Consider the following 57,671-nt stretch of genomic DNA (forward strand, 5'->3'; position numbering starts at 1 on the left):
GGGTGTCACTCACCGGCTCACCTTATGCGTGCACCGCGCTCGGCTGGCGGACCCTCTGCCCGCGAACTACACCGGCAGCGAACTACACCGGCAGCGCGACGTACGTCGTGTCGAGGTATTCCTCGATCCCCTCGAAGCCGCCCTCGCGACCGAAACCGCTGTGCTTGACTCCACCGAACGGCGCCGCTGCGTTGGAGACGATGCCGGTGTTGATGCCGACCATGCCGAACTGCAACTCCTCCGACAGCCGGATCGTGCGCGTCATGTCACGGGTGAAGACATAGGCGACCAGGCCGTACTCGGTGTCGTTGGCGCGGCGTACGGCCTCGGCCTCGTCGGTGAAAGTGGTGATCGGCGCGACCGGACCGAAGATCTCCTCCTTGTTGATCTCGGCCTCTGCCGGCACACCCACCAGGACCGTCGGCGCGTAGAAACTGCCGTTCTTGAGGGACTCGTCATCGGGTACGCCACCACCGGTCACCACGCGGGCGCCGTCATGGATGGCGTCGGTGACCAGTTGCGAGACCGACTCGACCGCGCGAGAGTCGATCAGCGGACCGACCTGGACACCCTCGTCTTGGCCACGCCCGACCTTGAGGGCACCCATCTTGGCCGCCAACTTCTCGGCGAACTCGGACGCCACCGACTCGTGGGCCAGGAACCGGTTGGCGGCCGTACACGCCTCGCCCATGTTGCGCATCTTGGCCAGCATCGCGCCTTCGACGGCCGCGTCGACGTCGGCATCCTCGAAGACCAGGAACGGCGCGTTGCCGCCAAGCTCCATGCTCATCCGCTGCAACTCACCGGCCGATTGCGCGACGAGCAGCTTGCCCACCGGCGTGGAGCCGGTGAAGCTCACCTTGCGCAGGCGGCTGTCGGCCATCAGCGTCTTGCTGAGCGCACCGGAGTTGTGAGTGGTCACGACGTTGAGTACGCCCGGGGGCAGCCCCGCCTCGGTCATCGTCTCGGCCAGCTTCAGCGTCGTCAGGGGGGTGAGCTCGGCGGGCTTGACCACCATCGTGCATCCCGCGGCGACGGCCGGGCCGATCTTGCGCGTGCCCATCGCGAGCGGGAAGTTCCACGGCAGCAGGAAGAGACACGGGCCGACGGGCTTCTTCATCGTCAGCAACCGGGTGCCACCGGCCGGGTTGTGCATCCAGGTGCCGGAGATGCGTACGGCCTCCTCGGCGAACCAGCGGAAGAACTCTGCGGCGTACGCGACCTCGCCCTTCGCCTCGGCGACCGGCTTGCCCATCTCCAGGCTCATCAGCTCGGCGTAGTCGTCGGCGTCGCGCTGCAACAACTCGAAGGCCCGGCGCAGGATCTCGCTGCGCTCGCGAGGAGCCGTACGACGCCAGTCGTCCTGCACCGCGACCGCGGCGTCCAGCGCATCGAGGGCGTCGCCCTCGTCGCCATCGGAGACCTCCGCGAGCACGCTGCCATCGGCGGGGTCATAGACCTTGAACCGGGCACCTGATTCGGCCTCGCGCCAGTGGCCGTTGATGAACAGGTCGCGTCGTACATCCAGCGTCATAGGGCCACTGTGTCACCACCTGACACCCACGCGCATCCCGATCCCCGCGGCGCGAATTCTCGAACAGGAAAACTTGTCCCAATCGCCTGACGCAGAGCCGCAACGGTGCCACAGTTGCCCCGTCGGGGGGTGAACCCTGACGCCAGTGGCGGGCCCTTGCTGACCCCATGCATCGAGGGCCTGCCACGCCCGTCTCCGGCTGCGTCTGCCGCTGCCCCTCCGGCTGCCGGCGATGTTGCGCAACAGACACGCGTACCTCTTGCTTTCGCCACTCCCGAGGAGAAGTTTGGGAGCCATGGCAGACAAGAGTGCACAGCGCAGACAACCCGGCCAGGACCTGTCGGTCTCCTCCCCCGATCAGATCCGCAACGTGGTGCTCGTCGGACCGGCCGGTTCGGGAAAGACCACCCTCATCGAGACCCTCCTGGTCTCCGCGGGTGCGCTTCCCCGGGCCGGTTCGGTGCTTGACGGCACGACCGTGTGCGACTTCGAGGACGCCGAACACGCCCACCAGAGGTCGCTGTCGGTCGCGGTCGCGCCGGTCGTGCACCAGGGCGTCAAGATCAACTTCCTCGACACCCCCGGCTACGCCGACTTCGTCGGTGAACTTCGCGCCGGGCTGCGGGCCGCGGACTGCGCCCTGTTCGTGATCGCCGCAAACGAGCAGGTCGACGCGGCGACCCGGGCCATCTGGCGCGAATGCGCCGACGTGTCCATGCCGCGTGCCGTCGTGATCACCAAACTCGACCAGCAGCGAGCGGACTACGACACCGTGCTGCTGGAGGCACAGGACGCCTTCGGCGACAAGGTGCTGCCATCGCACGTCCCAGTACGCGACGGTGACGAGGTCACGGCCTTGGCCAATCTGCTCTCTCCTGGTGACGACGAGGATCTGCGGGGGCAATTCATCGAAGGCGTGATCGAGGAGTCGGCCGACGAGACGCTCATGGATCGCTATCTCGGTGGCGAGGAGATCGACGAGAAGGTGCTGCTGAGCGACCTGGAGACGGCCGTCGCGCGCGCCACGTTCCACCCGGTCATCCCGGTCTGCTCGATGACGGGTGTGGGCACGACCGAGTTGCTCGACCTGGTCGTACGCGCGTTCCCGCATCCGGCCGCACATCCGATGCCGGCGGCCTTCACGCCGTCGGGCGCGGCTGGTCCGGCCTTGGCATGTGATCCGGCCGGGCCACTGGTGGCGGAGGTCGTCAAGACGACCAGCGATCCGTACGTCGGCCGGATCTCCTTGGTGCGCGTCTTCTCGGGCACGCTGACCGCGGATTCGACACTGCATGTCAGCGGACACTTCTCGTCCTTCTTCGGGACCCACGCACAGGCCGATCACGACGAGGACACCCGCATCGGCGCGCTGTCGTACCCGTTCGGTCGCCACCAGGAGCCGGCCGAATCCGTGGTCGCGGGCGACCTCTGCTCGATCGCGCGACTCACCGTGGCAGAGACCGGCGACACGTTGTCGTCGCCGGAGCAGCCGGTCGTACTCAAGCCCTGGACGATGCCCGAGGCGCTGCTGCCGACGGCGATCGTGGCGCGGTCGAAGGCGGACGAGGACAAGATGTCGACGGCGTTGTCCCGGGTCGTGGCCGAAGACCCGTCGCTGCGGATCGAGCACAACGCCGAGACCCACCAGATCGTGCTGTGGTCGCTGGGCGAATCCCACCTCGACGTCACGTTGGAACGCCTGTCGACCCGCTATGGCGTGTCGGTCGACCAGGAGCCCTATCTGGTGTCGTTGCGCGAGACCTTCGCGTCGCCTGCGTCCGGGCACGGACGGCACGTCAAGCAGTCGGGCGGGCACGGCCAGTTCGCCGTGTGCGACGTGACGGTGGAGCCGTTGCCCGCGGGGTCCGGCTTCGAGTTCGTCGACAAGGTCGTCGGTGGCGCGGTCCCGCGCAACTACATCCCGTCGGTCGAGAAGGGGATCGTCGCCCAGATGGCGCGCGGAGTCCGGGCCGGGTATCCGGTGGTGGACCTGCGCGTCACGCTGACCGACGGCAAGGCGCATGCGGTCGACTCCTCCGACATGGCCTTCCAGACGGCCGGGGCGTTGGCGCTGCGCGAGGCCGCGGCGGCCACCTCGGTGACGTTGCTGGAGCCGTACGACACCGTGTCCGTGCTGGTGCCCGACGACCTGGTCGGTCACGTGATGAGCGACCTGTCGGCGCGCCGAGGGCGTCTGCTCGGCACGGACAACCTGGGGACCGATCTGACCGAGATCAAGGCAGAAGTGCCACAGACCGAACTGGTGCGGTATGCGATCGACCTACGTTCCTCCACGCACGGCGCGGGGACGTTCACGCGGTCGTTCGCGCACTATGAGCCGATGCCCGAGGAACTCGCCAAGGGGGTCGCGCCGCGGGTGGGGTGAGTCTGGAGTCGACTAGCCGATGGGCAGCGGTCTGATCACCGTGGTCTCGCCGTCACCTGCTGGAGGTGGCGGCGTCGGCGCCCACAAGACCACGAGGGTCATGTCGTCATTCTGGATCGTGCCGGCGCGACGAGCTTCGCCGATCCGCTCGGTGATCGCCGCCCCGTCTCGACTCAACAGCAGCTGCCACACGGGAGCGCCGGCCTCGTGGGCAGCGAGTGCCCAGTGACCGAGTTCGTCACTCATCAGCAACCAGCAATCACCTGAACGCATGCGCCCCTCGATGGAGCGCAGGGGCGGCGGGTCCTGCGCCCCGCTCCGCAGCAGTTCGGGGGCGAACTCGAAGCCTCCGCTGGCGGCGATCGGGAAACTGGTCAACAGTTCGAGGGCGCCGACCCCGGGCCGCAGGTGCACGACGATCGAATCGCCCACCGCCACCGCACGCCAACGTGGGCCTGACTCGGACTCCATGAGCGTGACACCCACGAATGTCGCGTGGGATTCGAGCCCGTTGGCAGAATCACCCCACCAGCCCTCCACGTTCTCGGCCTCGGGAAAAGAGGCGACGACCCGACCGAGCCACGCCTCCACCGCTGTGTTGTCAGCAGGTGGCGGCGCGGCTACGAAACTGTCGCACAGGTGTCGAGACCACTCACCTGCCCGGAACGAACTGGACGCGCCGTCGCTGACCGCCGCCCAACGCCCCGCCCTGTCGATCGCGGCCGCGTCGTCGTTTTCGTCAGGCGCCGAGCCTTCCTTGGCCACGGTGAAGCGCCACGCCCCGCGTGCTTCGGGCTGCGGCTCGTACGGCGACGGGGCCGGCTGCCGATCGACCCGTGGTGGCCGTGCCGCTATCGGGACCTGCGCACTCTGCGTCACCTCTGCACGAGCGAGACTCCTGACCGACGCGGGGCGGCCGGGCGCCCGCACCAGCGTGCCGGCCAACAAGGCTCCGGCACCGGCCCCAACCATCGAGAGCACCAGGAAGGCCCAGGGGTGGCGCTGTACCGCGTCGCTGAGGTTGGCGGCACCGAGCAGCAGGAGCAGCCAGATCGTCAGGGAAGCGACCCACCCGACACTGGTGCGACGACTTGCGGCCGGGTTCATCCGATACGTCCGATGCTGGTGCCAACGTTGAGGAACTGAGCCAGCGACTTCAGGTCCGCGTTATAGGCGAAACCTCGCGATCCTGGCTGCACCGCAAGGCCATGAGCACGCGCCGCATCCACCATCTTGGGGGGCAACTGCGAACTCATCGAGAAGAGCCTGTGCGCATTCACGGTCTCCAGATCGTCCGTCGTCGAAGGGAACACCACCGGCCGGTGTTGGAACTGAGAGATGTGGACGTTGAAGAAGAGCACTTCTCCATCCGTCGTCCGCAGGCTTCGCAACCGATCAGCCCACACGCCTGGATCGCCGTCCGTGGGCTGCCCGTCGCTGAGGTTGATCACGATCGGGGGGAACGCGGTCGGATGCTGAGTGACCCAGGTATGGCACACGCGACCCGCATAGTCGAGTGCCGCACACATCGGTGTGCCGCCGCCGTGCTTGGGTTCGATCCAGACCGGCATATTCACCATCGCGCCGGTGCTGGCATTGCGCTGTTTGCCGATGCGCAGCGGGGATTGCGCCAACACCGTCGTGGAGTACGGGCCGGTCGGATGCTGCGGAATCCGCAGGGCAGTGCCGACCCGGGCCTCTGTTCCGGATCCCCCTTGATAGCCGACCACCTCGACGAAGAAGTACGGCCGGGGTGGCTCGCGCGGTGTCTTCACACACCGCAGCACCAGTTCATAGAGCAGGCTGTTGAGTTGCTCGGCCACCACGGAGGCTTTCGGGTCGTTGGTCCCCGCGATGCCCATCTTCATCGAGTCCGACTGATCGACGAGGATCACGATCAGTGCGGGATTGGCTCGGTCGATGCGCTGCTCGTGGCTCATTGGGGTGCTCCTGGTGCGGCCGGTTCGCCGCCGTGGGTGTTCGTGACCGTGGCCTGGCCGGCTTCCTTGCTCGGCACAGGCGCGTGGCCGCCTTGCTCCGCGTCCGGCGTCGTCATGTCCGTCGCGGTGCTCGTCGACCGGAACGGGCCGAAGAACAACGAGGGGGTGGCGGTGGGGGTCGCCGTCGGCGCTGCTGCGGTCACCGTCACGGTCACCGGACCAGCGGACGGCGCCGGTTTCCTCGGCGCTGGGACGGTCGGACTGTTGCCGAGGACTACAACGCCGACGATCCCGACCAGGAGCGAAACCGCAGCACCGACAGCGGCACCCAGGACTCGTACGAGCACCCCCATCACACACCTGCCTTGGTGCGAATGCGCAGGTAGGTGTCGGCGACTCGGATCACGTCTCCGTCGTGAAGCTGGACCGACTCGCCCACCGATCGGGTCACGCCGTTCAGCTCGATCGGGCGCTGGGGATTCAGGGTGAGGCCTGCTGCACCGGCCGACAGATAGGCCCACGGCATGTCCCCAGTGCCTTCGACGCGGACCCGGTGGGCACCAACGCCGCCGAGGTCGATGACTTCGCGGTCCACCACCACCTCGTGTCCTGCCCCGGGGCCCTCGATCAGGTCGACCCAGAACCGTCGGGTCACCCGGTCGGCGAGGCCGATCGCCAGACCGATGACGACGCACGCCAGGAAAATCGCCACCGAGAGAAAGGCCGACGGCGTCATGTCCAGCCCATAACGCTGGTCCAACCTGGAATAGATCATGAAGGGCCGGACAGCCGCGTGCAGGGCACCTCCCAGCGCTCCACCGACGAGTCCCCCGATCACGCCGGCTGCGACAGCGCGACCACTGCGACGCAACAGGCCCACGACCACGCCAATGCCGACGGCCTCGAGAACCCACGCCGACAGCACGGCCATCGCGGGTGCCACCACGGGTTGGAAGTCGGTATCACTCCCACTCCGGCTCACCAGGTAGAACACCAGCGCGGACAGCAACGAGACCGGGATCGACAACGCGGCTGCGCCGGCGCCCTGACGTACGCTGGCCGCAAGGTCACCACGGATCACGACGCCAGCACCGGCAAGCGCCCCAGCCAGGGCCATGCCGACCACCACGAGAAAGACGCCGCCCGCCGACGATGACCCTCCGAGGATCGCCCACACCAGCACCTGGAGCACACACACGACCAGTCCGGCCACGAGGCCGGCGGTCGCGCCGACAACGGGCGCGCTCCACACCACTCTCTGACCGGCGCCGAACCGAGCGGGGTCACTGCCCGGCCGACCAGCATCCCCGTAGTCCCGAGTCCCTGTCTCTCTTGCGCCCGGTGAACCGGCGACCGCGCCGTCGTCCCACCACTGGTCGGCAGCGGCCGGGGTAGCGGCGGGAGTCGGAATCGAGTACGCCAGCGCGGTTGCGGCAGTGGCTTCGGTGGGCGTGGCGTCTGTCCACCAGTCCGCCTCCGGGTTCACCGGCGGCGCAGAGTGTGCTGAGCCGTTGCTGCCTGGCGCCGGCGCGAGCACGGTCGCCGCCTCGCCGGCAGACACTGCGCCGAACGCCGCGTGATCTTGCTGCTCCGAGATCGGCAGCACCACCGTGCTGGTCTGGGGTTCACCGTGGATCGCGGTCAAGACCTGCGGCAACGTCGGTGGCCTGCTGGCGCCGCAGAACTCCTCGAGTTGGGACGCGAGACGTCGTACGTCCTGATCAGGGCTCTGCGCCAGAGCGCGCCAGACATCCGTGTTTGCCGGCTGCTCGAAGTCGGCCTGCGTAAGGATCAGATTCTCGCCATTGTGGAAACGCCACAGCCCCGGATCGACGGCGAGCGCGCGCAAGGACAGATAGCCGACGAGCAGGCTGAACGCATCCACGTCGGGTCCCCAGTCAGCCTTCGACCGCTTCGGATGCTGGAAGTTGGGATGCCCGGTCTCGGTCGGAGCGGTCGTCACACCAGGTGCATAGAAGCCGTCGAGATCGACAAGGCGGAAGACGCCTGACTCATCCACCAGAACATTGCCGCACTGGAGATCACCGTGAGCGGCTCCCTCAGCGGCAAGGTTCGCTCCCACGGCGAGCCATTCGTCGGCGTACGCCATCAGTCGCGCCGGGTCCTCGACGGCGTCGCCTACCGCGTCGTTGAGGGGAAGTCCCGGCGCCCATGGCATCAAGACCGCGGGCCAGCGGGCCCCCGAGACTTCGAGCCCGTAGTCGACCCAACGCACCGGTGCCACGCGAGGCAACGGTGCGGTCGAGAGGAACTCATCGATCTGGCGATACCGGTTGGCCGCATCGGGAGGCAGGTGGGTGAAGCAGCGCAGCGCGACCGGCCCCGAGTCGTGCTCGAGTTCGAAAACGATCGCGTTCTGACCGGTCGCGGACGCGGGCATGCCCATGATGTCCAGGGCCGGTGCCGCAGACGCGAAGGTGCCCGCACGCGGGAGCGGGCGGTCGTACGCCTGGATAGCCGAGACATAGTCAGTCGCCGTGGGCCAGCGACTGCCCCACGAGTTGCCGGCCGGTGTCGCGCTGCGCGGCACCTTGATCGCACGGAAGGCAGCCGACCAGTCATCCAGGTCGTACTCGCTGGTGTAGGTCTTGGTGACCGGCTCGTGGGGTTCGGTGACCACCTCCGCCTGCCCGAGTGCCGCATTGAGGTCTTGCCGGAACGCCTCCGCGGAGTGATGGCGATCGGCGGGGTCCTTCGCCATGGCCTTGAGGATGACGCCGCGAAGCCGCTGAGTCTGCTCGTCGGCGGCAGCGAACTCGGGCACTTGGTTTTGGATGTGCGCCAGCGCGACTTGGACATCTGTGCCGGTCCACGGGGCGCTGCCCGTCAACATCGCGTAGAGCACGCACCCCAGCGCGTACACGTCGCCGGCCTCCGTAGCCTCCTCGCCGCGATGGCGCTCCGGAGCCATGTAGCCGAGCGTGCCGATCACTCCGACGGTGCGAGTGTGCTCGGTGCCGGCGATCCGGGAGATCCCGAGATCACACAGATAGCCACGCAGTTCCCCGGTACGGCTGACGTCGAGCAGGATGTTCGACGGTTTGACGTCGCGATGGACGACGCCGGCATCGTGGGCATCTTGCAACCCACTGGCGACCTGGTCCATCAAGGCGATGGCGAGTTCCGGTGCGAGTGGGCCGTTCGCTGTCAGCCACTGCCGCAGGTCGCCCTTCGGATAGAGCTTGGTGGCGATGAACAACTGCCCGTCGAGTTCCCCCGCGTCATAGACCTGGACGATGTGCGGGCTGTCGATCCGACCCAGCGCCACCGCCTCACGCAAGAACCTGCGTCGGTATTCCGCTGAGTCGTTGAAGTCGTTTCCCAGCAACTTCAAAGCCACTGCGCGTTGGAGTTCGCGGTGCTGGGCGGCGTACACCACGCCCATGCCCCCGCGCCCGATCTGTTCAGTGATCGTGAAGGGTCCGAACATCATGCCCGTGGTCAGTGCTCCGGCCATTGCGAGCAGTCCTCCATCCTCCGTCCCGATTGACGCGCGGGACGCGAGAACACTGGCACCACATGGGGGGTCTCGGAAGGCGAACGCTGCTCCCCTAATCGGGGGAGCGCTTGCGCGGGTCGCGGGCACGAGATACTCGACCAAGCGGGGGTAAAACTTCGTTGAACCCCTTCGGGCGGGTCGCCTCTCTCAGTAGGTTCGATGGGTGATCCCGCTCGTGACCGAGTCCTGTCGGCGTTCAGCACGAAGGCATGCGCCGTGTTTCGCGTCCTGAAACGACGCCCGTCCGCGCGGATCGGCGCTGGTCTGGCAGCCACGTCGACGCAGTTGCCGTACTCACGCACAGACGCTGGTGACTGCGTCGTTGAGGCTTTCCCGGGGATCCTCATCACCAACGACGGCAACAACCTGGCCGGGCCGATCTTGGTGGACACCCACTTCAGCAGCCTGACCCCCTCGGGCGCGGAGGTCGGCACGTACAACATCTGGAACTGCGTACGCCGCAAGACGCCGTCGTGCTCAGCGACGGACTCCTATGCGGTGCACGACGCGCACTTCGGGGGAAGCGGCGGTTGCAACACGTCCCGGAAGACGAAGCTGAGTCTCGACGCACTGTCGTCGGGAGAGGCGTTCGGATTGCAGTACGACGTGACAGGCGACACCGACGTGAGGTGCACCGCAACGCTGACCATCAGGTCAGGGGGGATCCAGCGCGGGAAGTGGTCCATGTCCTTGGTGTCCGAGGGCGGCGCGACCACGATCTCGCACCTGAAGCCGTGCTGACCGACTCACCTCGACCGGAGGAACTCCTCCAGCACCGGTCCGGCCGTACGCGATCCTGACGCGCCCTCGTCGACGAACACGGCAACCGCGAGATCACCCTGAGCCGCCACCATCCAGGCGTGGGTCAGGCGCTTGCCTTCTCGGTCGAACTCGGCCGTGCCGGTCTTGGCGATCACGGGTTTCCCGGGGACATCGAGGAAACCTGAGCCGCTGCCGTCGGTGACGACGCCGCGCAACATCTCTCTCAGGGTTCCCGCCTCTTTGGATGTCAGCGGCGTCGTCTCCTCGGGCACCTCCACCGGCACGGTGGTGACGATCTGGGGCACCACGGTCTTGCCGGCGACAACACTGGCCAGCACGGTCGCCATTGCCATCGGCGAGGCCAGCACCGCCCCCTGCCCGATCAGGTCGGCAGCCGCCTCGGTCTTGCTCTCAGGCGTGGGAATCTGGCCGAAGTACGCCGGGGCACCGAGGTCGTGGTCGATGCCGAAGCCGAGGGAGGCGGCGGCTGCTTCGAGGTCGGACTTGCCCAGCGATCCGCGGGCATTGAGGAAGGCGGTGTTGCACGACTGCGCGAGGGCCGTACGCAGGGGAATCCGCCCCAGGAAAGCGCTCGGATAGTCCGAATAGTTGCCGAACGTCTTGCCGTCGACGACGGTGGTCGGCGAGCACTCCAGGCTGTCGTCGGGCGTGATCCCGGCTCGCAGCAACGCCAGGGACGACACGATCTTGAAGGTCGAGCCGGGGGCGGCTTGGCCGTACGTCGCGATGTTCACGCCGTTGGCGCCCGGCCCGCTGGCGGCGGCGAGGACGGCCCCGTCGGAGGGCCGGATCGCGACCAGCGCGGCGGCGGGTTCGAGGTCGGCAAGGGCACTCTCGGCGGCGAACTGCATGTTCTCGTCGAGCGAGGTCTTGAGAGCCGCCCCATCCTGGGCATCCACCCGGAACACCTCACGCCGGTCGCTGTCCGTGGTGACCGCGTCGACCGTGACCCCGTCGGAGCCGGCCAACTGTTCGTCGTAGCGCGCCGAGAGTCCCGAGATCCCCGCGACATCCCCGACGCTCCAACGCCCCGGCTCCTCGGCGATCATCTCGGCCGTCACCGGCCCGACGCGCCCGAGAATCGGCCGCGCGAAATCGGCGGTGGGGCCGAGCACTGCGTCGGCCCGGATCGTGCGGGCTCCGCGAATGTCACCCACTCCCCTGACCTGGGTGGGAACATCGTCGGCGCGATAGACGATCGCCTCGACGAACGCCTTGTCACCTGCCGTCCGCACCGCCTTGACGTACGGCCTGGGCTTGATGCCGACCAATTCGGCCAGTTTCCGCGCTGAGTCCGCAGCGGACTCAAAGGGGACCATCGAGCGATCGACCCCCACGCGTACGACCGGCCGCAGCGTCACCAGGGGCACATCGCGCTGCCCGGTGATCGGGCCGCGCTGGGCGGCGATGGTCTGCCGGTCGAGGACTTCGCTCTCGCTGAGCGACGGCTCAACGAGTTCGCGGCTCCAGGACGCCTGCCAGGTCTGGTTTCTGAGCACCAGGTCGGTCGTGGTGTCGTACGTCCACTCGCGGTTGCCCAAGTCCCACGACCACCTCAACGTGACGGGGGCGGTCGCCTTGTCCTGCTCTTCGACCGGTGTACCCACCTCGGCGGTCACGGTGCGCGCGACGCCGTCCATGTGCTCCACGGTGGTGCCCAACTGCTGGGTGGGATCTGCCTCGGTCGAGTCCCACTCGAGGCTGCTCAGATCGCCGTCCGCCAGCCCGGCCGCCAGCGCGAGCGCGGCCGGTTCGGGTGAGGGCAGGTCGGGTTCGTTCTTGAGCACGTCGCAGCCCGCGGTAGCGAGCAGCAGCGTGGTCGCGGCGAGGAGGGCGTACGGCGGGCGCATCGCCTGCAACCTACTGCCCTACCGGTGGTTGAGCGGCTCAGCCCCACCGGTGGTTGAGGAGGACAGCCTCGCCGGTGGTTGAGGAGGGCGCAGCCCGTCTCGAAACCACGCACCGGCGGTTGAGGAGGCCAGCCGCACCGGTGGTTGAGGAGGGCGCAGCCCGTCTCGAAACCACGCACCGGCGGTTGAGGAGGCCAGCCGCACCGGTGGTTGAGGAGGGCGAAGCCCGTCTCGAAACCACGCCCGTCAGAAGTCCTCGATCACGTGCATCGCGGCCTCCTCGGCCGACGCTCCCGCGCCATCGATGCCCACGTCGTTGACGAACCTGTCATCGGAGTCGTCGCTGGCGACCAGCCGACCCGAGCGTTGATCCCCGACCTGATCGTCGTCGAGTTCGTCCTCACTCCAGTCGTCGGCGTCGGGGTCCCACTCGGGCTCCTCCTGCTTGAGCCGCATGTCGAGCGTTTCGCCCGCGCGTTCCTCGGCGGGTGTGTTGCCGTACCCCTCCGCTACCGACCAACGATCAGGCGGGATGATCCCCTCGTCCAGCACATCACGTACGCCGTGGTGATCCAGGCTGTCCTCAGGCTGGAGCTGGTCGTCATCGTCGACGCTGTAGTCGCCGTATTCCTCGCGTTCGGTCATCGGACACCTCCGGGGTCTGGTGACACCCATCTTGCTCCTGATCGAGCGGTGATGGGCGGTGACTTTTGATACAACGCGACCAACGCGACCGATCGGACGGTCGTCCGAACAGGCTCGCCCCCAGGCCGGATCGACGGGCTTCTTCGGACGGTCGTCCGAACAGGCTCGGCCCCAGGCCGGATCGACGGGCTTCTTCGGACGGTCGTCCGAACAGGCTCGGCCCCAGGCCGGATCAGTCCGCGCCGAAGTCGAAGCTCGCCCGGTCAACCAGGCTGTCGTCGGCGTCCTTCGCGGCCTGCGGGTTGTCGGCGATCACGTCGGCACCACCACGCTCCAGTGCGCCGAGGAGTACGCCGTTCTCCACCAGCACCTGGCCCTCGTTGAGTGGCTGGGAGGCGTACGACTCGAAGCTTCGCGCGCGAGTCCGCGATGTCGAGGTTGCGCATCGTCAATTGCCCGATCCGGTCGGTCGGCCCGAAGGCCGCGTCCTCCGTACGCTCCATCGAAAGCTTGTCGGGGTGATAGCTGAAGCCCTCGCCACTGGTCGACACGATCGTGTAGTCCCAGCCGCGCCGCAGCCGCAGCGTGACCTCGCCGGTGACCAGGGAGGCGACCCAGCGCACGATCGACTCGCGCAGCATCAGCGCCTGCGGGTCGAGCCAGCGACCTTCGTAGAGCAACCGACCGAGACGACGGCCCTCCGAGTGGTAGGTCGCGATGGTGTCCTCGTTGTGGATCGCGTTGAGCAGCCGCTCGTACGTGATGTGCAGCAGCGCCATGCCCGGGGCCTCGTAGATGCCGCGGCTCTTGGCCTCGATGATCCGGTTCTCGATCTGGTCGCTCATGCCGAGACCGTGGCGACCGCCGATGGTGTTGGCCTCGTGGACCAAAGCAACCGCGTCGTCGTACGTCCTCCCGTTGATCGCGACCGGCCGACCCTTGTGGAAGCGGATGGTGACGTCCTCGGCGTCGATCTTCACGCTGTCGTCCCAATACTTCACGCCCATGATCGGCGTCACCGTCTCCAGCGAGACGTCGAGGTGCTCCAGAGTTTTCGCCTCGTGGGTGGCGCCCCAGATGTTGGCGTCGGTGGAGTACGCCTTCTCCTGGCTGTCGCGGTAAGGCAGGTTGCGGTCGGTGAGCCATTGGCTCATCTCGTGACGACCGCCGAGTTCGGTGACGAAATCCGCGTCTAGCCAAGGCTTGTAGATCCGCAAGGACGGGTTCGCGAGCAGGCCGTACCGATAGAACCGTTCGATGTCGTTGCCCTTGAAGGTCGAGCCGTCGCCCCAGATGTCAACGCCGTCCTCGTGCATGGCGCGTACGAGCAGCGTGCCGGTCACCGCGCGACCCAGCGGGGTGGTGTTGAAGTACGGACGCCCGCCGCTGCGGATGTGGAAAGCGCCGCAGGCGAGTGCGGCGAGACCCTCCTCGACCAGGGCCGCCTTGCAGTCGACGGCGCGTGAAATCTCGGCGCCGTACGCCATCGCGCGGCTGGGGACTCCCTCGATGTCGGGCTCGTCGTACTGCCCGATGTCGGCGGTGTAGGTGCACGGGATCGCGCCCTTCTCGCGCATCCAGGCGACCGCCACGGAGGTGTCGAGGCCGCCAGAGAATGCGATGCCGACCCGTTCACCGACGGGCAGCGAGGTGAGTACCTTGGACATGCGGATAACTATACGGTCGAGTGCATAGTCATGCACAAATCGGTCGGCTGAAAGATTTTTCGATTCTCGGGAATGGACTCCGGTGTGCCATGGTTCATGGGTAGTAGAAACTTTAACTACCTTCCAAAGGAGCACCACCATGAGCAACCTCACCGGCGACTACACCATCGACGCTTCGCACACGCGCCTCGGCTTCTCCGCCCGGCACGCGATGGTCACCAAGGTGCGCGGCAACTTCGAGTCCTTCGAGGGCACCGCCCACATCTCCGAGGAGAACCCGGCCGACTCGTGGGTCAAGCTCGACGATCGACGTCTCCTCGATCTCGACCGGCAACGGCGACCGCGACGGCCACCTCAAGTCGGCCGACTTCTTCGACGTCGAGACCTACCCGACCTGGACCTTCAACTCGACCTCCGTCTCGCGCGACGGTGACGACTGGGAGATCACCGGCGACCTGACCATCAAGGACGTCACCAAGCCGATCACGACCGAGTTCGAGTCGACCGGCACCGCCGTGGACCCGTTCGGCAACCACCGCGCCGGGTTCGAGGGTGACACCACCATCAACCGCAAGGACTGGGGCCTGACCTGGAACGCCGCTCTCGAGGCCGGCGGCGTGCTGGTGAGCGACAAGGTCAAGCTGGAGTTTGATATCAGCGCGATCAAGGGCTGAGGCGGAGGTGGGGCCGAGCGTGAGCGAGGTCCCGTCGGAGCCGAAGACCGCAGGGTCGCGCTGTTTCAAGACAGCGCGATCAAGGGCTGAGGCGGAGGTGGGGCCGCAGGGTCGTAGTTCCGGGCCTGACGAGGGGGCTGGCCGAGAGTTTCGGCCAACCCCCTCTCCGTGAGTGCACTAGAGAACCTCGTCGGCGCTCACCAGTCGATCAGGCTCCCAGGTGACCGTGGACACCACGGCATCCATGAGGGAGAGCATCGCCTCCGTCGCGACCTCCCACAGCACCGGCGCAGAGAACGACAACACAGCGGTGGCGCTACTGCCCTCGCAGACCAACCAATAGTCGACGTGAAGCACATCGGTCGCCCCGAGTTCCTCAGTTGCGGGGCTTCGTACGCGCATCGCCCGCGCCACCCCAAGGTGCTCGCCCTCGGCCCAGGCGCTGACGACTGAACCGTCGGCGCGCAAGAACTCGCCCAGCGACTCGGCACTCGCGAGCCCACTCGACAGCGACGACAGCCTCATGGGCATTTCTGGCAGATAGACGGCGAGCGTCAGCGGGATCGGCAATCCCGGCACAATCTCCAGCGCCAGATGGAAGGCGACCGCTCCTGCGTTGGCCGCCTGTTCGGCCGCGCTCGCGGTCGTTGCGAGCATTTCGGCTCGCACCTGCGCAAACTGATCCCCCGGCATGGCGGATTTCGTCAGGGAGCGGATCGACTGCCGCACGGTCTCCGGGGTACGCAGATCCACCCGCCACCACTTGCCCGGCAGCACGAAGGTCGGGGTCTGCACTGCGGTCATCAGACCACCTCCATTGAGTCGGCCAGGCCAAGACAGGTGGCGGCGATGTCCTCGAAGGCGGCCATATCCGACGTGCTCAGCTCCACCCGCAGAGTGACCCCGAGCCGCCCGTGGACCACTAGGGCAGCGCAACGCTCGTAGAGCTTGGCGTACGTCGACTCCTCGGGGCTGGATCCGGTCAGTAGGTCTCGACAGGTGACTGCCGGGCTGCGTTTTGATGCCCGTACGTCCACGTCGCGAGCCAGCAATCTGGCGGGAAGTTTGGCCTCGCGCAGACGCTCGGCCGCGTCGTTCACGTCGATCAGCGGGCCAAGTTCGAGCCAACCCGCCGCGATCACCCGGTCCGCGATCGTGGGGTCTGGATCGAGGGCCGCCACATAAACCCGGTCGGTCCCGGGCGGGCGCATGGCCAAGAATCGCTCCAGGTCGGCACGCAGCCGAGGCAGGAACGAGGCGGGCCGTGCGCCGTCAGCGAGAACGTTGAGGAGCCAAGCCGACGTGTCGCTGCCGGGCGGCAGTGAGTACCAGCCCTGCGGGGCTGTCCACTGGAAGTGCTGCTCTCCAGGCGTCACGCTGCCACCGACGTTCCCGCGCACACAGAGGCTCCGATGGGTTGTCCAGAAGCGCCCTGGAAGTGCTTCTCGACGATCGAGTCAACGTTGACGTCCGAGTAGTCGGTGCCCACCGGGTCCACGTCGTGGGTCACGGCGTCGTCTGTCGACCACACTGTTTCAGGGTCAATCATGCTGTCGACCTGACCTTTGATCCAAGCGGATGGAATTTCAGTTCAGCTCATCGACTACATAAAGCCCAAATCCCTTGCCTCCCTCTTTCCACAAAATGTGCCCATTCACAAAATCCGGCTTCGAGTACCGATAGGCGTCTCTAGCGTTCATTCCGCTCAAGAATGCTTTGGGCTTCTTGCGCAAGAACTTGATGACAGCCCCGATAACAAGAAATACGGCTGCTGCTACCGCCTCACCTAGCGAAATATCACCAATCAGTAACTTCGTAATAGTTGTGACGATAGAGAGGAGCTTGACGGCCGTGCCCACACCAGCGACCACAAGACCAATGGCTTGAAGTCCGGGGACAAGCGCGACCACGATGCCAACGACCGTCAGGATGTCTCCCACCACCGACAGCACCTTGGTGATGGCTTCAAGCGCGGGCTGGAGGTACTTCTCCTTGAAGCCCTTGAAGTTGTCCATGAAGCTGTCCTTGATGCCCCGATCATTAGCCATCTTGATCCGTGACATCGCCTTGCGGGCGGCTTCCTCAACCTCGGCCTGCGCTGCGGCATACTCGCCATTAGCCCGGTCGTAGGCACCCTGCTGCTCCCCGAGCCTGGCCTTTGATCTATGCAGCGCCGCGTTGGCTTCGGCTCGTTCCTCAGGCGAGAGCAGTGGGTTCAAGGTGGTCGCCTTGGCCTCGGCGACATCTCGGGCAGCCCCGACGACGTCGGTAGCGCCTCGTGCCCCGATCGCCTGGCTGGCACGCTGCTGTGCGTGATTGAGTGAAGTCGCGTACGTCGCGAGCGCCGACCCGGTCTCGTGGTACCGATCCCTCGACTTCTCCATGACCAAGGCCAGATCCGCAGCATTGTTGCGCAGCGCTTCCACAGCGTCGCTGCGATACTCCTGAGTGTTGGTCAGTTTGCGCAATGTCGCGGCGGCTTCCTGCATTCGGTCCGCAAACTTCAGCATGCGCTGCGCTTCACTCGCGACCAACTGCGGGTCGCCCGGCAACGGAGTCAACTCAAACATCTCTAGTCCTTTGCCCGGAATGCCGAGGCCATCTGTTGGTCCAAATCCTTGAAGTCGCTGCTGATCGACTTTGCCGCCAGCCACAGAGAATCTGTAGCCGCCACGATCGTCTTGCGCCTGTCGTCCCAATTGGCGGAGAACTCGTGCACTCGACCTCCCAACCCGCGGTGGCCGACCGCATCCGTCAAACCGTCGGCCACCGAGTCGATCTCGGAGAAGGCGCAGCTCACGTTGACAAGATCGGCATACAACGCATGTAGCTCTTCGAGATTGAGTTTGAGGTCAGCGCCACTCATCGAGAACTCCTAGTCGAACGAAGCGGAGCTCAGGCCTGGCCGCGGATCGCGTTGGCGAGGCTGGTGTCGGTGTCTTGCATCGCCGAGGCGGCCGAGCGCAAGAACTCGGCGAACCCCGTCAGAGCCTCGATCGCCGTGTTGGTGTTGGTCGTGTACGTGTCGAACTGCTCGTTGTAGGCGTGCGAGGCCGCATCAGTCTGGAAGCCGGCGGCGATCAGGTCATCGACTGCCTTGCCCAGGTCCTGCAACTGCTGCAGGAGGGTGTCGCGACCGTTGTCGATCTGGCTCGCGACGCGGGTGAGGTCTTCGTAGGTCACATTGAGGTTTGCCATGTCGTTCACTGCCTTCTGTGTTGGGTGCCGCCGACTTTCGGGGGCGATAGTTGAACACTAGGAATCCGAGACTGAATAGGCGATGGGGAGGAGTCCCCACCAGCTGAGGTCATACGAGAGGCATCTGCACTCGCACCACCTTTCCGCGCAGCACCGCGTTGCCACGCCCCGGTGGGAACTCGCGCCGGTGGGCGCGCGGGAATGAGGTTTTAAGGATCGTGTCCCCCTCATGGAACTCGGGCTGCAAGACGATGCCGCGACGCCCCGCCTTGAGTTCCGAGTACAGACCCATCGCGCTACCCCAGGTGCTCGTCTCGGATTCGACGATGAGCATGTGGTCGGTGCGCTTCACGGCCTTGAACAGTTCCAGGAGAGCCGAGTCCGAAGGGGCTGTCGCCTGCTCGGACAGCGCTTCCACCACGATGACGTACGAATCGTGCTCCACGTCTGCGATGCGCCCCGCGAGCTCTCGCGCGAGCTCAGCGACGTCGGTTGGGTTGGTGGCACAGTGATCCCACTCGAAGAGCGAGGGCAGGGCCGATCGTCGGTTGCCGAGGTACACCATCGTCAGAGTCGGGTCCCAACGACGCAACGACAGACACATCGCCGCCAACGCGGTGGATCGCCCACTTTGCGGTCCGCCCGCCACGATGAAAGTGCCCGTGGCCTCGAACCCGATCGGCTCCAACGTGTCCTCGGCGATGCCTAGAACCGGCATGCCATCGGCCTGCGTCGGCAACGACTCCAGCGTGATCTGCGTGGGCATCGACTCCACCCGCGCCGCCGCTCGTCGCCCTTGCCGTTCCAGGGCACCGCGGAGTCTTCCGATAGCCGCAGACTGATCAGCCGAGTTCGTCGATCCCCCGAGGATGGCGATCTGCGCCTCCAGCCCATCGATGATGGCCCGCCCAGGAGGTGAGGTTGCCGCGAGGACGTCGCCAGGCACGCCGAGGGACCCGTACATTCCATCATCGGCCATCCTCAGCACGACTCGACGCGGCACGCTCGAGGCCACGGCCCCGGGCACGGCGGCCGGACGGTCTGCGGTGAAGACGACGTGAATGCCGAGTTGGCGGCCCTCGCTGAGCAACTGTTGGAAGACGCCGTACCACTCGGCACGGCCCGCCCCGATCTCCCACTGGTCCCGGAACGCCCCGAAGCCGTCGATGAGCAGCAGGATGCGGGGGGCGTCGGCATGGCCGGACAGAGCGCGATATTCGGTGATCGTGGAAGCGCTCAGGGCGGAGAATTCCTGTGAGCGGACGTCGGCCAGTTCTCGGAGGCGGCGAAGGAGGCGTACGACTCGCTCGGTGTCGTCGCCGTTGATCACCGCACCGACATGTTGCAACTGCTCAAGCATCCGCAGGCCACCGGCCGCGAAATCCAACGCGTAGACCTCGACAGGCCCGGTGCGGGGGGTCACTCCGGCCGCGATGGCAAGTGTTCGCAAGACCACCGATTTGCCACTGCCACCCGTGCCATAGATGACGAGGTTGCCGTCGACATCTGGGTGGAAGAAGACGGTCTTCTGTTGCTGGTCCTCGGGCAGGTCGGCCACGCCAAGGATCAGGTCAGTGTCGCGGCGTGGACTCAGAAGCAGGAGGTCATAGACCTTGCTGAGTTCGTCGAGCCAGGGCCGGCGAGGTTTCTGCAGATCCGCCAGTTGGGCGGCCTTGGTGATCGTGGCCACGAGTCTCAACTGATCGTTCGGGCCTGGGTCGTCGGGTTCGGCCTCGACTTCGACCGGATCGGCCCATGGCTGCTCCGCCCCGAATCCGAGGTCGTGGATCGAGATGTCGGGGGGTTCCGGCTCGTCGGACGTACGTCCACCGGCGTAGGCAGATTGGAACGCCATGAGTCGTCCCGGGCCGGTCTTGATGACACCGCGACCGGGAATTGACGGGTCGATGACCGCGGCGTCCGCAGACCCGATCACGTCGGTGCTGTCAGACTCATCGGCCATCCGCAAGGCGATTCGCAGGTTGGTGTTGGCCCGCAGGTTGTCCTTGATCACGCCCGCTGGTCTCTGCGTCGCCATGATCAGATGAATCCCGAGCGAGCGGCCCCGCTGGGCAATGTCGATCACGCCATCGACGAATTCCTCGACGTCGTTGGCGAGGGCGGCGAACTCATCAATCACCAGGATCAGGGCCGGAGGAGTGTCCGGATCGTTGCGCTCCTCCAGTTGGAGTAGGTCCTTTGCCTTCTTGGCGTGCAACAACTCTTCGCGGTATTTCAGTTCGGCGCGCAGGCTCGTCAGCGCGCGGCGCACCAGATGCGGCGTCAGGTCCGTGACGATGCCGACGCAATGGGGCAGCGCCACGCATTCGGCGAAGGCCGATCCACCTTTATAGTCGACGAACAAGAACGTGACCCGGTCAGGCGAGAACTCCGCTGCCATCCCGAGCACCCACGCCTGCAAGAACTCACTCTTGCCCGATCCGGTAGTCCCACCCACCAGAGCGTGCGGGCCCTGGGTACGCAGATCGAGGTGTACGGCATCCACTCCGGACTGCCCGATCATCGCGCGCAAACCCCGCGTCCGCCTGCGTTTGCGTTGACCTGACTCAGTGGCGCGCATCGACTCGTTCTCGCGCCACCGCTCCACCACTGCGGTGCCCGAGGTGACCAGCTCGAGCCCAAGCAGGCTCACCACAGACACCTGTCGAGGAATGTCGCTGTCGTCGGATTCGAGCGCGCCCGAGTCCGCCAGCGGCGCGAGCGCACGCGCGAAGGTCAAGGCGTGATCCGCGCTGACGCCCTCCACCCGGGAAGGAATCACCTTGCCGTGCCGGACGAAGTGCACCGATGCCTGCCCCAACCCGTTGCGCGCATCGACAAAGGTGCGACACACCGCCGGGAGATCGGCCGGATCGTTCGCGATCCAGATCGGGATCACACCAGCCTCGGCCGCTCGCTCGCTGATCTGCACCAGGCGACCGCGATCGACCAGAGCACCGTTGGCCACGAGCAGGACCACGATGGGGCTGGGTAGCGTGCTGTCCTCGGCCTCACCAGCCTTCGTCTCGCCGATGCGGCCACCTGCCCCACTGGCCTTCAACTGCGAGGACAGCGCACCCTTGCCCACCAACTCCATTGCACGACCGCTGCGTTGGGTAATGAGTTCCTCAAGTTGGGCGGCAAGTTGCGCTGCGGTGGCCGCACTGTTGGCCAGGTGACTGCCGCTGATCGGACTGTGCGCGGAACTGGTGTGCGGAAGCCACGACATCCAGGCGTAGTCGGCCACATCGTCGGGGCTCGCCATGGCGGTGATGACAACCTCGGCCGGGGAGTGCAGTCCGGCGAGTTGCAGCAAGATTCCACGCGTGACGTCCGTCGCGGTCGTGCGCGTCCCCACGACACCGAGCGCGCCCGCGGTCAGCAGGTCTTCGAGGACTGGCACGTCGTCGACGAAACGGAAGTCGTCCTCCACGCGAGTCAACTGCTCGGCGTACTCCGGAAGTCCGTCGTCGTTCGGCACTTGCGGCGCGAGTACGTTGCGCGAGGGTAGACGTCCGACTCCGAGCCTGAGGTGGAGGAACGACCAGTGCTCGGGTCGCCGGGTCCACAGGGTTGCGGATCGTTGTAGACCTGCCGCGAAGACCTCCGACACGGGCGGCACCTCGCCTTGGCGCACCGCCTTCTCGGCGATCAGTTCGCGCTCAAGTGTGGTCCGCAGGATGGCCAATTGGTCAGTGAACTTCGCGATCGACGACTCGAGTTGCCGCTTCGTACGACCTCTTGTGGTGATGAAATTGCCCAGCATCATGAGGGGCGTCATCACGGTGAACATCAAGGTGATCGGCCGCCCGGTGTAGGCGAACATGCCGATTCCCATCAGGATCGGGGCGATCATCAGCAGCCATGGAAACGGCTCGGTGGTCTGCTCCGAGGGCACCGAAGGCCGGGGGTGCTCCCGATCGTCGTACCGCTCCTCGACGCGCGGCGAACGGTTGAACGCGATCGCTCCACCCTGGGCCTCCTGGGGCGGAGCGGCCTGCGCGGCGATCATGGTGAAACTCAGCCGCGTGTCACCGAGTTGGATCGCTTGGCCTGGCAGGGCCGTGACGCGGGTGACAGTGACGCCGTCGACGTTGATGCCATTGGCAGAGTTGAGATCGATGATCTCCAACTCGTGGCCGATCTCGACGCGGACGTGCCGCTTGGAGACAAAGCGGTCGGTCAAGACGACATCACACGCCGGATCGCGTCCGATCGTGGTCGTCCCGAGTGGCAACTGCACGACGCGCCCGGACTCAGGCCCGCTCAACACATTCATCACCGCGGCCGAGGGCCGGCCACCCGCTGGTGCTGGTGTGACGTGTGCCGGGACCACGGTGATCTCGCTACCCGAAGCGATCGCGGTCTCTCCGACCGCTCGCTCGGCCGGCACTGTGACGCCGGGGCCACCTTCGGGCGGCGAGACCGTCAGCGTCAGCGGCTGTGAGCGCTGCCGGCGTCCACCGGCCGGGTCGCGGAGCACGAGTGCCTGGGCGATGTCGCCGACGGCTGCATTGGCTTCGGTCGTGACCACGACGTTGCGAGTAGGGCCTCCCGGGCGTACGAACGCCAGTTTCAGCCTCACGCAACTACCTCGACTCTGAATACGAGGCTGCCGAACGAGACCGTCTCCCCTGCCACCACCGGACGCGGCAGACGAGGTTCGAGCTTGGACTCGGTGCCGCCGCTGTGGACGAAGACGCCGTTGGTCGAGTCGAGGTCTTCCACCATCAGCCGCCCGTTCTCAAGCCAGAGCACGGCGTGCGTCTTGGAGATGCTCCTGCTGTCGTCATCGAGCGGAAGTGCCACTGAGCCCGGGCGCAGTGCCGTATCTGGAAGTCGGCCGACGAGGACCGGGCTTGTCCCGACGTTGATCACCTGGTCATCGGCCAGAGAGCGCAGCATCGTCTGGTTGGCGGGTGCCGACGGAGCCTGGAGGTGGGCAGCCAGCGCGGTCTCCTCCGCTGGTTGCATCGGTTGACCCCACAGGACCTCGGCGGGCTGCTGCACATCTGCAGGCTCCGGAGCGGCGGGGAATCCTGGAGGTGGCGCGATTTGGCCACCCCAGGCCGGAGCTGGCTCGACCGCAGGAGCGGCAAAGGGCACGTCTTGAGCCGGCAGGTCCCAGAAGGACGCAGGAGTCGCCTCGGTTGCGAGCGAGGGCGCAGTTGGCAGGGGCAGTGCCTGATTCGTCTCCCACGAGGGGGGACTCGCCTGGTTCATCGCAGGAGCAGCCACGGCAGCGAATCCGGTCACCGGACCGTGGATCACGACCGTACGCGCCACCTTGTCATGCCATCCCTGACGGCGAGGGTCGCTCGACATCTGTACGGCCATCACGATCAGCGGGATGGTGAATGCCGCCACCGCGAAGAGCACCAACTGACGCAAGAAGATCCGACCGTAGCCAACGGGCAGACCGGTGGCCTCGTCCACGATCGCGATGTGCACCGCGCGCTTGCCCCAGGTCGCACCGCGCACGGCCATCTGGTGCCACTGCACGAAGGGGTAGGCAAGAAGCAAGAGCAAGACGATCAGCCCGGCCTCGCCCACCCCGAGTGTGAGAGCGATCCCGCCGCCGAATGTCACGATGATCAGGCCCCAAGAAATCAGGTTGTCGATCAGATTGGCGCCAAACCTGCGGCCTAGGCTTGCGTATTGAGTATTCATCGGGCGAGAGCCACCTTCCTCCGGCGCCCCAGGGGACGTCCGATCCTGAGCCAAACCCTCCGCAGGACAACGCCGAAAGCGCGAAATGGTCCGGTGATCGCGGCCCGCCACGGGACGGACGCGAGGGACAACACGACGAGCGGACGCCGCCACCGCGGTGCAGACTTGCGAAGTCGCGAAAGGGCCGGGCCTACCTGCGACCAATACTCCTTTGCCTCGGCATCGGTGGCGTCGTCCGGTCCGAACGCGTGCTCGTCGGCGCGCGCCGCAAGTGCGCCCAGGTCAGCCGAGGGATAACGACCGATCAGGCTCTGCACACTCTCGACGCGCGTGTGGCTCGCGGGAAGTTTCACGCCAAGGTCGCAAGCGCGATCAGTCACCTCTCGCCAGCCTGCCGCAACGCGGTCCGACGGTGAACCCCGCCGCCTGCGGCGCGACCGGCGTACGCGCTTGAGCAGCAGCACGCCCCAGATCGGCGATGTCACCGCCAGCGCACCAACGGGATACTTCGCCCACGCAACCACCTCCTGCAAGATGGGGTCGCGTTGGTTCCTGATCTTCTTGCCCGCGCCCTGAGGTGCCCTCTTGTCGGTGTCATCGGGCTCAGTGGGCACCACCGGGGGCTGCAGCACGTTGGGCTGCGGCTGGGGTTGTGGATCCTCCTGCAGTTGCTTTGGCTTGCGGTTCTCGTCGGGTGTGGGAGCGAATGCCACCCAACCCACGCCGGTCAAGTCGACCTCGACCCAAGCCTGCACATCCGCACCCTTGATCTCTCCGGTCGCGTCGGGCACGACGAAACCCAGCACCACCCGAGCAGGCAGGCCCTGCTGCTGGGAGGCAACGCCCATGGCCGAGGCGTATTGCTCGTCGTTGCCGATCATCAACGCCTCGGGGGCGACGAGGTCGGTGAGTCGTTTGATGCCGTGACCTGCGGGTGATCCCGCCTGACCCGGGAGTCCGTCGGAGTAGTAGCCCTTCTGAAACTCATCCGCCAACACGGCCGCCGCCGCTCCACCAGCCGGGCTCCCGGCCTCTCCCATCCACCGTTGCACTCGCTTGGTCAACGCCGGGATGTCCGGTGGCGCGGCGGGACGTACGGAGGGTGCCGCGTCGTAGGTCTCAGGATCGTCGATCTCCGCGGGCGGCAGAGTGCGGAAGCGGTAGGTCGCGCCACTGCGTACGCCACCCAACTGCGCCATGGTTCCGGTGGCCTTGTTGAAGAGCAACCGACGAGTCGCGTCAGTGTCCAGGCGGCCGTCCGTACGCACGTCGGCCTCTCGCGCCATGCCGAAGGTCGGGACCCACGGGCCCGAATAGTCGACGACAGTGATCTCCACGTCGCGTTCACCCTTGGCTGCTGACTGGGGCGCCAGCCGCCCGAAACTCCCAGACTCCGTCGGGGCCTGCGGTCCACCGGCTACGTTCCACACGACTCCGTCGAAGGTGTCCATGGTCGCCAACCGGATCCGGTCCCCCTTGGCGAGCCCAGCCGTCCGGAACAGCACCTTGTCACCCAGCAACCGCTCCTCTGAGAACGCCCGATAGCGCGACAACGGGCTCGGGTAGTCCTGCGGGTCGAACGGCGGCTCGACGTGGTCACGCAGCACGTCGCGAGAGTGCGGCATCGTCGCCAGCGCCAGCCCGGAGCTCGCCAGCCCCGCAGTCAGCAGCACCGCCGCAGTCAACGCGAGCCGCCTAGCCCACGCGACACGAACATCGCGCATGGCCCGCCAGCGCGTCCACACGAGGAGGCAGATCGCGAGCACCAGCCCGCGGCTGAGGGTGAGGCCGGTGACTCGGTCGCCGAAGGCTGCCGCGACCATGAATGTGCCTGCCAGGACCACCGCCGCGACGCCTGGAAAACGCGAACGCCAGAGGAACACTCCGCCCAGGAGGCCGGACACGAGGCCCAACACCCAGGGGACGACGAGCACATTTCCCAACGAGCCCAGGGGCGTCACCATGGTCAGGGAATCACGCCAGGCGGTCACCAGACCCGTGAGCACAGACCGCAAGCCTTGGGGGCCGGGAAGGACCCCGAAGGCGGCTTCGCTGGGCGCCGCGAGAGCGGGACCGAAGATCAGATAGATGACGAAGAGTGCCAACGCCGTGACGATCGGGCCCCAACGAAGCCACCGTGAGAGTGCCGCAAGCCCGAGTCCGAGCGCGGTGCCCACGACGGCGGCGAGCAGCCAGCGCCAACCCCCGTACGCCTCAAGCAGGGGGCTGACCGCAACCGCCGACAGCGTCAAGAGCACGAGTGCATCGACCAGCATCAGCCGGGTACCGACGGGTTGCTGCACGGGATTCTTCACGCGGCCAACCTCCGCAGACTGGGCGCCAGGTCAGCCAGGCTGGCGAGGCTGACCACGTGCAGGTCGCCCATCCGACGTACGCCCACCGGTGCGGCGTGATCGACGACGAGCCCGAGCACACGTACGTCGGCTGGGAAGCAGCGGCGCGCTCGTCGCAACTCACTCGATTCGGTAAGCGAGCCGCACACCAACGCCACGATGCTCGCCGCAGGGTTGTCCCGTGCCTGCCGGCGCCCGGCCTCGGCCACCCCTGGAGCATGAGCCTCGTAGGCAACGCCGGAAAGTTGATCGAGCAGTGAGGTCGCGGTCGCACATTTCAGGTGCCGGGTTGCGGTAGACACCGTGAGTTGCTGACCGTCCTTGAGAGTTTGCAAGCCGAGAGAGCCAGCGACCGAGACCGCGGTCTCGAACTCCTCGTCATGTGCGTAATCGGAGAGCAGCGTGCTCAGCGCGACGAGAAGGTGTGAGCGCCGAGTCTCCTCGAACTGTCGCACCATCAAGGTGCCGGAGCGAGCGGTGCTCTTCCAGTGGATGTAGCGACGGTCGTCACCGGGCACGTAGTTGCGCAGGGCGTGGAAGGCCACGTCATGATCGGTGAGTTTGCGGACCGTCTCGCCTTCGAGATCGCGCAGGATCCCGGCCGCGGAGCCAGCCAGCGGCGAGGTCTTCGGGTGGACGTAGAGCACGTGCTGTTCCCCCAGCACCAACTCCCGGCGCAGCAACCCGAGGGGATCTGCCCGTACGCCACGAACCGGGCCGACGTCCAGCACCGCGCGCCGGTTGGTGGGGATGCGGAACAACTCCTCGTGCGACTCGTGTGCGGCCAGGCTCTTCAACTCGAAGGCGGCGCGGCCCTGACCGACAGGCAACTCGATCATCTGGGGCAGCACTCGACGCCCCGAGTCGTTGGTCAGGATCAGGCGCCCGTTGGCGTTGTCGCCCACGACGACGCGATCCCTGCCCAGCCCCAATTCGGACGAGATTCGCGCCCCCCCGAAGATGAAGGCCACGCAGATCGCCAGCAGGACCAGGCCGAAGAATCCCGCGACTCGCAACTCGTTCCACTCGAGGATGAACCCAGCCGCCAGTGCGACCAGAGACAGCACCAACACCCACCAGGCAGTGACCGAGACGACCTGCGTGACCGGGGCTAGGCGGCCGCGCGGGACGACAGTGCGCTCCGCAACCGTGGCGCGGAGGCTGAGCCACGAGGTGGTGAGCCGACGCTGCCACGTGATCCCACGGCCGCGGGGTGGCGCCGGGTCGGCCACTGCTGGGGCGGTCATCACGCAACTCGCTCCTGGGGCACTGGCACCTGGCCGAGGATCCGCTCCAGCACACCGGCCGTCGTCGCACCTCGGAACTCCTCTTCCGGGTCGAGGAGCATTCGGTGTGCCAGCACCGGGACAACGAGGCGCTTGATGTCGTCCGGTGTCACGTAGTTGCGCCCGTTGCTCATCGCCCAGGTGCGCGCTGCGCGGACGAGCGCCAGCCCGGCCCGCACACTGACCCCGAGGACGACGTCGGGCGCCGAGCGTGTCTCCTGGGCGATCAACGTGACGTATTCGATCACCGAGGGTTCGACATGCGCAGCAGCAGCGAGGTCGATCATGGTCGCCACGTGATCGGTGCTGATGATGGGGTCCACCACCAGGCCGCCCCGCGCATGGGTGGGCTGAGCCAGGATCTTCATCGTGCTGGCCTGATCGGGATAGCCCAAGGACGTCTTGATCAGGAAGCGGTCGAGCTGTGCCTCAGGCAGCCGATAGGTGCCCGCCTGCTCGATGGGGTTCTGGGTGGCGATCACCATGAAGGGGCGTCCCACAGCGTGGGTGACACCGTCAACCGTGACGTGGCTCTCCTCCATCACCTCCAGCAGCGCGGACTGGGTCTTGGGAGAGGCTCGGTTGATCTCATCGGCCAGCACGACATTGGCGAAGATCGGCCCCTCGTGGAACTCGAACTTCTGTGCCCGCTGGTCATAGATCGTGACGCCGGTGACGTCGCTGGGGAGCAGGTCGGGGGTGAACTGGATCCGGCTCTGCTTGCCGTGCAGCGTCTGCGCGATCGCCCGGGCCAGTGAGGTCTTGCCCGTGCCCGGAAAGTCTTCGAGCAACAGGTGCCCTTCGGAGACCAACGCGGTCAAGGCGAGTTGGACCACCTCGGTCTTGCCGACCACGGCGCGTTCGATATTGGCAACCAACTGGGCGAACGTGTTCGCGAACCAGGTGGTCTGTTCTGTGGTGGGGATGGTCATGGTCTGTCTCCTTAGTCGTTCCAGGCCTCGGCGTAGCGCGTGAGGCTCAATACGCGCATCTCACCGACGTTGAGCCAAGGTCCGTACTTCCATGGCTCAAGCGATTGCGGGTCTGCCGTGCAATCAAAGGTCTTCTCACCGGTGGTGCCATCAGCAGGACCTGTCCATGACCAAGAGCCAGCCCCGTCGGTATCGAACCCGCCGGGGTGCCCATCCCGGGTGTACTTCCAACACCGCGCTTCGCTGACCTGACCGAACTCGCTGGCCATCGCGTTCTCCCAGTGATAGGTCAAAGACGTGCCACTCTTGGTGAGCCAGACCTTCGACTGCTTCATCGTGATGCGCCCGCGGGATGAGTTTTCGGCGCTCCCGCCTTCTCCACCTTCGGGGCGGATAACAGCCCGGAAGGTGTAATCCCCAACCTCAAGTCGCGCGAACTCACCGTAAACCGAAGACGCAGGAGAGGTGACACTCGAGGAACCCGCGGAGGCACCGTTGATATACAAGTCAACCTGGGCCGGTCGCCCGTTCGTTGACGCAGACCAGTTGAACACCACAAAGTCGCTGCTCACCGACGCCGTTGCGTTAATTCTTGGCGCACCGAACGGACGGATCGCCCCGACCGTGGTCTTGGCACCCTCGATCGTGGCCTCGGCGTCCTTGGTCAGGGGCGTCACCGTGACGGTGTAGGGACCATTGTTGGCACTGAAAGACACGTCGGTCGGACCGGCCGTACTCACGGTCCGTGACGGCCCACCGTTGCTGTCGATGCGGTAGCCCCAGATTGCGCGGCCGCCGTCGTCCGATGGCGCCTGGAAGGTGATCCGTGCGGTTCGATCACCCTCGCTGGTCTTGGTCAGTCCGCGTACCGCGCTGGCGGGGTCGTAGGGGTTCACCTCGTCGGAGGCAGCACTGGGCTTGGCCGACCAACCCGCTCGATTGTGTGCCTTGATCGTGAACGTGTAGTCGTGGCCATTCTCGACGTCGAAGTTCGCAGATGTTCCGGTCGCTGTCTTCGTGACGGCGACGGCTCCATCTTTGAGCATGGTGACTTCGTAAGAATCCAGGGCGTCGCCATTGTCTGCGGGGGGTGACCATGCCACCGACACCTTGCCCCCGGGCACGCCGTCGTTGTGCGTGGCTGTAGCGGTTGCCTTCGGGACCTCGTTGGGCACAGCGAACGCCTTGTCTGCCGACGAGGCGTCCGACCACTGCTGTTTGCGGGCCTCGTCGACGATGTCGTTCACCGCGCGGATCTCGAACTGCACCGACTCACCATTGGTGAGCCCGGACCAGATGAACGGGCTGGCGGTCGCCGTGCGGACGTCCGCTGTGCCGAGTCGGTGGATCTCGTAGTGACGAATCGCGGAACCCTCGTTGCCAGGAGCGTTCCACTGCAACGTGAGTTGTTTGTCGCGCTGGGCGTAGTCCTGGGCGATGGTCACCGGCGCCATCCGTTCGGGCACGCGGTCCGGTGTGACGGGATCAGAGGACGGGCTCGGCTCGCTCGGTCCGACCCGATTGCTAGCGACCACTTTGAAGCTGTAGGTCTTGCCGGGTGACAGTCCGGTGATCGGGCAACTCGTCCGGTCTCCGCATTTCCGGGCGTCTCCCCCGTTGACCAGAACTTCGTATCCCGTGATTCGCGAACCCTTGTCGTCCCCCGCCTTCCAGGACAAGGTCACCGAGTTGTGCGTCATATTCGTCACGGTCGGCTTGCTGGGAGGCTCAGGCGCAGCGACGACCACGACTTCAACCCGACCGGTGACGTCGCGCTGAGGATCATCTGATCCATCGTGCACGGTGAAGCGCACCCCGATGCGGCCACTGAAACGCTCGGCGGGCGTGACGGAGATCCGACCTCCGCTTGCCGTGGCCGCGCTCGTCTCACCACTCTCCACCCTGATTCCGCTGACGGTCAACGGCACCCCCTCATAGGGGTTGGTGGCATAGGAGTTGATGTCGAAGGACACCGGCACGCCCGCATCGGTCTCCAGCGGGCCGATCTGCCCGACCTGCACGAGTGGTTTGTCGCTGCGCACAACGCGCACGCGGACCATGGCTTCAGCCCGCGCTCCCTTCGGGTCCTCGACGGTGATCGGGATTATCTCGACCTGGCCGTCTTGGGCATCCTCTGCAGCGTTGAGGACCAATAGCGCACCGTCGCGGATCTGTGCCTGCACGGCATCGGAGCTTTGTGCCGTGAAAGTCAGGCGCTCGGCGTCCTCGGGGTTCGGATCGGTCGCCAACGGTCTGAGGTCCAGGGTCTTTTCAGCCGCTTCGTCACCGGCCACCACCTGCACTTCGGCGTTGCGCAGCTGTGGCGGTTGGTTCTGCGTTGCCTTGATGTCCACCGGGACTGTCAGCAGGGCGGTCAGGCCGGTCGGATCGTTGAGCGACTCGCCGTCCGTGACTTCGAAGGTAATGGCACTTCGGCCGCTGGAGTCCTTGGGCGCGGTGAACTTGAGAGCATCCTTGCCCGCCGCTTTCGCGGCCCCGGCGTACCGCGCCGCCACAACCCGGTCACCCAGAGTCAGGATGGGTTTGCGTCCCGCTCGCACCTGGACGTAGTCGTCGAGGTTGAGAGTGATCGACTCCCCTGCGTCCACCTTGACCGGGAGGTCGGCCGCCGGGTCGATCACGGGCGGCACGGTCTCGGTGCCACTGACGAATGCGAAGCCGAAGGAAGTGTTCCCCTCGGCATCGCCGACCTCATAGACGATCACCTGGTCGTGCGCTGCCAGCCGTACGTCCAGTTGGCCCTTGGCCACTCGACTCACCTTCTTGTCGAAGGCCGCCAACGTGAGGTCCTCGCGACGCCCGTCCAGGTCGCCGTCATTGGCGAGCACGTCGATCCGTACGCTCTCACCGGGCGATTTCCCGGCCACATCGGCAAGGCTCGCGGCGTCGTCCTTGGTGACCGGCGCATAAAGCGGCGCATCGGGACTGGCGTCGATCGTGAAACGGGCAGTGTCTTGGCCACCGAGTCCGTCGGCGACGGTGTACGTCGTGGCGATCTGCTGGGCCGCATCGCCCTTGGCAGCGGGGATGTCGACCGTGACGAAGCCGTCCTCGACTACTGCGTCGGCGTCGCCGCTCAACTTCTCGTCGAGCACGATCGGGTCACCGTCCGGATCGGCGTCGTTGCCGGTGACCCCGAATTGGATCACTCGGTCCGGACGCACCAAGAGCGTGTCGTCGAGCGCGACTGGTGGCTGATTGATCGGCGCTCGGCCGACAACGCCCACGCGGATCTGCACGCGCGCGGTCTTGCCATACTTGTCTTGCACCTCGGCTTCGAAGGCATCCGTGCCACCGCGTTTGACGTCAAGCGGTTCATACGAGAGCCAGTCGAGCCCGATCTCCGTCACGCGGCCGAGTTTGGGACTCGTCACAAGCCCCTTCAACGTGACCGCATCACCGTCGGGGTCCGACCCTTGGAGTTCCAGATCGACCCGCACCGGCCTCTCGCCGACAGCTCTGGCCACCACGGGGTCCGGGCGTGGAGCGCTGTTGCGCTCGGGGTCGTCCGCGATCACGTCGATGATGAGTTCTGCGTCGTCTCGCTGTCCGCGCGCATCGCGGATGCCGTACGACGCGCGAACCTCACCCTCCTTCGCAGGTGCCCGAAATCGCAGGCTGGTGCCCGAAACGAAGAGCGGCAGCCCCTTGGGCATCACCAGGTCTTGCTGGAACAGCGTCATCTGGTCGCCGTCTGGGTCGAAGTCGTTGGCAAGCACAGGAACGCTGGCCACCGCACCTGCACGCACCGTAAGCCGATCGACAGCCGCCACGGGTGGGCGGTTATCGGGACGCGCCACGGCCTGACCGACGGACACGGATCCCTCGGCCGTGCTGACGCCGTCCGAGAGGGTGTAGTTGACCGAGACCGGCTGCTCCAGGTCACGACTCGACTCCAGTCGCAGCAGTCGGTTCTGCACCAGCGAGGCCTTCACTGGGCTGCCTGGCGGGACCTCGACCGAGGTCACGGCGAGCACTCCGCCCTCGGGGTCATAGTCGTTGGCCAACAGATCGACGAGCACGGTGCCGCTAGGAGGCAAGAGACCGCGGTCCTGCATGGCCACCGGCGCTTGATCCGTGTCCGACTTCGCCAAGACGTCGAGGCGTACGAACGACTGTGCCTCGCCTCGGTCCGAATATGCGGCGTAATCGAGGTAGTAAGTGCCCGGCTGACCGGCGCGGGCGACAAAGGTGCCCGCAACCGGATCTTGGGTGACTTCGACCCCACCCAGGGGCACGATCCCACGCAGATGCAGAGCACTGCCATCGCGGCTGTAATCGTTGAGAAGCGGCTTGACCAAGATGTCGTTGCCGGCGATGCCGACCGCACGGTCGGGGGTCAGCACGGGTGGGACTGACGGCCGCGGGACCACGTTGACGGTCAGCTTCCCGACCCGGACCCCGTCTGGATGCCCGTCGGAGATGGTCAGTTCGACGGTCTTGGCCCCCGCTCTGAGTCCGTCATCGACGAACTCGACGACCCCGTCATTGCGGAAGGTGACGGAGCCACCCTCTCGTACACGCGCGTCCAACAACGTCAGCGAGTCACCGTCGGGGTCCTCCCAGTCCGGCAGCACGAAAGCCGAGGTGCGTTGCCCCTTGGCGACCGAGATGCTGGTCTGCCGCGGGACACCCTGGTCCTCGACCAACCTCGGAGGCCGGTTCTGCGACAACGGCACGATCGGCATCTCCAAGGTTGCCTCGTCGGTGCCGTCTTCACGACCGTCCGAGACGGTGTAGGTGAAGCGGGCTGTCTTGCCGCCATCGTTGGGTCCGAAACGTGCCTGCAACTGGGTCCCGTCACCCACGATGTCCAGACGCTGCGGTTTGGGGCCTGAGACCTGTTTGACGTTCTTGATCGAGTCCACCGTGAGGATGTCGCCATCAAGGTCCACGTCGTTGCGAGTCACCGGGACGATCGAGTCCTGACCGGGTCGTACGCCGAGCCGGTCGTCGCGAGCGATCGGCGGACGGTTCTCTTGCGTGCGCCGAGTTTTGGCCGCCTTGTCGGGATCGGGGTCCTCGGTCTGCTCCTTGCGCTGGGACGGGTCGACGTCCTTCCAGTTGTCGACGCGAGGAAGACCGTCCTCCTGGACCAGCCAGGAGACACCCGTACTGACATCGTTGAGCACCACAACATGGCGATTCACCCGGAACACCAGACGAGCCGAGGCGCTGACACCTGGGATGCGCTCCGCGTGCGGTTCGCCAGCACCCAGGCGTACGTAACTCTCCCCAGTCGGGTCCGCCCAAGCCGCGTGCACAAACCCGTCGAGGACCACCGGTGCCGCCGGCGGTCCAGACAGTCCGGAGCGCAACTCGGTGATCTGACCGCTCTCCAGATCCACCTCCAGCAGACCCTCGGTGGTGGCAAGGAGCACCCCCGCGCGGGCGGCACCGGGTTGTTGCAGCCGAGCGGATTCGGCATCCGCCATGTCAACCTTGACCGGCTCGTGTTCGGGCCATTGCAACGTGCTCGCCTGACGATCGAAGACCACCGGCACGTCGCCGACCACAGTCGCGGCCAATCGGTCGGAGAGCTCGCTCGATAGCGGGAGCGGCTCCCGCTTCGCGGGCACTCCGGCGATCACGTCGACCGGGGTGATCGAACGCTTTTCCTGACTCACGACATAGGCCACACCGTCGGTGCCCACGGCGGCCACGGCACCTACTCCGGCGTCGAGGTCCTCTTCGGTCTGATCGAAGACGAAGCCTTGAACGGTGTCGGCATCGCGGATCCACACATGCCCGTTGTCCTGGTCCACCAGGGCGACAGTCGCGCCACCATAGGAGACGGCGGTCGTGGGGGACAGCGCCACCGGGTCCCCTGCCTTGCCTGCTGCCACGTCGATGCGACGTAGCGAGCGCCCGCCCGTGCGTACGTCCAGCAACACGGTGCTCGCCGTCTGATGCACGTCGAAGTCGCTGCTGAGTGCCTTGATGCCGAGGTCGAGTTGCTGGATCTGCGGGTTCAACCGCCCGACCATCTGATCCTCAGCCGACAGGTTGGTGACCCACACGCTGCCGTCATTGAGGTCCACGTCGCTGATCGGTGACCCGTCCGCCTGGAATGCCAACAGCACCAGGGTGGAGGCGATCAGGCTCAGCGCGGCTCCCGAGGCGAAGCGGCGGCTCGACGAACCTCGCGCGGGAATCTTGGGCAGGCGCAGTCTCATGGGGTTTCTCCCTCGAGAGCGTCAAGGAGTGGAAGGTGCTCGGGGCGCACGATGCGCGCCGCGACGACGTACTCCACCAATCGGGCTCGACGTTGGGTGGCCAGATGCCCCGGCCCGCCGCGCAAGCCGTTGACACCTGCCTTGGCGTACTTGTCGCAGACGTTGTCGAGCTTGCGGTTGAAGGTCGACGCCGACCACCCCAGACGCAGCGCTGCCGAGGCGTTGGTCGGGATGTCGCTGGGGCCGGTGCCGGCTCGTTTGAGGGTGTTCTCGGCTAAGGCTAGAAGCAGTCGAAATTGCGCCGGAGTCAGCGGGACCACGCCCAACGTCTCGTCGGCCGCAGCGCTCACTTCGACCTCCGCGGGAGCGAAGATCGCGAGTTCGGCTCGTACACCCAGCTCGTAGGTCGTCCCGCCAGCGGAGAAGAGCACGGCTACGTCTGGAAGCACAACTGGCAGTGACGAGCCCGGTCCGAGCCAGGATTGCAAGGTCCCCGCCTGTCCGCTCACCGTCAGAGAGATCCTGCTTCCGACGTTGCGGATCCACCAGAAGCCGTTGTCATAACTGAACTCGACAAGTCTTCGGTGGAGGTAGCCGTTGTCGTCGTCCACTACGAGGTCGGCATCGCGACCCACGCTGAAGACCTGTCCCGGCTGCAACGAGGTCTCTTCACCGCAGAACTCCACGACCAGCGTCGACGGGGCCGTCATCTCGCCTCCTCGCACACGAGTCCGGAGGGTTGCGACGCGGACCCGCTGCTGCGAATCAACGTGACGCTTGCGCACACAATCTGCCCCGACGGGGCCTTGGCCCTGAACTTGGGGGCGGCCAACGTCTGTGGTTGCTGAGGCTGGTTGGCGACCATCCACTCCAGGCCGTAGCGGTCGCCCTCCGCCGGTTTGGCATTGCGCCAGGAGAAGACCACGACTCCCGCAGCGGATTCGGCTCGCACCCGCGTAGGCGTCGCGACGACTTCGGCTACCGCGTCCGGCGGCTCGGACTCCCCGAATGCCTGACCGGTCTCCTGCTCACCGGCGTCGTCGTTCGGGTCCGAGGCCATCGACGCGACCACCGCCGCGCCCACCCCACCGAAGATCACCACGGCCGCTCCCGCGGCGGCGAGCTTCCATCGAGCCGGAGATGGCGATGCCTCGTCCACCCCGGCCGTGCCTTCGAACGGACGCGAGATCGAATCGGCGTCCACTGTGCTCGGCGAGGACACCGGAACCTGAGTTCGGTCCAGGACGTGGCCCGTGCGATCCGATACCGGCCCAACAAACCGGGCAGGAGGAAGGGTCCCGGTGGCATTGCCCGGCGTGACGTCGGGCGAGATCTCGATAACCCGAACCAGGGTGCGATCATCTGACTGTTCTGCGGCGCTTGCCGCCTGGGGCGAGGCGTCGAGGATGTTCGCGCGAGTGTGGGCGTAGCCCAACTCGGCTTGGACGTCTTGGAGTTCCGCAGCGAGTTCCAACGCGCTGGCGTGGCGTCCCTCGGGCGCCTTGCTCATGGCCCGGGCCAGCGTCCGATTCAAGGACTGGGGCACATCCGCGCGGGCCAACACCGGCAGGGGGAGCCGTTCGATCCGACTCATCAAGGTGGGGTTGTCATTAGCACCGCCCGGAACCTCGAATGGCGAGCGCCCGGCCAGCAACGAATACAAGGTGGCGCCCAACGCCCAGACATCGAGCCGAGGGTCGGTGGGCGGCAATTCGCCGAAAGATTCAGGAGGACTCCACGGCACCGACATCGCATAGCTGCCGTCGCTCTTCGTGTCAGAGCTGGCGATCCCGAAGTCGGTCAGCTTCGCATCGCCGTAGGCACTGGTCAGGATGTTGTGCGGCTTGATATCACGGTGCACGATCCCGGCTCGATGCAGAGTCTCCACCGCGCTGGCGATCCGGATCCCGGTCTCCAACGTCTCACTGACACTGATCTGCTCGCGGCGGTAGCGCGACTCCAGGGTTGGCGGCGGGCAATACTCCATGACGAGATAGGGCCGACCATCGACGCTGACGTCGGCGGCATAGATCGCCACGATCGACGGGTGACCCGACAGTTGGGCCATCACGTTGGCCTCGGCGTTGAACTGGGCCAGAACCTCGTCGTTTGTCGCCGCAGTCTTGAGCACCTTCACGGCCACCGGACGGGTGGGGCGGTGCTGTTCGTACAAGAAGACATCAGCGAAGCCACCACTGCCCAGATGACGCACGAATGTGAGCCCGGAGATCGCAGGCCCCGTGATCGAAGGCCCCGTGGTCGCTGCAACGCTCACGAAATCACGACCTCGATCGCGATGGATTCGGAGAGCCGCAGCCGCGAGCCGTTCGACAAGCGCGTGGGCTGGCGCGGCACCATCGGGCCCGGCAATTGCCCTGGGTCGGTGAGTTCAGTGCCATTGCGCGACACGTCCGTCGCCACCACCTGGCCCTCGACGACCGCCACCTCGAGATGAGTGCCGGAGACGTAGGGATCGTCGATGACGACCAGCGTCGGTAGGTCGTTGCTTGCCGCACTGGTCGTACGAGGTGCGCGCCCTAGCAAGACCAGACGATCGACCACCACGTCCCGTCCACTCGACAGGCGCAAGATCGCGCGCGGTCCAAGCTGAGCCCGTTGGGCCAACTCCTGAGCCGCGGCTCGTACCTTTGCGAACTCCTCCGGAAGCATGGTGCGGTGATCGTGGTCACCGCTGACCGAGTCAGCGCCCAGCGGTGGGGGTGCGATCTGGGCAGCCGGGGGGTCTTCGATCTCGCGGACTGCGGCATCTTCGACCTTCCGGCCGACGACGGTGTGAGGGGTGAAGAGTGCGTCGAACGCAATGTCCTCCTGCTCAGCCAGCGTGGCGTCTGCGGGTCGAGGGGCAGGCTCGGGCTCAGGTGCCGGCTCTGGCTCGGGTTGTGGTTCTGGCTCTGGCTCCGGCTCGGGTTGTGGTTCGGGCTCTGGCTCCGGCTCGGGTTGTGGCTCAGGTACCTTCGCGGAAGCGGGTTCGGACACAGGCACGGGCCTGGGTTCTGACATCGATGCCTCAGCGTGAGTCGGCACGATGTCCGCTGTCTGCGTGAGAAGCACGCGGGCCACGTCCGCGCGTACGACGCCTGCCAACAGCGGGAGACTCGAGGCAGTCTCGGTGGCTGACTGCGCAAGTTCGAGCGCCGCGACCTCTCCGACGTCATAGGCACGCTCGGACCAGGTAGCCACACCGCGGCCGTTCCAGGTCTCGACCTCCGCCGTCGTGGTGACGACGATCGTCATCGCCCCCCGCACCACAATGCGCAGCAGGTCGGCGTCCCACAATGCAGCAGCGAACGCCCCCAGATTGGCCAGCCCGTCAGGAGACAGCGCGTCCAACGTGGCCATCACATCGGGGCCGCTTTGGGCCAGTTCCCACAGTTGCTGAGCGTCGTCACGTCCATCGGGGAGCAGCAACACGAAGCCCGTCGCCACCACGAGGGTGCCTCGGTCTCCCGAATAGTCGATCTTCACATCGGTCTCCCGGGCAAGGTGTCGGACATCGCGTCAAGCGCTCTGGAGTCATCACGCTGGAGCTTGACTACCAGCGCCGTGGCGTTGTCGCGACCACCAGCCGCCACTGCCGCCTCGACGATCCGCAGGGCCAGAGCTTCGGCAGGTTGGGGCTCCGCTAGGTGACGTTCGATGGCACTGTCATCCAATTCACTGGTGACACCGTCCGAACACAGCAGCACGACGTCCAACTCCTCGACCGGGATCAACGCAAAATCCGCTATCGCGTCCGGCACGGCGCCAAGGGCACGCGTAATCACATGACGCTCTGGGTGTTGTCGCGCTGCGCTCTTGGCTAACGACCCCGCGTCGATGAGTTCTTGCACTCGCGAGTGGTCCTTGCTCCACTGTTCGAGCCGGCCCTGCCGCAGCGCGTACACGCGCGAGTCGCCAAGACTCGCGATCTGCCAATACGCCGCTCCTTGCTCGGCCACTAACGCCGCAATCACGACAGTCGACCCAGGAGTGAGCTCTGGATGGTCGATTGCTGACGCGATGTCCGCGTGGCAGCGGGCCAAGCAGGCCTCAACCGCTGCGACGCCGACATCACCTGCTTCGGCGGAGCTCGCGCAGCCGCTCGACGACAATCGCGCTCGCCACGTCACCGGCTTGATGACCGCCCATGCCATCGGCGACCGCGAAGAGAGGGGGACTGGCCAACCACTGATCCTCGTTTATCGCACGCGATGTGCCGGGATGAGTGGCGCCTCCAAAATCGACCTCAGGAAGGGTTTGTTCAGGCACCACAAACTCCTCGCCGTCGGTGTTCGAACCGCGGGAAAACTAGCCGGGGACCCAGGCGCATCGCCGCCAATCTCTGACTAACCCCCCAATCGGGGGAGGAAGCGACCCACACCCCGTTCGTCACACCCAGCCGTCCCGCTTGGCTTCCCGGACGATCGAGTGAGAGTTGGTAATGGTGCGTCCCAGCGCGAGGTACTTGTGGCGTACGGACTTCAGGTGTTCCTTGACCGTCGACGGCTCCACATGCATCCGGCGCGCGATCTGCTGCTGGGTCAGGCCGTCGTCCAGGCCGGACACCACCTCGCGTTCGCGCTGGGACAGGCGGGCAATGAGTTCGGGGTCGCTGACCAGTGCCTGCGCCAACGGGCTCGAGCACGCGAACTCGCCGTCGGCGACCGCACAGATCGAGTTGTAGAGCGAGTCCAGGCCGTCCGCCTTCAGGCTCAGCCCGGCGGCTCCGGCCGAGACCGCGTCGCGCAGCGGCACCGCGAGTTCGACCGAGGTATGCAGCAGGACCTTCGTGCCCCAGTCGACCAGGCGTTGAATCCACGGGGTGGACAACTCGTCGTCACGACCCAGATAGAGGTCCAAGACCACCACGTCCGGCACCTGGTCGTGCTCGAAGTCGATGTCCGCAACATGCAGGTGGGACCCGAGCAGGCGTAGGTGTTCGTGGGTGCCCACCAACCGTTCGACACCGTGCAGAAGTGCCGGGTGATTGTCCACGACACGCACGGTCACCTCGTCGTGGCGTACGGCGGTCTCGGGCACAAACCTGTTGTATGCCGCGGACCGCTTCATGCGACATCCCCCGATCAGGGCATTTCGTGCCAGAGCAGCACGGTGGAGAACTCGTCGGATTCGAGTTGACTGGGGCGCGGGAGCACCCGCAGGAGTTCGCCGATCTGCTCGGGATCCAGGCCGGGGTTGATCACCGCGCGCAGACCCCCGAGGTCACTCGGGGTGATGATGACGCGCTCGGCGTGCGCAACACAGAGCAGAAGGGTCGCGATCGTCCGGCTGGCCTGCTCGGCGTGGCCGTCGGCACCGGTGCCCGGTCGTACGTCGAGCCGGCCGCCGCGCCGACGGAAATCGTTGGCCAACCCGCGGAGTCGATCGTCGAAGACCTCGGGGACGTAGAGATCGTCTCGGGCAGAGGCTCCCAGCAGCGCCGCCTTCTCGCGTACGACCTCATCGATCGCGCCCGCACCTTCCCCGATGCTTCGCAGCCACGGAACGATCTCGCGTTCGGTCCGCGCGAGATGGCGTTCGCGAGCCGCCTGGAGCAACGTCACACGCGCCTCGTCGACCCGCGCCGCGGCCAGCGCGCGACGCTGATCGTTGACCCGTTCGTACGCCCACCTCAGCAGGAAGCCGAAGAGACCCCCGACGAGAGGGAAGGAATAGCTGTTCCAGGCTCCGGCGCTCTCCCACGCTGTGACGGTGGGGTCCCACCACGTCAGCAGCGCCGTGCCGACCGGCAGCGGAACCACCAGCCAGACGACCAGTCGAGGAGGCACGAAGAAGGCCAGGAGAGTCAGTACGGTCGCCACGAAGCCCACCTGCCAGGACCGAAAATCGGTGAGGGCGCCCTCCCCGTTGAGCCACACTCCCCACAGCGCCAGCGCCGGACACAGTTGGCTGATCAGGGCAAACTGCCACAGCCGCAAGGTGCCGCCGTCGGTGAGGCGCACGACCCAGATCATCGCCCCCGACAGCACCGCCACGATCCCGGTCTGGATCAGGATGTGCTCTCCGCTCGGGATGTGCCGGGCGGCGAGATAGAGCTGAGCCAGCAACACGATGACGCCGATGGACGGGATCGTGCGCGCGCTTCCGGAGGCGGCTCTGCTGCCTTCGAGCGCTTGGTCGAGCTCGGCTTGCAGCGACTGACGGCCGGGACTGGGCCACTGCAACCGCACCGTGGTTCCGCGCGGGCCGAAGTCGACCGTGCCGATGCCCCCGACATCCTCCAGCCGCTCGCGGATGGATGATCCGATTCCGAAGCCTTCGACCGCGTGCGCAGCGGAGGTGCCGCGATCTCGCACCTCCAGGCGTACGCCCCGTCCTCGCCGGTCGATGACTATCTCGGCCTCCCGCACCCCCGAGTGGCGCTGCACGTTGCGCAACGCCTCACCAGTCGCATCCGCCAAGGCGTCCACGACCGCCGCCGAGAGCACGACGGCCGCCTGGGGGGCCTGCTGGAACCGCACTGTCACGCTCAAACCGGGCATGTTCGCGATCAGGTCTGCGATCCGGGTTTCGAGTACGAGGAGCGTGGCGGTCATGGCGTCCCCATCACCTGCTCGACACTGATGACTGCGTCGCGGCAGGCCTTGCGTACGTGCTCCTCGTCGCCGGGGGTCGCCTCCACCACCGTCCGCAGAGCGGACAACACGTCGTCGTGCAGCACCCGGCGAACCTGTTGCTGGGCGCCGGCCACCAGCCGGAGTTCGAGCTCACCTCGCTCTGCCTCCATGGTCGCGAGGGCCAGGTCGTCGTGCAGTCTGGAATTGGCCCAGATCGACTCCAAGAGATAGCTCGACGCGACCAGGATCGCGGCCTGCAGCACGTGCAGATCCAGCGAATACATGCCCAACTCCGGCGAGCGCCAGAACGCGTACGCCAGCGAACCCCCGAGCAGTGACAAGCCCACCACCACTGCGGCGCGCTGGCGCAGCACGCACACCGAGGCGAGCAGGAAGTTGGTGATCATGATGCCGGTTCTGAAGGCGACCTTGTAACCGGCGGGTTCCGCCGCCAGCGAGACGACCGTGACCAGGCCGAAGCAGACGAGTTCGGGGATCCAGGCGCCGACCAGGACGCTGCGGCCCACTACCGCCAGCAGTCCGAGGCAGATCAGCGCCGTCACCCACCCGTGCAGGCCGTGGGTCATGTTGGAATCTGCGATCACGAAGGCAAGTAGGAGCACGGCTTCGATCGCGATCAGGATCGAGGTAACTCGGTGCAGGCCCTGGGTGCTTGGCCCATCGTTGTCCGTCCAACGGCCCCACGAAGTCACGTGAGCTATTTTCTGGATCCTCACCCCTTTGGGGGAGAATCCAGGATTTTCGTCGAGGTAATCCGGTGGCGCCATCGGCTCCGCATCGACTTTCATGTGCGGGTGGCCGACCCTGACCCGCGAGTGATTGATCCCGCGCAGATCTCCGTCCCCGCGCCGTACGCGGCTCGCGCCTTGACCGCCGTAGACGCCCAAGCCGTGTTCGAGGTGATAGCGGCCGACGAGTTCGACCAGATCGGTCGAGTTGCCATCGAGGTCGAGGACATCATCGGCGATTGGCAGCGGCCAAGCTTTTCCCTTGCCGACTCCACGATCGGGGTGTTCCTCGGGGACGAACTCGTCGGCTATGCCGAGCACTCGGGCCACGATCGGGGGGATGCGGCCGTACATCCTGCCCATCGGGGTCGCGGAATCGGCCGACAACTCGCCCTCTGGATGCAGAACAAGGCCCGCTCGCGTGGCGCGTCGGTGGTCGGGATGCCGGTGCCCGAGGGCGGAGTCGCGGACCGGGCGCTTGCCGACTGGGGGTACCGCGTCCGCTGGCACTCATGGATCCTTCAGTTGCCCGAGGGCGCGGAGATCGCGCCGCGTCCGCTGCCTGCCGGCTATGTCGCCCGTGCGGCGACCGAATCCGACTACGCGGCGATGCATGACGTCCTCGAAGACGCCTTCCTCGAATGGTCGGTTCGCGATCGGGAGTCGTACGCGGACTTCCTCGCGCGCACCGTCGACCGTCCCGGGAGGCAGCCGTGGATGCTGCGGGTGGTGACCGACACCGAGGGCGCCGTGGTTGCTGCTGCTTGTCTCGTCCTCAGCGACAACAAGGAGTGCTACGTCGACCGGCTCGCCACCCGCGCCGATCAGCGCAACCGCGGGATCGCGCAGGCGCTGCTGGCTGACTCGTTTGCGGCAGGTCGCCACAACGGTGCCCTGACGAGCGGGTTGTCGACGGATTCACGTACGGGTGCGCTCGGGCTCTATGAGAAGGTCGGGATGGTCGTGACCGACAACTGGGTCAATCGGGCCATCGAACTGTGACTCGCGGCTAGCCTGCGCGGGTGACTCGCCTGCTTCGCCTCGCGCTCCTCGCAGTCGTGGCGATCCTGGCCCTGGCCGCACCGGCGTACGCGCACGTCAACGTGATCTTCAGCGACCCGGCCCCCAACTCCGTGCTCACCACCTCGCCGACGTCGTTGCGGTTCGTCTTCGACGACGAGATCGCCGCGGCTGGCGCGTCCGTCCTGCTGACCGGACCCGGCGGTCGCGCGGTCACCACGTCGGCTGTTACCGACGGCGACGAACTCACCGCGACCCTCGACACCACACTCGACGAGGGCACTTGGCTGGCGCAGTGGCGCGTGGTGTCGTACGACGGCCACCCGCGCGCGGGCAACATCGCCTTCTCTGTCGGGAAGGTCACCGACACCCCCGATGCGTCGTCGCGCGACGGTGATCCGACCGTACGCCGACTGCTCGACGGCGTGACCGGGATCGGAGACCTCGCGTTGTTGCTCGCGTGTGGGCTGGTCGCGGTGGGGGTGCTGGTGCCGGGGTCGGCCACCTCTCGGGCAAGGTTGGCCACCTCTCGGGCAAGAACTGCGGCCATGGTCGGGTCTGTCGTCGCGGTGATGGCCGCCGCGGCCGCAGTTCCTTTGAGTGGGCTCTATCGCCTCGGCTTCCCACTCAGCCGGATCGGTGACGGCGCGGTGTGGTCGACGGCGCTGGTCGGCACCGAGATCGCCACGGTGCTCGTGCTCGCGGGCTCGTTGTCGGCGGCCCTGGTGGCGACCTCGACCGGCGACGGACCGCTGGCACTCTTCCCGGCCGCGATCGCCGTGTCGACTCCTGCCTGGTCGGGGCACAATCGGGCAGCCGATCCGGCGTGGCTGGCGACGTTCGCCACGGTCACCCACCTCGCTGCTGCCGCGATCTGGCTGGGTGGCGTCCTCGCGATCGTCTTGTGGTGGCGCGAAACCCGTGGCTCGACACCCCACAACGCGCGGCTCGACGTGGTGGGGCGATTCGGGTTCGTCGCCTCATGCGCGCTGATCGTGATCGCGCTGGAAGGAGGGCTGCTGGCCTGGCTCACCGTGGGGTCGTGGTCGAACCTGGTCGAGACGACGTACGGCCGCATCCTGTCGGTGAAGATCGCGGTCGTGCTCGCGGCGGTCGGGTGCGCCTGGTGGGTGCGGCGGGGTTTCGACGTTGCTCGACCGACCCGGGGTCTGCGCGCCGAACTCGCGCTCCTCTTCGTAGTGCCCCTGCTCGCTGGGTTCCTGGTTAATGAGCCGCCCGAGAAGCCGTACGACCAACCCGTGATCGCGACGCTGCGCTCGGCCGGTCCCCTGGCGATCGCGCCGGACGGCACGCTCCTGGCGCCAGCCTCCGAGTCCCCGCCGAGACTGACCGCCGACGGCCAGCGCATCAAGTTGTCGCGCGACTCGTCCGGCAACTGGCAGGGCAGAGTGCCCGACGACGCGACATCGGTCTCAATCGAGGGACGCTCCTTCCCGATCAAGGCACCCGAGGCCGGCCCGCCCCTCGACTTTGATCCGAAGCACTATCTGGTCCGCCGCGATCTCGCGCTGGCGTACCTGGGTTCGCCGCCGTGGGCTGAGCCCGGTGACTACTGGAGATTCCAGGTTGAACACGGAGCGCTTGTCAGCCGCCCAGCCAGCGTGCCCGGGAAGTGGCGACCCCGCGACGCGGGCGAGCCGACCACCGAGGCACGTGATTCCTTCGTACGGCTGTCCCTCGGCGGTGCCCTCAAGGCCGGCGTTGTCGACCTGCCGGTCACGATCACGGCAGCCGACGGCCGACCGATGCCTGAGTCGGTCAGGCTCCTGGGCGCGCTGTTCGTACGCACCGACGGGGAGGCCATCATGTTCGGCGCGGAGGGTGACGACCTCACTGGACGGCTCGACTCCCCCGGCGACGGACGGTTGTTCGTCTTCCTCGCTCTCGGCGCCCTGCAACACTCGCTGGCCTTGGACGTCGCGGCTGCCGAATAGGGGTGGTTTCGGAGTGGTTTCGAGACGCGCCTGCGGCGCTCCTCAACCACCGGGGGAGCTCTCCACCACCGGGTAGCGCAACGAGTGGTTTCGAGACGCCGCTTCGCGGCTCCTCAACCACCGGAAGGGGAGCTCAACCACCGGGGGAGTTGGCCGCCTCAGCCCTTCAAGTCCGGGAAGTCGCTGTCGCGGAACTCCTCGCCGCCCAACCCCAGATTGGCCGCACGCTGGGCGCTCTTGGCCAACTCCTGCTCGCGCGCACGCAACTCGACCCGGCGGATCTTGCCCGAGATCGTCTTGGGCAACTCGAAGAACTCGATCCGCCGCACTCGCTGCCAGGGCGCGAGGTGCTCGCGCGCGTACTTCAAGATCTCGAAGGCCACCTCGCGCGACGGCTCATAGCCCGGCGCGAGTGAGACGTACGCCTTGGGGATCGCCAGCCGCACCTCGTCAGGAGCAGGTACGACGGCCGCCTCCGCGACGGCCGGGTGCTCGATCAGCACCGACTCGAGTTCGAACGGACTGATCTTGTAGTCCGAGGCCTTGAACACGTCGTCGGTGCGCCCGACATAGGTGATGTAGCCGTTCTCGTCGCGCTCGGCCAGGTCGCCGGTGTGATAGAAACCGCCCCGCATCGCGTCGGCGTTGCGCTCCTCGTCCCCCTGGTAGCCGGTCATCAGCGGCAGCGGTTTCCCCGAGCGCAGGTCGAGGCAGATCTCGCCCTCACCGACGCCTTCGACGACCTCGTCCGAGAGCGGATCCACGAGTACGACCGGCACGCCGGGCAGGGGTCGCCCCATCGAGCCCGCCTTGATCGGCGAACCCGGCGTGTTCCCGATCTGCGCGGTGGTCTCGGTCTGGCCGTACCCATCGCGCAGGGTCATCCCCCACTTGTCGCGCACCTGCGCGATCACCTCGGGGTTGAGCGGTTCACCGGCGCCGATGATCTCTCGCAGCGCACCCGGCCCACCGGACAGATCGGCGTTGATCAGCATCCGCCAGACGGTCGGCGGCGCGCAGAACGTGGTGACTTCGTGCGTACGCAACACGTCCAACAGGCCGGCTGCATCGAAGCGCGCGTAATTGAAGACCAGGATCGTCGCCTCCGCGATCCACGGCGCGAAGAAGCACGACCACGCGTGCTTGGCCCACCCCGGCGAGGAGATGTTGCAGTGCACGTCGCCCGGCCGCAGGCCGAGCCAGTACGCCGTCGACAGATGCCCGATCGGATAGGACACCTGGGTGTGCTCGACCAGCTTGGGCTTCGAGGTCGTACCACTGGTGAAATACAGCAGCAGCCGGTCGTCCGGGGCCGTGTCCGGGTGCTCGATCGCGTCGACCGTCGTGTCGTACGCCGTGCGCAACTCGTCGGTCGTGATCAGCCGATAGTCGCCCCGGATGGTCTCGAACTTCGCGGCGTCAGCCGGGTTGCAGATCGCGAACCGGGCGTTGCCGCGTTCGATCCGGTCGACCAGATCCGCCGGCCCGACCGCCGTGGTCGTCGGCATGATCACCGCGCCCAGGCGGATGATCGCCAGCATCGTGTCCCACAACTCGACCTGGTTGCCGAGCATCACGATCACCGAGTCGCCCTTGACGACACCGGCAGCACGCAGCAACGCCGCGACCTGATCCGAACGACGCGCGATCTCGTCGAAGGTCAGGGAGGCCGACGAGCCGTCCTCCTCGACCACGATCAGGCCGGTGTCGCTGTTGCCGCGCGCGAACGAGTCGAACCAGTCGCACGCGAAGTTCCACCGCTCGCCGACGTCCGGGAACGCGAACTCCGCGCTCGCGCGCTCATAGTCCTCGCGCGCGGATACGAGGAGGTCGCGGGCGGATCGGAACTCGTCAGTCGCAGTCATGGGTCCACCTTGGCGCGAGATGCGTACGGAATCCAGACCCGCCGTAGGCTTGTCGGGTGAGTGCACGACTGACCGCCCTGCTCGACGGACGCCGCTTCTTCGATGGCGGGTACGGCTGGCTCCTGGCCGAGCGTGGCCTCGAACCCGGCACCGTGGCCGAGTCGTGGAACCTCGACAATCCCGAGGCGATCGGCCAGTTGCACGAGGAGTACGCCGCGGCAGGTGCCCAACTGCTCACCACGAACACCTTCGGTGGCACCCGCTATCGCCTGGAGGGTTATGGGCTCGGTGATCGCGTACGCGAGGTCAACGTGGCCGCGGCCCGGATCGCCCGCGACGTGGCCGCGCGCCATGACGCGCTGGTGGCGGGGTGCGTCGGCCCCACCGGCGAACTGCTCGAACCGCTCGGCATCATGACCCAGGCCGACGCCCGCGACGCGTTCGCCGAGCAGATCGGCGGGCTGGTCGAGGGGGGCGCCGACCTGATCCTGATCGAGACGATGAGTGACCTCGGCGAAGCGAAGGCGGCTATCTCGGCGGCCACGGAAACTGACCTGCCGATCATCGCCACGATGAGTTTCGACACGAACCTGCACACGATGATGGGCGTCTCCCCGAGCCTGGCCGTGGGTGCGTTGGCTGAGGCCGGTGCTGACGCCGTCGGCGCGAACTGTGGCCGCGGTCCGGGCGAAATGGAGCAGATCGCGCAGGCGATGGTCGCCGCTCGGGGAGACCTCGACGTTCTCCTCATCGCGCAGTCCAACGCCGGGTTGCCTCAGGTCGACGGGGGTGGGTTTGCGTACGACGTCGATCCCACCGGGATGGCCGAGCATGTCGCGCGTCTGCGCGATATCGGGATCGACATCACCGGGGCGTGCTGCGGGTCGGCGCCCGCGCACGTGCACGCGATCGGCGACAGGCTGAGCAAGAGTTCGTGACCCCTCGGCGGGATCTTGTGACCCCTCAGCCGTGGTTGAGCCAGAACCAGGCGGATGCGAGCAACTGGTTTTCATAGCGCTCTGCCGCGGCGGAGTTGTCCAGGAATCCGCTCAACTCCAGCGTGATCATCCCGTGGGTCGACGCCCAGATCGAGATCGCGGCCTCCTCGACGTTCTCGTCGCGAAAGAGGCCACTCGCGATGGCACGACCCACGCCGTCGCGCAAAGGCGCGATCGCCTCACAGGGGTCCGGATCATCCTCGCGGTATTGGTGTACGGGGGACCGATCGGCCCACATGACCTGGTAGAGCGCCGGGTGTGCGATAGCCCACGCCCGATAGGCCTGCCCGAGCGCCGTGAGGTCGGCGAGCGGGTCGTCGGTGTGCGGGACGAGGGCCAACGCTGCACGCAGGCTTTCGTGGCCGTGCTCCAGCACGTGCGCCACCAGTTGGTCCTTGCCACCGAAAAGCGAATAGATCGCGGTGGTCGAGGTCTCGCAGGATGCGGCGATCGTACGCAAGGACAGACTCGCCGGTCCCTCGACCAGCATGGACTCCGCAGTGGCGAGGATCAGCCTCCTGCGGAGCTCCTCGTCGTAGATCCGCGGCCTGCCCACTTGACACAGGTTAGCATAACGGCGTTATATAACATCTGACGGGAACGAGGTCCCCGCGAGCTGGGGGGCTTGCGGGGACAGACCCTCGGGGGAGTGTCACCAAGGGGGGACTGTTCGGCCGGAGCGTCGCCTCGACCTCCGGCCGAACAGAGTGTGACCGACCCAGAGCGCCACCGCGAGGACGATGATCCATCCGTGTTCGCTCACGACTCCGATCACGGCGAAGACCGCAAGCAGGATCAGCGCCAACCGGACGGGGCGCTGCACACCCGTACGACGCGGCGCGGGCGGGAAGGCCGCCGCGCGCGCGGCCGGCGTCACGTGTGTCGGGCTCCAGCCGAAGCCGGGGCTCGCGACGGGCGAACCGCCTGGAAGGTCGTCGAAGAGCCCGTGCAGGTCGGCGTACGTCTTGGCCGCCCACACCCGGTCGAGCCGCTCCGAGTGCTCGGCGCCGTCGAGCCGACCGGCGGCGAAGTGTTCGGCCAGCGATTCGGCCGCCCGTTGGCGCTCTGCGTCACCGAGCCGCAACTGACCCGCGACTGGTCCGGTCACGAGTCGCCACCTTCGAGAACCGGCTCGTCGTCGTCCTGCGAGTGATCGCCGCCGTGGTCGCCGCCCTGGTCGCCGCCCTCGGGCTGATCGCCCGCCGCCAGGATCCCGTACAACGCCTTGCGTGCCTCGACGAGCACTCCGATCGCCTCACGTCGCTGCTGGTCGGTGCCCGTGGCGATGATCTGCCAGGCCGCGTTCATTACCTGCCCGATCTCAGGCATCAACGAGGAGTATTCCGATGGCTTCTCGTCGCTGCGTTCGGTCGCGAAGGGCGCCCAGACCGCTGCCATCTCCTCGGGGTTCGTCTCGACATAGTGACGTCCTGCGGTCGTCAACCGAGTCGCCTTGCGACCGGCTTCCTCAAAGCTCTCCACCAGCCCCTCGTCCTCAAGTTGCTGCAACGTCGGATAGACCGATCCGGGGCTCGGCTTCCAGGCCCCGCCGCTGCGTTCGGTGATCTCGGTGATGATCTGATAGCCGTTGCGCGCTTCGTCGTTGAGCACGTGGAGGATCGCGGCGCGTACGTCACCTCGACGCACGCGCGGCCCCCTCTGCGGCGGCTGCTGGCTGAGGCCGAGCAGACCCGCGAGCCACGGCGGCGGGGCACTTGGCCCGCGACGGCCGTGACGGCCCCTGTTGTTGCCGAACGGATCGCCGCCCGCGAACGGCCAATCGCCGCTCCACGATGATTCCCAGCCTCGGTGTCCCATGGTCTTGCTCCCTCATTCACGCAATGTCGCGATATATCGGCGATAGTACGAGAGGTATCGCGACTGTTCAAGCGACACATTTGACGAAGTCATAGGGTGGGCGGGTGTCGATGCCGGAGTTCGATCTGTCCGCCACGGTCTTGGGATGCGCCGACCCGGCTGGGCTCGCGTCCTTCTATCGCGACCTGCTCGGCTGGGAGATCCAGCAGAAGGAGCCCGACTGGGTGACGTTGCGCCCGTCTCACGGCGGCGCGGGACTGAGTTTCCAGACCGAAGAAGGGCACGTCCCGCCCACCTGGCCTCCCGCCTCGGGTGACCAGCAGATGCAACTGCATCTCGACATCCGGGTGAACGACCTGGACAGCGCGGTGTCGTACGCCCAATCGCTCGGCGCGTCACTCGCGCAGTATCAACCGCAACAAGACGTACGCGTCCTGCTCGACCCGGCCGGGCACCCGTTCTGCCTGTTCCAGAACTGACCTTCGAGCGGGTCGGGCGTCGCCGTCGGGGTCGCGGTGGTAGACGAAGTGGTTTCGAGACGGCGCTGCGCGCCTCCTCAACCACCGGCAGACCCGTGATCGGTGGTCGAGGAGCGAGCAGAAGCGAGCGGCTCGAAACCACCGGCAGACCCCTGATCGGTGGTCGAGGAGCAAGCGGAAGCGAGCGCCTCGAAACCACTCGGACGCCCGGGCAGCCGGTCGGTCAGCGGGCAGATTCGCGCAGGGTCGACCCCCGGGCACCGCGTACGGTCAGCAGGCCCGTCACCCCCGCGAACACGCCGAAGGCCGTGACCGCCAACAAGACGAGCAGCCCGATCCACCACCAGTCCACGCGCGCGACCAGGGGCGGAGTCAGGATCGATTCGACATAGCCCAGCCGGACGGTGCGGACCACGACGTACTGCGCCAACGCACCCGCCGCGATCCCCGCCACGGCAGCAGACACGAGCACGGCCGACAACTCGCGCGCGACCGCAGACATCACGCCGCGACGAGGTACGCCGACCACCCGCAGCGCAGCCGCGTCTCGACGCCTGGCCGGGAACTGCACCGCCGTCGACACGATCAGCCCGGCCAGCGCCATCACCAGCACCATGATCGCGACGACCGCATAGAGTCGCAGCGCCAGCGCGTACGCCCCCTGACTCAACAACGCCTCCTCGTCGGAGATCGTCATCTCGACCACGTAACCGCGCTGGAGCAGCGCATCCCTGACGGCAGTGGGTGTGGCGGCGTTGGTCGCGAGGTACGCCTCGAAGGTGTCGTTGTAGATCAGCCGATCCGACGCGAGTTGGCGATAGTCGATCAGGATTCCGTCAGGGCCCAGGAACGGCATGCCGTACGCGGTCAATCGAGGATCGACCGGCAGCACGGTGCCCGACATCTGGGTGCCGAGTCCGCCGGTCTCCATCGGGGTGATCCGGTCCGCGGAGTCCACGCCCACGACGACCGGGCGTTCCAACGCCACGCCTCCCGGCACCATCCGCAGCATCCCGGCCGAAGCGCCGGTGTCCACCGTCATCAGCAACCCGTCGTCGGCATCCTCGACATCACCATCGTCGATGAACTCGCCGATGCCACCCGACTGCACCCAGACGGCCTCGGGTGACGTGGCGCCCTGGATCACCTCCCCGTCGGCGAGGAAGTCGTGCACGACCAAAGACCCCTTCATCTGATTCTGCAAGGAGGCAGGACCCGCCAGATTCAGATACCCGATCGTGCAACCACCGCGGCAATACGGCTTCTTGACCGACACCGTGCCCTCGCCGGGCTTGATCGGCCCGAGATAGAAGTTCTCCTCACCTCCGGCCGCGGTGTAGACGTGCACGGTCAGGTAGAGGTCGCGGTCGTGGGTGATGAGGTTGTCGTACGAGATCCCGAGCCGGTCGCCGCTGAAGCGGATCGGCGCACCTTGGGAGGTGATCAGCGACTCGACCTCGGCAAGCGACGTGCCGGGCGTCCACGACGCCGGCCACTCCAGGACGGCAGCCATCCGGGGCGCGTCGACGACCGAATACCGCGCACCCGGGATCGCCAGGCGCGCCAAGGCGACGACGTGCTCCCCCTCCGGGTCGACCTCTCGCGAGTCGACCATCGCCTGCGGCATCGTGCCGGGCGCCTTCCACAGCACGGCTCCCGGCGAGGCGGTGACCGCCACCGAGTGGCGCCACTGGGCCGCGGCGTCGTACACGCCGATCGCGAAGACGCCCACCGCGATCGCGGCCGTCAGCGGGAGGATCACCAACGTGCCCTCGGCGCGGCGCCCGAGGGCGCGGGTCGCGACGAAGCCGGCGAGCGTACGACCGGCGCGCCGCGAGCGCCAGCGCGCCAGCAGCGAGACCAGCCGCGTCATCCCCAGCCCTGCGACGGCAGCCAACACGATCGGCAGGATCATGTCGGTGACATCGGGGTCACCGGGCTCCTTGACACTCAACTTCGAGGCAAGCACCGCCACCGCGATCGCGACGAGGACGAGTTCGGCGATGACGGCATAACGCTTGGTGGCGGCGGGACGGCGTACGCCCGTCAACTGCGCCGACAGCGAGCCCGACAGCACCGTGCCGACAGCGGCCACCGACACCGCGAAGGCGGCCAGCAGCACCGCGCCGACCGTCACGATCAGCAGCGAAGGCCACGGCATCGGCAGGCCCGGCACCAGCCACGCGCTGATCAGGCCGCGACTGAGCAGCACACCCGACAGCAACCCGAGCGGCAAGCCGATGACCAGGAGCGCGAGGGGTTCAGCCAACCCGAGCCCCCAGAGCTTTCGCGCAGAGACGCCGCGCAGTGAGGCGAGCGCGAGTTCGGGCGTACGCAACTCGGTCGCGGCCAGCAGCAGCCGCAACAACAACGCCAAGGCGACGAGGACCAGCGACAGTACGGCCGGGGCGATCGACGCCCGCGAGGTCGACTCCTGGGCACGCGCCTCGGCGACGAGTTCGGCCAGCGCACTGACCGGATCCGCAGTAATCCGGCCATTGCCCGAGGTCTCGTCCAGCCCCTTGAGTGCCGTGCCCATCGCTTTGGCGTCGGCGATCTGCTTCTCGGTCCAGTCCGGGGGAATCTCGATCGACCGGTCGAACAGGACCCGCCACATCGTCGGGGCAATGGCGTCGAACTGCGTCGGATCCACGATGTACGGCGCCGGGCGATAGGGCCGATCCGGCCCGTCCTCCTGGATGCGGCGCGGATAACTGGAGAGCCGGCCGAGGTCGTACCAGTAGGCCTCCTCGGCCGGGTCGACGAGATAGGTGCCGACGATCGACAGGCCGGGCAGGTCCGGTCCCATGTCGATCCGGTCGCCGAGCGCCACCTTCGTGTGGTCGGCGTCGCCGCGCAGCACGATCGCCTCCCCCGGCGCCGACGGGCACTTCCCCTGGTCGATGATCAGGTGATCGCAGGCCCCCTCCTTGGCCAGCAGCACCGACTCGCCCGGCATCTTGATGTCGGTCTCGACAAGGCCGCCGACCACTCGCGCGGACGTCCAGGTCAGGCGGATCTCACCGAAGGGACCGCGGTCCTGCTCTGCCGAATAGGCCGCGATGCTCTTCGTCGCCTGATCACGCCCGCCCGCGAAGGACGGCAGCGGGGCGTACGTCCGAGCGAGCCCCGTGCTCTGAGGGGGCGCGCTGTTGATCCGCGAGACGACGTACGACTTGGTGGCCGCGACCTGGAAGACCGGACCGATGATCGCGCTGGCGATCGCCAGTGCGACGAGCAGGACGCTGCCGGCCGACAGCAGGGCGCGAGAGCGTACGCCGCGAGCGATCGTGCCGAGGAGTTCGCTCATTCGACACCTCCACGGGCGGTAGCGGCCGGCGTGGTCGCGGCGGCGTCGATGCGGCGCGAACGGGAGGTGGCGAGGGCGACCACAAGACCCAACAGGGTCGCGGTCACCACGACCAGCCACCAGCGCGGAGACAGGTCGAGCGGCAGGGTTCCGTCCGGTGGCTGGAGCGTGGGCAGATGCGGCAACAACGTGCGGATCGCCAGCCAACCACCGAGCAACGACACCCCCAACACCGTGAGGGCGAGCGCGAACGTCTCACGACCCGCGGCCCGCCTGAGCACCCGGTCCTCGACCCCGATCACCCGCAGCGCTCCGGCGTCTCGGATGAAGGCGCGGCGCTGCCGGGCGTACCCCCCGAGCACGGCGAGCAGCGCCACCAGCAGGCAGGCGAGCGAGAGTGCACGCAGCAGCCGCAACTCAGCTCCACCCGCCTCGGTCTCCAGCGCCGTCTGCGCGTCCGCGCGCGTCTCGAGTTCTCCGCCCGCCTTGCGCAGCGCCGCCGTCATCGAGTCCGGCACGCCCTCTCGTACGATGATCAGCCGCCGCGCCGAGGGCACCACCGTCGACGAGGCCCGCATCGAGGTCGCGAGGTCAGCCAGATAGCCCTCGTCGCCGACCAGGGGAAGGTCGTCGTACGTCCCCACCAGCTTCGCGCGACGCTCGTTGCCCCCGGGGGTTTGGACCTGTTCGAGATTGGCTGCGACCCGCTCCCCCGAGCCGCCACCGTCCGTGGCGAACACCGGCAGACTCTCGGCAGGCACCGTCGCCGCGAGCGACTGCGGCCAGGGCCGAAACAAGGTGGCCGGCTGGATGATCAGGTGGCCGTCCTGGTGATAGGTGGCCCCGAAGACAGTGGGCTCCTCCAGGTCTTGCATGTCGACCTTCCAGGCAAGGTCTGCAAGATCCTGGTTGCCGAGGCTGAACTCGTCCACGATCAGACCCGGGATCGGGCCCTCGATCTGCGAAGGCGGGAGATCGGGGAAGGCCGTGTAGTCCAACTGCAACGGCAGACAGCCCTTCTCGCACCCCTCGACCTGGGCGCGCAGATCGAGTCGCTGCCCGCGCGGGAGGAACTGGTCGAGCTGAACGAAGTTCTGTTCACCCTCCATCGACACATAGCTCAGGCGCACCGACACGCCGACGTCTCTCCCCGGCATCCCGGTGCCAGTCAGGACGAACTCGTTGCCCGAGGGCTTCGAGGTGGTGACGGTGGCGAGCTTGGCGATGTTGTCGGTGACCGATTCCGCACCGGTGCCCCGCAACGCGTTGCCGATGACTGCGGCATAGCGGGTGGTGTCGACGTACGCCCGACGCGTCCTCGGGTCGCTCGAGTCCGCCACGAGTGCGGGCAGCAGCCAGGTGCGGTCAGGGTCGAGTTTGTCGGCAAGGTCGAGCAACTCATGACCGGTCGCCCCGTTGAACCGATACGAAGCCTCGGTAAGGCTGCCCAGCCGCGCCGTCTGATCCGACCAGACGCTCACCGAACCCGCCGCCGACGACGCCAGGATCGCCACCACACCGGCGGCGACGAGCAGATGCATCGTCCCGGTCGCGTCCGCCGCGCGGGCCAGCCGCCGACTGGCCAGGAAGCCGGGCAGTGCGCGGGTGCGCGAGCGGCGTACGAATACTCTCGCGAGGCCGCGGACCAGCCACACCGACACCTGTCCGAGCGCCAGGCCCAGCAGCGCCGGTCCCGCCAGGACGACCCAGTCGTTCTCGCCTGGCTGGCGCGCCCGATAGAGCGCGACTCCGGCAGCGACCACGATCAGGACCGACCAGAACGCGGCGGCGGTCGAGGACGGTCGGGGACGTTCCTGCGTACGCAATTGGTCTGCCAGCGGCCTGCCGCGATCCGCGGCGCCACCCCACGCGACGGCGATCAGAGCGAGGAGGACCACGACGCCGGCGGCGTAGAGGCCTTGTCGGCCGGCAAGCGGGACCTCGTCCAGGTCGAGCCATCGGCGTACGGCCACCTCTCCCAGCATCCGGCCCGTCACCAGGCCGAGTGCGGCGCCGCTCAGGATCGCGCTGAGGGGTTCGCCCAACTGAAAGGCGATGAGTCGTACGCCGTGGAGTCCGCGCAGGCGCGCGATCGTGACTTCGCGACGTCGAGCCTCTGCCAACTCGGCACCGGTCGCCGGGATCGCCGCGACGCCCACGATGAGGAGGGGTAACGCGAGCCCCCAAGAGGCGCCGGAGGCTTGGGCGAAGCGGAGTGCTGCGACCGTACCTGCCGTGACCACGGCCGTGAGCGCGATGAGGACCGCGAGTGTCCCCCGGCGGGTCCGCCAGCCCCGGAGCGCGCGTCCGAGCCGCTCCTTCACGAGTCGCCCGGATCCGGCGCCGGCTCGGGTCGGGCGAACGGCGAGCGCTGGTCCGGTGGTCGAGCGCTCGCCGGCTCCCCCGGTGGTTGAGGAGAGCCTGACGGGCTCGTCTCGAAACCCTTGGGTTGAGGAGAGCCTGACGGGCTCGTCTCGAAACCATCGTCCGCGCGGTGGCGACCCGGCTGTTGCTCTCCAGATGGTTTCGAGACGCCGCTGCGCGGCTCCTCAACCACCGGAACAACCCGCCCGCCGCGCGGCTCCTCAACCACCGGAACAACCCGCCCGCCAGGTGGTTTCGAGACGCCGCCCCGCGGCTCCTCAACCACCGGTGCCACCAGCACGCCCTCGTCCAGCGCATAGTGCCGATCACACGCCTCGACCACCGCCGGGTCGTGGGTCGCGACCACCACGACCGCACCTCGCTCGGCCTCTCGCCGCAACTCGGTCAGCACCAGGGCGCGGTTGCCTTCGTCGAGTTCGCTGGTGGGTTCGTCGGCCAGCAGGATGTCGGCGCGTACGACGAACCCGCGCGCGCACGCGACCCGCTGCATCTGTCCACCGGAGAGTTCCTCGACCTGACGGTCACCAAGGTCGGCGATGTGAAAACGGGCCAGCGCGGCATCGGCTGCCTGGTCGGCCTCGGCCGGTGCGACACCGCGGGCCCGCAACGCGACCGACACGTTCTCGCGCGCCGACAGGATCGGGACGAGCCCATAGACCTGGAGTACGAATGCCACCTCGGGACGCGGGTCGCCCGTCCCGCGCCACATGGATTCCCCGGCGTACGACGTAGTCCCCGACGTCGGCTCCAGCAGCCCGCCCGCGACCGACAGCAGCGTCGTCTTGCCCGAGCCGCTGGGCCCTGACAGCGCCGTGACCTCGCCCGCGCGGAACGTCAAGGAGACGTCGTCCAACAAGGGACGGCCGACGACATAGGTGAGGTCGCGGACCTCCAGATCGCTCACCGGTCGCCCTCCGACGGGCGCGACACGACCAGTCGCGCCTGCTCCTCGGGCTCGATGCGTACGAGTGTGCCCTGCGGCCACTCTTCGGCGAAGTGCGCCGGCAGATGCAGCACACCCTCGGCGCCGATCACGACGTATTCGGACCCGTCGCGGCCCTCCGAGCCAACCCGACCGCCCTTCATGGTGATGGTGCGCGGGAACGTCGCGGCCACCTCGGGCTGGTGGGTGACGACCAGGATCGTGGTGCCGAGTTCGTCGCCGAGGGAATGGATCAGGTCGAGCACGTGATCGCGGTCCTCGTGCGACAACTGCGAGGTCGGCTCATCGGCGAGCAACAACGACGGCCCCGTCGCCACCGCGCACGCAAGCGCCAGCCGTTGTCGTTGCCCTCCCGACATCGTCGAGACGACCTGATCGATCTGGTCGGCAAGACCGACGCGTTCGAGGAGGGACTCGGCCGACTCGGCGTCCTTGCGTACGCCCGGCGCCATCCCCATCCGGGAGAACGCGACGTTCTGCCGGGCGGTGGCGTACGACAACAGGTTGCGCGTCGCGCCCTGCAGCATCGTGCTTACGCGTTGGGCGCGTACCTTCGCCAGGCTGCGCTCCGGCATCCTCGAGATCTCGTCGTCGCCGAGCCAGATCCGCCCGGCGCTCGGCTTCTGGATGCCGCCGAGCAGCGTGAGCAACGTCGACTTGCCCGACCCTGACGGCCCCAGGAACGCCACGCGCTGCCCGGCTTCGATCGCGAGATCCACGCCGCGCAGCGCCACCACATCGTGGCCTTCGAAGGTGCGGTAGAGATGGACGACGCCATCACACCGGACGCCGATGCCTCCGGCATCGTGCGAGAGGGCGTCGGTCACGCCCGCCACCCTAGGGACCTGCTGCCCAGGGCGCGCAACGGCGCCACGTCGATTGTTATGGAGCCGCTATCTGTGCGGCATCGACCCAGTCGACCAGCTCCCAGCCCG

The 57,671-nt window shown here is 67.0% G+C and carries 43 protein-coding genes and 1 pseudogene (1 of these 44 running past the window's edge); 8 read left to right on the plus strand and 36 right to left on the minus strand.

All coding sequences use genetic code 11. From position 1 onward, the window contains the following. Positions 1 to 82 precede the first annotated feature (82 nt). Positions 83 to 1,534: an NAD-dependent succinate-semialdehyde dehydrogenase gene (locus V9G04_16935; GenBank protein ID MEI2714921.1), complete on the minus strand. Its 1,452-nt coding sequence runs from the start codon at positions 1,532 to 1,534 to the stop codon at positions 83 to 85. 295 nt (positions 1,535 to 1,829) lie between these two features. On the opposite strand from V9G04_16935, the gene V9G04_16940 reads away from it, so the two are divergent. Continuing rightward, positions 1,830 to 3,920 carry an elongation factor G-like protein EF-G2 gene (locus V9G04_16940; GenBank protein MEI2714922.1) on the plus strand — a complete coding sequence of 697 codons (2,091 nt, stop codon included), beginning with the start codon at positions 1,830 to 1,832 and terminating at the stop codon, positions 3,918 to 3,920. Positions 3,921 to 3,932: 12 nt separating this feature from the next. Here the strand turns inward: V9G04_16940 and V9G04_16945 are convergent, their stop codons facing one another. Genes V9G04_16945 through V9G04_16960 form a run of 4 tightly spaced genes read right to left on the minus strand, consistent with a single transcriptional unit; the run spans position 3,933 to position 9,338 of the window. Beyond that, entirely contained in the window at positions 3,933 to 5,027 is a 1,095-nt protein-coding gene (locus V9G04_16945; GenBank protein ID MEI2714923.1) for a hypothetical protein, read from the minus strand. After that, the gene (locus tag V9G04_16950; protein MEI2714924.1) at positions 5,024 to 5,860 is read right to left on the minus strand and encodes a vWA domain-containing protein; all 837 of its coding nucleotides are present in this window, start codon (positions 5,858 to 5,860) and stop codon (positions 5,024 to 5,026) included. The genes V9G04_16945 and V9G04_16950 overlap by 4 nt, the downstream gene beginning before the upstream one ends. Then, a complete protein-coding gene (locus V9G04_16955; protein ID MEI2714925.1) occupies positions 5,857 to 6,216 on the minus strand; it encodes a hypothetical protein in 360 nt (119 codons plus the stop codon). The genes V9G04_16950 and V9G04_16955 overlap by 4 nt, the downstream gene beginning before the upstream one ends. Then, positions 6,213 to 9,338, minus strand: a complete 3,126-nt coding sequence (locus V9G04_16960; GenBank protein ID MEI2714926.1) for a serine/threonine-protein kinase — start codon at positions 9,336 to 9,338, stop codon at positions 6,213 to 6,215. Before V9G04_16960 ends, V9G04_16955 begins: the two co-directional genes overlap by 4 nt. 258 nt (positions 9,339 to 9,596) lie before the next feature. Between V9G04_16960 and V9G04_16965 the strand changes: the two genes are divergently transcribed. Continuing rightward, a complete protein-coding gene (locus tag V9G04_16965) occupies positions 9,597 to 10,121 on the plus strand; it encodes a hypothetical protein (GenBank protein MEI2714927.1) in 525 nt (174 codons plus the stop codon). A gap of 5 nt (positions 10,122 to 10,126) precedes the next feature. On the opposite strand, the gene V9G04_16970 is transcribed toward V9G04_16965, so the two are convergent. From V9G04_16970 to argG, 3 genes and pseudogenes are all read right to left on the minus strand, one after another. Beyond that, positions 10,127 to 12,013 carry a penicillin-binding transpeptidase domain-containing protein gene (locus V9G04_16970; GenBank protein MEI2714928.1) on the minus strand — a complete coding sequence of 629 codons (1,887 nt, stop codon included), beginning with the start codon at positions 12,011 to 12,013 and terminating at the stop codon, positions 10,127 to 10,129. 246 nt (positions 12,014 to 12,259) lie between these two features. Beyond that, entirely contained in the window at positions 12,260 to 12,658 is a 399-nt protein-coding gene (locus tag V9G04_16975) for a DUF5709 domain-containing protein (protein MEI2714929.1), read from the minus strand. A gap of 232 nt (positions 12,659 to 12,890) precedes the next feature. Then, positions 12,891 to 14,325, minus strand: a pseudogene (gene argG, locus V9G04_16980) (argininosuccinate synthase). 139 nt (positions 14,326 to 14,464) lie between these two features. On the opposite strand from argG, the gene V9G04_16985 reads away from it, so the two are divergent. Continuing rightward, positions 14,465 to 14,758, plus strand: coding sequence for a YceI family protein (locus V9G04_16985; protein MEI2714930.1), 294 nt, complete (start codon positions 14,465 to 14,467; stop codon positions 14,756 to 14,758). Beyond that, a complete protein-coding gene (locus V9G04_16990) occupies positions 14,646 to 14,999 on the plus strand; it encodes a YceI family protein (protein MEI2714931.1) in 354 nt (117 codons plus the stop codon). Before V9G04_16985 ends, V9G04_16990 begins: the two co-directional genes overlap by 113 nt. 177 nt (positions 15,000 to 15,176) lie before the next feature. Here V9G04_16990 and V9G04_16995 read toward each other — a convergent pair whose 3' ends face one another. The 19 genes from V9G04_16995 to V9G04_17085 form a co-directional block, all read right to left on the minus strand. After that, on the minus strand, positions 15,177 to 15,803 hold the full coding sequence (locus tag V9G04_16995) for a hypothetical protein (GenBank protein MEI2714932.1): 627 nt from the start codon (positions 15,801 to 15,803) through the stop codon (positions 15,177 to 15,179). Further along, positions 15,803 to 16,399 (minus strand): hypothetical protein, encoded by a 597-nt coding sequence (locus V9G04_17000; GenBank protein ID MEI2714933.1) that lies wholly within the window; start codon positions 16,397 to 16,399, stop codon positions 15,803 to 15,805. Before V9G04_17000 ends, V9G04_16995 begins: the two co-directional genes overlap by 1 nt. Continuing rightward, entirely contained in the window at positions 16,372 to 16,548 is a 177-nt protein-coding gene (locus tag V9G04_17005) for a hypothetical protein (GenBank protein ID MEI2714934.1), read from the minus strand. Before V9G04_17005 ends, V9G04_17000 begins: the two co-directional genes overlap by 28 nt. A 37-nt stretch (positions 16,549 to 16,585) precedes the next feature. After that, positions 16,586 to 17,569 carry a hypothetical protein gene (locus V9G04_17010; protein MEI2714935.1) on the minus strand — a complete coding sequence of 328 codons (984 nt, stop codon included), beginning with the start codon at positions 17,567 to 17,569 and terminating at the stop codon, positions 16,586 to 16,588. A 2-nt stretch (positions 17,570 to 17,571) separates the two neighbouring features. Next, a complete protein-coding gene (locus tag V9G04_17015) occupies positions 17,572 to 17,865 on the minus strand; it encodes a hypothetical protein (protein MEI2714936.1) in 294 nt (97 codons plus the stop codon). Between the two features lie 29 nt (positions 17,866 to 17,894). After that, positions 17,895 to 18,197, minus strand: coding sequence for a WXG100 family type VII secretion target (locus V9G04_17020; protein MEI2714937.1), 303 nt, complete (start codon positions 18,195 to 18,197; stop codon positions 17,895 to 17,897). A gap of 109 nt (positions 18,198 to 18,306) precedes the next feature. After that, positions 18,307 to 22,782, minus strand: coding sequence for an FtsK/SpoIIIE domain-containing protein (locus V9G04_17025; protein ID MEI2714938.1), 4,476 nt, complete (start codon positions 22,780 to 22,782; stop codon positions 18,307 to 18,309). Continuing rightward, complete coding sequence (locus tag V9G04_17030; protein ID MEI2714939.1) at positions 22,779 to 23,867, minus strand: RDD family protein; 1,089 nt, start codon at positions 23,865 to 23,867, stop codon at positions 22,779 to 22,781. The genes V9G04_17025 and V9G04_17030 overlap by 4 nt, the downstream gene beginning before the upstream one ends. Next, positions 23,864 to 26,182 (minus strand): transglutaminaseTgpA domain-containing protein, encoded by a 2,319-nt coding sequence (locus tag V9G04_17035; GenBank protein MEI2714940.1) that lies wholly within the window; start codon positions 26,180 to 26,182, stop codon positions 23,864 to 23,866. The genes V9G04_17030 and V9G04_17035 overlap by 4 nt, the downstream gene beginning before the upstream one ends. Next, positions 26,179 to 27,468, minus strand: coding sequence for a DUF58 domain-containing protein (locus V9G04_17040; GenBank protein MEI2714941.1), 1,290 nt, complete (start codon positions 27,466 to 27,468; stop codon positions 26,179 to 26,181). Before V9G04_17040 ends, V9G04_17035 begins: the two co-directional genes overlap by 4 nt. Next, entirely contained in the window at positions 27,468 to 28,439 is a 972-nt protein-coding gene (locus tag V9G04_17045) for a MoxR family ATPase (GenBank protein ID MEI2714942.1), read from the minus strand. Before V9G04_17045 ends, V9G04_17040 begins: the two co-directional genes overlap by 1 nt. Positions 28,440 to 28,450: 11 nt before the next feature. Continuing rightward, a complete protein-coding gene (locus V9G04_17050) occupies positions 28,451 to 34,636 on the minus strand; it encodes an Ig-like domain-containing protein (protein ID MEI2714943.1) in 6,186 nt (2,061 codons plus the stop codon). Next, the gene (locus V9G04_17055) at positions 34,633 to 35,346 is read right to left on the minus strand and encodes a hypothetical protein (GenBank protein ID MEI2714944.1); all 714 of its coding nucleotides are present in this window, start codon (positions 35,344 to 35,346) and stop codon (positions 34,633 to 34,635) included. Before V9G04_17055 ends, V9G04_17050 begins: the two co-directional genes overlap by 4 nt. Further along, positions 35,343 to 36,911 (minus strand): protein kinase, encoded by a 1,569-nt coding sequence (locus V9G04_17060; GenBank protein MEI2714945.1) that lies wholly within the window; start codon positions 36,909 to 36,911, stop codon positions 35,343 to 35,345. Before V9G04_17060 ends, V9G04_17055 begins: the two co-directional genes overlap by 4 nt. Then, positions 36,908 to 38,122 (minus strand): FHA domain-containing protein, encoded by a 1,215-nt coding sequence (locus V9G04_17065; protein MEI2714946.1) that lies wholly within the window; start codon positions 38,120 to 38,122, stop codon positions 36,908 to 36,910. Before V9G04_17065 ends, V9G04_17060 begins: the two co-directional genes overlap by 4 nt. After that, positions 38,119 to 38,595, minus strand: coding sequence for a hypothetical protein (locus V9G04_17070; GenBank protein MEI2714947.1), 477 nt, complete (start codon positions 38,593 to 38,595; stop codon positions 38,119 to 38,121). Before V9G04_17070 ends, V9G04_17065 begins: the two co-directional genes overlap by 4 nt. 430 nt (positions 38,596 to 39,025) lie before the next feature. After that, a complete protein-coding gene (locus tag V9G04_17075; protein ID MEI2714948.1) occupies positions 39,026 to 39,706 on the minus strand; it encodes a response regulator transcription factor in 681 nt (226 codons plus the stop codon). A gap of 14 nt (positions 39,707 to 39,720) precedes the next feature. Beyond that, positions 39,721 to 41,193, minus strand: coding sequence for a hypothetical protein (locus V9G04_17080; GenBank protein MEI2714949.1), 1,473 nt, complete (start codon positions 41,191 to 41,193; stop codon positions 39,721 to 39,723). Further along, a complete protein-coding gene (locus tag V9G04_17085) occupies positions 41,190 to 41,927 on the minus strand; it encodes a hypothetical protein (protein MEI2714950.1) in 738 nt (245 codons plus the stop codon). Before V9G04_17085 ends, V9G04_17080 begins: the two co-directional genes overlap by 4 nt. A gap of 102 nt (positions 41,928 to 42,029) precedes the next feature. Between V9G04_17085 and V9G04_17090 the strand changes: the two genes are divergently transcribed. Further along, complete coding sequence (locus V9G04_17090; protein MEI2714951.1) at positions 42,030 to 42,965, plus strand: GNAT family N-acetyltransferase; 936 nt, start codon at positions 42,030 to 42,032, stop codon at positions 42,963 to 42,965. Positions 42,966 to 42,985: 20 nt separating this feature from the next. After that, complete coding sequence (locus tag V9G04_17095) at positions 42,986 to 44,938, plus strand: copper resistance protein CopC (protein MEI2714952.1); 1,953 nt, start codon at positions 42,986 to 42,988, stop codon at positions 44,936 to 44,938. Between the two features lie 158 nt (positions 44,939 to 45,096). Here V9G04_17095 and V9G04_17100 read toward each other — a convergent pair whose 3' ends face one another. Next, positions 45,097 to 46,803, minus strand: coding sequence for an AMP-binding protein (locus V9G04_17100; GenBank protein ID MEI2714953.1), 1,707 nt, complete (start codon positions 46,801 to 46,803; stop codon positions 45,097 to 45,099). Between the two features lie 56 nt (positions 46,804 to 46,859). Between V9G04_17100 and V9G04_17105 the strand changes: the two genes are divergently transcribed. After that, positions 46,860 to 47,741: a homocysteine S-methyltransferase family protein gene (locus tag V9G04_17105; GenBank protein MEI2714954.1), complete on the plus strand. Its 882-nt coding sequence runs from the start codon at positions 46,860 to 46,862 to the stop codon at positions 47,739 to 47,741. Between the two features lie 25 nt (positions 47,742 to 47,766). Here V9G04_17105 and V9G04_17110 read toward each other — a convergent pair whose 3' ends face one another. The 3 genes from V9G04_17110 to V9G04_17120 form a co-directional block, all read right to left on the minus strand. Continuing rightward, on the minus strand, positions 47,767 to 48,357 hold the full coding sequence (locus V9G04_17110; GenBank protein ID MEI2714955.1) for a TetR/AcrR family transcriptional regulator: 591 nt from the start codon (positions 48,355 to 48,357) through the stop codon (positions 47,767 to 47,769). Positions 48,358 to 48,453: 96 nt separating this feature from the next. Continuing rightward, a complete protein-coding gene (locus tag V9G04_17115; GenBank protein ID MEI2714956.1) occupies positions 48,454 to 48,909 on the minus strand; it encodes a DUF1707 domain-containing protein in 456 nt (151 codons plus the stop codon). After that, a complete protein-coding gene (locus V9G04_17120; protein MEI2714957.1) occupies positions 48,906 to 49,619 on the minus strand; it encodes a PadR family transcriptional regulator in 714 nt (237 codons plus the stop codon). The genes V9G04_17115 and V9G04_17120 overlap by 4 nt, the downstream gene beginning before the upstream one ends. 110 nt (positions 49,620 to 49,729) lie before the next feature. On the opposite strand from V9G04_17120, the gene V9G04_17125 reads away from it, so the two are divergent. Continuing rightward, the gene (locus V9G04_17125) at positions 49,730 to 50,098 is read left to right on the plus strand and encodes a VOC family protein (protein ID MEI2714958.1); all 369 of its coding nucleotides are present in this window, start codon (positions 49,730 to 49,732) and stop codon (positions 50,096 to 50,098) included. 223 nt (positions 50,099 to 50,321) lie between these two features. On the opposite strand, the gene V9G04_17130 is transcribed toward V9G04_17125, so the two are convergent. The 5 genes from V9G04_17130 to V9G04_17150 form a co-directional block, all read right to left on the minus strand. Beyond that, positions 50,322 to 53,408, minus strand: coding sequence for an FtsX-like permease family protein (locus tag V9G04_17130; GenBank protein MEI2714959.1), 3,087 nt, complete (start codon positions 53,406 to 53,408; stop codon positions 50,322 to 50,324). After that, positions 53,405 to 55,567: an FtsX-like permease family protein gene (locus tag V9G04_17135; GenBank protein MEI2714960.1), complete on the minus strand. Its 2,163-nt coding sequence runs from the start codon at positions 55,565 to 55,567 to the stop codon at positions 53,405 to 53,407. The genes V9G04_17130 and V9G04_17135 overlap by 4 nt, the downstream gene beginning before the upstream one ends. Before the next feature lie 161 nt (positions 55,568 to 55,728). After that, positions 55,729 to 56,697 carry an ATP-binding cassette domain-containing protein gene (locus V9G04_17140; GenBank protein MEI2714961.1) on the minus strand — a complete coding sequence of 323 codons (969 nt, stop codon included), beginning with the start codon at positions 56,695 to 56,697 and terminating at the stop codon, positions 55,729 to 55,731. Next, positions 56,694 to 57,563, minus strand: coding sequence for an ATP-binding cassette domain-containing protein (locus tag V9G04_17145; GenBank protein MEI2714962.1), 870 nt, complete (start codon positions 57,561 to 57,563; stop codon positions 56,694 to 56,696). Before V9G04_17145 ends, V9G04_17140 begins: the two co-directional genes overlap by 4 nt. A 55-nt stretch (positions 57,564 to 57,618) precedes the next feature. Next, positions 57,619 to 57,671: the 3' end of a histidine phosphatase family protein gene (locus tag V9G04_17150; protein ID MEI2714963.1), read on the minus strand. It continues 562 nt past the right edge of the window; only the last 53 of its 615 coding nucleotides appear in the window; the start codon falls outside the window, past its right edge — the gene reads right to left on this strand; the stop codon is at positions 57,619 to 57,621.

The organism is Nocardioides sp. (assembly GCA_037045645.1).
Taxonomy (GTDB): Bacteria; Actinomycetota; Actinomycetes; order Propionibacteriales; family Nocardioidaceae; genus Nocardioides.

Bases quoted from the DNA above. Each gene is read 5' to 3' on its own strand.
- V9G04_16975 (MEI2714929.1), bottom strand. From the start codon at position 12,658: ATGACCGAACGCGAGGAATACGGCGACTACAGCGTCGACGATGACGAC.
- V9G04_16995 (MEI2714932.1), bottom strand. From the start codon at position 15,803: ATGACCGCAGTGCAGACCCCGACCTTCGTGCTGCCGGGCAAGTGGTGG.
- V9G04_17045 (MEI2714942.1), bottom strand. From the start codon at position 28,439: ATGACCATCCCCACCACAGAACAGACCACCTGGTTCGCGAACACGTTC.
- V9G04_17015 (MEI2714936.1), bottom strand. From the start codon at position 17,865: ATGAGTGGCGCTGACCTCAAACTCAATCTCGAAGAGCTACATGCGTTG.
- V9G04_17100 (MEI2714953.1), bottom strand. From the start codon at position 46,803: ATGACTGCGACTGACGAGTTCCGATCCGCCCGCGACCTCCTCGTATCC.
- V9G04_16935 (MEI2714921.1), bottom strand. From the start codon at position 1,534: ATGACGCTGGATGTACGACGCGACCTGTTCATCAACGGCCACTGGCGC.
- V9G04_17055 (MEI2714944.1), bottom strand. From the start codon at position 35,346: ATGACGGCCCCGTCGACGCTGGTCGTGGAGTTCTGCGGTGAAGAGACC.
- V9G04_17040 (MEI2714941.1), bottom strand. From the start codon at position 27,468: ATGACCGCCCCAGCAGTGGCCGACCCGGCGCCACCCCGCGGCCGTGGG.
- V9G04_16950 (MEI2714924.1), bottom strand. From the start codon at position 5,860: ATGAGCCACGAGCAGCGCATCGACCGAGCCAATCCCGCACTGATCGTG.
- V9G04_17020 (MEI2714937.1), bottom strand. From the start codon at position 18,197: ATGGCAAACCTCAATGTGACCTACGAAGACCTCACCCGCGTCGCGAGC.
- V9G04_16940 (MEI2714922.1), top strand. From the start codon at position 1,830: ATGGCAGACAAGAGTGCACAGCGCAGACAACCCGGCCAGGACCTGTCG.
- V9G04_17080 (MEI2714949.1), bottom strand. From the start codon at position 41,193: ATGACCGCCACGCTCCTCGTACTCGAAACCCGGATCGCAGACCTGATC.
- V9G04_17010 (MEI2714935.1), bottom strand. From the start codon at position 17,569: ATGTTTGAGTTGACTCCGTTGCCGGGCGACCCGCAGTTGGTCGCGAGT.
- V9G04_17005 (MEI2714934.1), bottom strand. From the start codon at position 16,548: ATGATTGACCCTGAAACAGTGTGGTCGACAGACGACGCCGTGACCCAC.
- V9G04_16970 (MEI2714928.1), bottom strand. From the start codon at position 12,013: ATGCGCCCGCCGTACGCCCTCCTCGCCGCGACCACGCTGCTGCTCGCT.
- V9G04_16960 (MEI2714926.1), bottom strand. From the start codon at position 9,338: ATGGCCGGAGCACTGACCACGGGCATGATGTTCGGACCCTTCACGATC.
- V9G04_16985 (MEI2714930.1), top strand. From the start codon at position 14,465: ATGAGCAACCTCACCGGCGACTACACCATCGACGCTTCGCACACGCGC.
- V9G04_17050 (MEI2714943.1), bottom strand. From the start codon at position 34,636: ATGAGACTGCGCCTGCCCAAGATTCCCGCGCGAGGTTCGTCGAGCCGC.
- V9G04_17075 (MEI2714948.1), bottom strand. From the start codon at position 39,706: ATGAAGCGGTCCGCGGCATACAACAGGTTTGTGCCCGAGACCGCCGTA.
- V9G04_17120 (MEI2714957.1), bottom strand. From the start codon at position 49,619: ATGGGACACCGAGGCTGGGAATCATCGTGGAGCGGCGATTGGCCGTTC.
- V9G04_16945 (MEI2714923.1), bottom strand. From the start codon at position 5,027: ATGAACCCGGCCGCAAGTCGTCGCACCAGTGTCGGGTGGGTCGCTTCC.
- V9G04_17125 (MEI2714958.1), top strand. From the start codon at position 49,730: ATGCCGGAGTTCGATCTGTCCGCCACGGTCTTGGGATGCGCCGACCCG.
- V9G04_17030 (MEI2714939.1), bottom strand. From the start codon at position 23,867: ATGAATACTCAATACGCAAGCCTAGGCCGCAGGTTTGGCGCCAATCTG.
- V9G04_17130 (MEI2714959.1), bottom strand. From the start codon at position 53,408: ATGAGCGAACTCCTCGGCACGATCGCTCGCGGCGTACGCTCTCGCGCC.